The organism is Pseudomonas sp. P179, assembly GCF_000478485.2.
GTDB classification, from domain to species: domain Bacteria; phylum Pseudomonadota; class Gammaproteobacteria; order Pseudomonadales; family Pseudomonadaceae; genus Pseudomonas; species Pseudomonas aeruginosa.
Genome location: NZ_KI517354.1, coordinates 835,693 through 889,712 on the forward strand (window position 1 = coordinate 835,693; position 54,020 = coordinate 889,712).

Below are 54,020 nucleotides of genomic sequence, written 5' to 3' on the forward strand. Positions count from 1 at the left end.
GCCAGGAGCCCTTCGTCTGGATGGCCGCCGAGGGCTTCTGCCCCCACGACCAGCGGCCGATCCCGCTGGCCATGTTCAACACCACCTGCTTTTGCCGGGCCTGGGCCTGCAACGCCCTGGAGGCGGCGGAACTGGACTACCGCATCGCCTACAGCAGCCCCAGCCTGTCGGCGCTGTTCGCGGTGGTCAGCGCCGGCCTCGCCGTGACCGTGCAACTGCGCAGCCTGCTCACCGGCAACCTGCGCATCCTCGACGAGAGCGAGGGCCTGCCCGCCCTGCCCTCGGCCAGCATCATGCTGATGCGCAACCCGCACAGCCAGTCACCGGTCACCGAGAAACTCGCCGAATACATCGGCGAGGGCTTCCGTCTCTGACTCAACCGCGCACCAGCAGGAGCACCGCGCACAATGCGAGGAAGGCGCAGAAGGCCATGCGCAGGCTGCGCTCGGGCAAGGCGTGGGCCAGCCTCACGCCCCAGGAAATGCTCAGCAGGCCGCCCAGCGCCAGGGGGATCCCCATCCGCCAGTCGACATGGCCGTGCATGGCGTAGGTCCCCAGCGCCACCGCCGTGCTCGGCGCGGCCAGGGCCAGCGCGAGGCCCTGGGCGACGACCTGGGCGAGGCCGAACACCGAAGTCAGCACCGGTGTCGCCAGCACCCCGCCACCGACCCCGAAAAGCCCGCCGAGCGAGCCCGCGCCAAGGCCCAGCACGCCCATCCAGGGCAAACCGTAGCGCGGCGTCGCGCCGCCCTGCGGCGGGCGCCGGAACAGGCGCCAGAACATGTAGCCGGCCAGCGCCAGGAGGAAGATCACGAACGCTTCGCGCATCCGCGCCGCATCGATCCGCGCGGCCACGCTGGACGCCAGGAACGCGCAAAGCAGGCCGGTCAGGGCAAGGACTCCGGCCTGGCGCGGATCGATGCGGTTGCGCTGGTGGTAGCGCCACAACGCCAGCACCACGTTCGGTACCACCATCACCAGCGCGGTACCCTGCGCCAGTTGCTGGTCGAGACCGAAGATCACCCCTAGCGCCGGGATCGCCAGCAAGCCGCCGCCTATCCCGAACAGACCGCCCAGGCAACCGAGCACCATCCCCAGCAGGAAATCGAGAAATACATCCAGCATGTCAGCCCCTCTTTCGACGCCTCCATGCTAGGCAAGCGTGGCTGGATGGGAAACGCACAAGAAAGCACAATGGCTATGCCAATTACGCAAAGGCATGAGCATGTTGCCCGATACCCTCAGCGAACAGTTCGTTCTCTACCTCGATGTCCTCGATGGCGGCAGCTTCTCCGCCGCTGCGCGCAAGCACCCGCTCACCCCGTCCGCCGTGGCGCGCCGGATGGACGCCCTGGAACGCGCCGTCGGCAGCACTCTGCTGGTGCGCACCACCCATGCGGTGCGCGCTACTCCGGCCGGCCTGGCCTTCGCCGACCGCGCCCGGCGGATCGTCACCGAACTGCGCCTGGCCCGTGCCGAAGCGGTGTCCCTGAGCACCGCGCCGCAGGGCCTGATCCGTATCGATGCGCCGGTGCCCTTCGGCCGCCGCCACCTGGCCCCGGCGGTCGCCGACTTCCTCAAGGCCAACCCCGGCCTCGACGTGCAATTGCGCCTGATCGGCAGCTTCATCGACCTGCAGGGCGAACATCTCGGCGAGGTCGACCTGGTGTTGCGCGCCGGCCCGCTACCCGACAGCCGCCTGGTGGCCACCTCGCTAGCGCCGATGGTGCGGGTGGTCTGCGCCAGCCCGGAATACCTGCGCGAACACGGCGTTCCCGCATCCCCAGGCGAACTGCCGGAGCATGCCGGCATCGATTGGGACAACCTGTCGCCACCCTATGCCTGGCGCTTCCAGCACGACGGCAAGCTCCAGCACCTGCGGCCGAAACGGGCGCGGCTGGCCACCAATAACGCCGAAGCGATGGTCGACGCGGCGCTGGCCGGCCTCGGCATCGCCCACCTGCCGACCTGGTTGTGCAGCGAGTACCTGCTGCGCGGCGAACTGCAGGCGCTGTTCTGCGACGACGGCTTGCCCGCCGCCGAGCCCACCTGCATCTATGCCCTGCGCCTGGAACGCGAAGCCAGTTCGCGAACCCGTCTGCTGCTGGCTTTCCTCCGCGAGCGCTTCGGCTTTCCGCCGCCCTGGGACCAGGCCCTGCAGCAGCGTCTCGGCGAGCGCTGAGGACACCACCCGGCGGGAAACCTGGAAAGCCAATAGCCACTACGCTAAATTCATGCACAGTGCCCTACTTACTTGGAAGACAGCCATGTCCCGACTGCCCACCACCCCTTGCGAGCAGCTCAAGCTGGACAACCAGCTGTGCTTCGCCCTGTATTCCACCTCGCTGCAGATGACCAAGGTCTACAAGCCCCTGCTGCAAGCGCTCGGCCTCACCTATCCGCAGTACATCGCCATGCTGGTGCTGTGGGAACGCGACGGCCTGACCGTGGGCGAAATCAGCGCACGCATGCTTACCGACCCGGGATCGCTCACGCCTCTGCTCAAGCGCCTGGAGGGCGAAGGTCTGATTACCCGCACTCGCAGCAGCGAAGACGAGCGGGTAGTCCTGCTGCGCCTGACCGACAAGGGCCGCGCCCTGCAGCGACAGGCCGAGAGCATTCCCGCCTGCATCCTGGAGAGTACCGGCCTCGACTTGCCACAACTGGTCGCCCTAAAGGATGAGCTGCTGGCCCTGCGCGGTAACCTGCAAGCACCGGATTGAGGGGCTTATACCTACCTGTCTGGTTTTTATCGCCAAATCTTCCAACGATTTGTCTTGCGCACAAAATAACATGACGATAAATTTTACTTCACGCACTTACTTAGCGCGCAAGAACTTAACGTACAAATCAGACAGGTGACTCTCATGCAAACCATCAAGGCTCTCTACACCGCAACCGCAACCGCCACCGGAGGCCGTGACGGCCGTGCGGTATCCTCGGACGGCGTGCTCGACGTGAAACTCAGCACTCCGCGCGAACTGGGCGGCCAGGGCGGCGCGGCCACCAACCCGGAACAACTGTTCGCCGCCGGCTACTCCGCCTGCTTCATCGGAGCCCTGAAGTTCGTTGCCGGCCAGCGCAAGCAGACCCTTCCCGCCGACGCCTCGATAACCGGCAAGGTCGGCATCGGCCAGATTCCCGGCGGCTTCGGCCTGGAGGTCGAACTGCACATCAACCTGCCGGGCCTGGAGCGCGAAGCCGCCGAAGCGCTGGTAGCCGCCGCCCACCAGGTCTGCCCCTACTCCAACGCTACCCGCGGCAATATCGACGTACGCCTGAACGTGTCGGTCTGAAGCTTCCGACTCTCCGCGCCGCGGCGGCGGACAGCGGAAACGAAAAAGCCCGGCGAATGCCGGGCTTTTTCTCGTCGCGCGAAAGGGTCAGGCCTTGACGCGGGACTTGTACTCGCCGGTGCGGGTATCGATCTCGATCGAGTCGCCGATTTCGCAGAACGCGGAAACCTGCAACTCGGCGCCGTTGTTCAGGCGCGCGGTCTTCATCACCTTGCCCGAGGTGTCGCCGCGGACGGCCGGCTCGGTGTAGGCGATCTGGCGAACGATGGTGGTCGGCAGCTCTACCGAGATCACCTTGTCGTTGTAGAACACGGCTTCGCAGATGTCGGTCATGCCGTCTTCGATGAAGGTCAGCACGCCTTCCAGATCGTCTTTCTCGATCTCGTACTGGTTGAACTCGCTGTCCATGAAGACGTACAGCGGGTCGGCGAAGTAGGAGTAGGTCACTTCCTTGCGATCGAGGATGATCGGCTCCAGCTTGTCGTCGGCCTTGAACACGGTCTCGGTACCGGCGCCGGTCAGCAGGTTCTTCAGCTTCATCTTGACGACGGCAGCGTTACGGCCGGACTTGTTGAACTCGGCCTTCTGGATGACCCAGGGAGCGCCATTGATGTTGGCAACCTGGCCGGCGCGGAACTCTTGAGCGGTTTTCATACGAATATCCGATGGATGAAAGACAAAAAATCAGGCCGCGTATCATAGCCAATCTGCGTAAAATTGCACCAGCCTTGCCGCAAGATCCGGACGCATGCCCTGTTCGTCGGCCCAGCGCTGCGCTTCCCGACGCCACTCGGGCAGTTGCCTCTCCAGCCCCTCCCAGGCCCCGGCAAGTCCACCGCCGGCGTTCCACGCCAGCCAGAAGGTGCGCAGGTTTTCCGCCAGGTCGGCGGGCAGGCCGGCGCAATAGAGTTCGAGGAATGCCTCGAGCTTCGCCAGGTGCGTCTCCTCTTCCTGTCTATAGATGTGCCAGAGCAGCGGCCGTCCCGCCCACTGCGCGCGAACGAAGGAATCCTCGCCGCGCACCGCGTTCAGGTCGCAGCACCACAACAGGCGATCGTAGTCGTCCTGCGCCATGAACGGCAGCACCTGGACCCGCAACGCGTCGCGCACGTGGACGTCCCCGACGGCCAGGGTAGCCACCCGCAGCCAATCGGCGACATCCGCCAGCACCCGCCCTTCCGGCACCAGCAGCAGGCTCGGCTGGCGGGCGTCGCGCAGTTGTTCCAGCCAGCCAGGCAGCGCCGGGTTTTCGTAGGCAAACAGCGAAATCAGTCGCTCGCCAACCTTCCGCCGCACGCCGAGGGAGGCGAGAAACTCATCCTGCGCCGAGACGGAGGCCTGGAAACGGCGCCGACGTTCCAGCAGGCCGGCCTCGCGCAACAGGCCGCCACTGGGCTCGCGGAACCCGGGAAAGAAGAAGTACTTGGAAAGCCCGCACGCCTGCAGCGACGGCAATGCGTGGCAACTGCCGATCCATTCCTCGGCACTCAGGTACTCCAGGTTCAGCCACAGGGACGGCCGCTTGCGCTCGCGCATGGCCTGCCGGTGCGCCTCCGGCAGTTCGCAGGCGAAGGCCTCTATCACCACATCGGCGGCCGCCACCGGTGCCCACGGTCGGCCCCAGGCACGCACTTCGACCCCATCCAGGCACTGCACGTGCGCCACCGGGTCCGCCCGCGGACAGATCCGGGCGAAGGCCTGCGGCTCGTCCACCCACAGGCGCACGGCCTGACCGTGCTCGGCGGCCAGTTGGCGAGCCAGGCGCCAGGTGACGCCGATGTCGCCATAGTTGTCGACCACGCTACAGAAAATGTCCCAGCTCGCCATCCGCCTCTCCTCTTCGTGCCCGGCAGTCTACCAAGGCACCCCGCGGACTTTCCTCCGACGACCTAAGCCGATGAAAAAGTTAAAAAAATATTTGCCAAGCGGGAAATGTTCGAGTAAATTGCGCGCCTCGACAGACACGGCGCTGTCGAGAACCTGGTGAGGTGTCCGAGTGGTTGAAGGAGCACGCCTGGAAAGTGTGTATACGGGAAACCGTATCGAGGGTTCGAATCCCTCCCTCACCGCCAGATCGCAAGAAGGCCCGGCTAATCAAGTTAGCCGGGCCTTTTTCATTTCCGCACCAATACTTACGGCATTTCCGGCAACATGCTGGCAACTTAGTTGTTACTTGCCACTCTCCGCCAAGTCGATAAGCGCCAGCCACTCCGGCGGAACATTCTCGACAACCCGGCAGCCCTCATCCCCCGCCTCTTGCAGCAACTCTACCCAAGGTCCGGGAAATTGCTTACTTGCGCCGCACGCTGGATATTTTTTGAACAAACGACACTCCAACTACTGCTAAAGTCGGGGGGACTAAAAAAAAAGTTGCTCGGCTTGCGCTTGGTCAGTTTACTTACTACAAGTAATGGGTAGTATGTAGCCGGCTAATTTCCCCGGCTGGGGAGATTGCTGTTATGGAAATGTCCACCTTAAGGGGAACACGATGAACAACGTTCTGAAATTCTCTGCTCTGGCTCTGGCTGCTGTTCTGGCCACCGGTTGCAGCAGCCACTCCAAAGAAACCGAAGCTCGTCTGACCGCTACCGAAGACGCAGCTGCTCGTGCTCAGGCTCGCGCTGACGAAGCCTATCGCAAGGCTGACGAAGCTCTGGGCGCTGCTCAGAAAGCTCAGCAGACTGCTGACGAGGCTAACGAGCGTGCCCTGCGCATGCTGGAAAAAGCCAGCCGCAAGTAATAGGTCTCACGACCTGTTGAAAACCGGTCCCTCGGGGCCGGTTTTTTTATGCCTGCGTTTCGCCGGGCATGAAAAAACCCGCGTCCCTTGCGGGTACGCGGGCCTCTGCCTCGACGCTCTCCGTCAGGGCGTAAGCTGGGTAGGATCGCTATCCACCGTCGCGGTCATCGCCGGCGCCGATTCCTGGGCGATTTCCACCGGCACGCCATCCTCCGAGGCCACCACTTCGCGGACCACGTCCCAGTTCAACTGGATACGCTTGGCCAGGTCGTCGCGCTTGAGCAGGGTGTTGATCACCGCGGTGTGCTTGTCCACCACCGACGGGTCGCCATGGTCGTTCAGCGGCGTATGCGCCTCCAGGTAGACCTTGCCGTTGCTCACGCCGAACTTGTAGGGCTCGTTGATGATACGCACGCTGGTGCCGACGCTGATCATCGAGAACAGGTGGGTCACGTCGGCGTTGTACATGCGGAAGCAGCCATGGCTGGTGCGGGTGCCGATGCCGAACTTCTTGTTCGAACCATGGATCAGGTAGCCCGGCACGCCCAGGGTCAGCTTGTACGGCCCCAGCGGATTGTCCGGGCCCGGCGGCACCACGGTCGGCAGCGGATCGCCATCGGCGGCGTGCTCGGCGCGGATCGAGGCCGGCGGATACCAGGCCGGGTCCTTGGTCTTGGCGGTGATGCGGGTGTTCGCGATCGGCGAACCCCAGCCCTCGCGGCCGATGCCCAGCGGATAGGTGTGCACCACGTTCTGCCCTTTCGGGTAGTAGTACAGGCGGTATTCGGCCAGGTTGATCACCACGCCTTCGCGCGGGCCAGGCGGCAGCACGAAGCGGGTAGGGATGATCACCTCGGTGCCGACGCCCGGCAGCCAGGGATCGACACCGGGGTTGGCGGCGACCATTTCGCTGTAGCCCAGGTTGTACTGCTCGCCGAGGTCGGCGAAAGTGTCCTCGTACTTGGCCTTGATCACCTGGACCTGGCCGACGACGTCCTCGCCCGGAGGCGGGAGCTGCAGTTCCAGGGCCGATGCGGAGCCGGCCGAAAGCAGCGCGGCGAAAGACAGTGAGACAACGGGTACGCGCGACAACATTCCGGAGAATCCTTGGCGAGTGCGATGAAGGAGTAGGAAAGACAGTGTAACACCCCGCCAGGTTTCACCGGGAGGGCTCAGACCAACCAGGACAGGCGCTCCCCGCGCTTTTCCGCCTCCAGTTGTTTCCGGCAATCGGGACACAGCAGCCGGTCGCGCAGACGCGCCCGTTCCAGCGGCTGCCAGCGCGGCTGGGCCGGCAGCAGCTTGCCGCAAAGCGTGCGGTCCGCCGGGGTATCCAGCTCCAGCTGACGCGCCACCACATGCACCCGGACCTCGCGACAGGCGAACAGGTCCAGCTGATCGTCGGGCTCGATCAGTTGATAGGCATAGAGGGTCCAGGCGGGACGCGGCATGGGGGGCTCCTGAGGGGTGCGCAACCTTAGCCGAAAGCGGTTTCCCGGGGAAGTCTCAAAGCAGCGGTTTCAGCGTCGGCCAGACATTTTCCAGGAGCCTCGGCTGGGCGGCGAGCGCCGGATGGATGCCATCCGCCTGCATCATCCCCTGGACCCCGCCGACCCCTTCGAGGAAAAACGGCACCAGGGCGGTCTTTTCCTGCGCCGCGACCGCGCCGTAGACCCTGGAAAAGGCCTCGATGTAGCGCGGGCCGTAGTTCGGTGGCAACTGGATACCCAGCAGCAGCACCTTCGCTCCTTCCGCCCGGGCCTTTTGCGCCATGCTGGCAAGATTCTGTTGCAATTGCGCCGGTGCCATTCCGCGCAGCCCGTCGTTGCCTCCCAGCTCGATCACCACCAGCGCCGGCTTCTCCTCGGCAAGCAGCGCCGGCAGGCGCGCCAGGCCGCCCGCGGAGGTGTCGCCGCTGATCGAGGCGTTCACCACCCGGTAGTCGTAACCTTCGTCGGCGAGGCGCTTCTGCAACAGGGCGACCCAGCCCTGGCTGGTATCCAGTCCCAAAGCGGCGCTGATACTATCGCCCACGACCAACAGCGTCTGCGCCGCGGCCTGCTGGGTCAGCAGGACCAGGGCCAGGCAGCCGCTCAACAGCAATGCACGCATCGGAACCTCCATGAGCGCCAGCATTCTCAACGCGCAGAACCTTAGCAAGGTTGTCGGTAGCGCGGAAGGCAAGTTGACCATCCTCCACGACCTCTCCCTCGACCTCGCCCGCGGCGACAGCCTGGCGATCGTCGGCAGCTCCGGCTCCGGCAAGTCGACCCTGCTCGGCCTGCTCGCCGGGCTCGACCAGCCCAGCGGCGGCGAGGTCCGTCTAGCCGGGCACGCCCTCGGCGACCTCGACGAGGACCAGCGGGCGCGCGTCCGCGCGGCCCATGTAGGCTTCGTGTTCCAGTCGTTCCAGTTGCTCGACAGCCTCGATGCGCTGGAGAACGTGATGCTGCCCCTGGAACTGGAAGGCCGCGCCGACGCTCGCCAGCGCGCCAGAGAACTGCTCGAGCGAGTCGGCCTCGGCCAACGCCTGGGCCACTATCCGCGCCAGCTCTCCGGCGGCGAGCAGCAGCGGGTCGCCATTGCCCGTGCCTTCGCGGCGCAGCCGGACGTGCTGTTCGCCGACGAACCCACCGGCAACCTCGACAGCGCCACCGGCGAGCGGATCAGCGATCTGCTCTTCGAACTCAACCGCGAACGCGGTACCACCCTGGTCCTGGTTACCCACGACGAGCGTCTGGCGCATCGCTGCCGGCGCCTGATCCGTCTGGAAAGCGGACGCCTGATCGACCGGGTCGAACCCTGATGAAGCCGGTGCCCCTCTCCCGCCTGCTGAGCCTCGCCGGTCGCCAATTGTTCCGCGAGTCGCGCAGCGGCGAGCTGCGCGTGCTGTTCTTCGCCCTGCTGATCGCGGTCGCCTCGAGCACCGCCATCGGCTATTTCAGCGCCCGCCTGAACGGCGCCATGCTCGCCCGCGCCGCCGAGTTCCTCGGCGCCGACCTGGTGCTCAACGGTACCCAGCCGGCAAGCGCCGAACAGATCGAACGCGGCACCCGTCTGGGCCTGCGCCACGCCGACAGCGTCGAGTTTTCCAGCGTGATCGCCACCGACCAGGGCATCCAGCTCAGCAGCATCAAGGCGGTCGGCGACCGCTACCCCCTGCGCGGGCAGCTCAAGAGCGCTGCCGCGCCGTTCGCCGCCGAGCAGGCCGGCGGTCGTCCGCAGGCGGGCGAGGTATGGGTCGAATCGCGCCTGCTGGTCAGCCTCGACCTGAAGGTCGGCGACAGCATCGAGATCGGCCGCAAGCCGCTGCGCATCGCGCGCATCCTCACCTACGAGCCGGACCGCGCCGGCGACTTCTACAGCCTGACGCCCCGCGCCATGATGAGCCTGGCCGACCTCGATGCCACCGGGGTGGTCCAGCCGGGCAGCCGGGTGCGCTACCGCGATCTGTGGGAAGGCCCGCCGGAAGCCCTCCAGGCCTATCGCCAGCAGGTCAAGGGCAGCCTCGCCGCCAACCAGCGCCTGCAGGATGCCCGCGACGGCAACCGCCAGGTGGGCGATGCCCTCGGCCGTGCCGAGCGTTACCTGAACCTGGCCAGCCTGGCCGCGGTGCTGCTCGCCGGCGTCGCCGTGGCGCTGTCCGCCGCCCGTTTCGCTGCACGGCGCTACGACGCCAGCGCGCTGCTGCGCTGCCTCGGTCTGTCGCGCAGCGAAACCCTGCTCCTCTACGCGCTGCAACTGTTGCTGCTGGGCCTGCTCGCCAGCGCCATCGGCGCCCTGCTCGGCTGGTTGGCACAGCTCGGCCTGTTCCGCCTGCTCGCCACGCTGCTGCCGCCGGACGTACCAGCCGGCGGCCTGTTCCCCGCCTTCGCCGGGATCGCCACCGGCCTGGTAGCGCTGGCCGGCTTCGCCCTGCCGCCGCTGGCAGCCCTGGGCCGGGTACCGCCGTTGCGGGTCCTGCGCAGCGACCTGCTGCCGGTGCCGATGCGCACCTGGATGGCCTACGCCTGCGCCCTGCTCGCCCTGGGCCTGATCATGTGGCGGTTGAGTCTCGACCTGAAGCTGACCCTCGCCCTGCTCGGCGGCGGCCTGGTCGCCACGCTGGTGCTCGGCGCCCTCCTGCTGCTCGGCCTGAACGGCCTGCGCCGGGCACTGGCGCGTGCCAGCCTGCCATGGCGGCTGGGACTCGGCCAGTTGTTGCGGCACCCGCTGGCCGCCGCCGGACAGAGCCTGGCCTTCGGCCTGATCCTGCTGGCCATGGCCCTGATCGCCCTGCTTCGCGGCGAACTGCTGGATACCTGGCAGGCCCAGTTGCCGCCGGACGCCCCCAACCATTTCGCCCTGAACATCCTGCCGACGGAAAAGGAAGCCTTCGAACGTCGCGTGCAAAAGCTCTCCCCCGGCGCCGAGCCGCTGTTCCCCATGGTTCCCGGGCGCCTGGTAGCGGTGAACGGCAAGCCGGTCCAGGCGCTCGACGAAGACGTGCGCAGCGAGCGTGCCCTGCAGCGCGACCTCGGCCTGACCTGGTCGGAGCGACTGCCCTCCGGCAACCAGCTCACCGCCGGACGCTGGTGGAGCGCGCCGCAGCCGGGGGCCCTGCCGGGCGTGTCGGTGGAAGAGAAGCTGGCCGCCAACCTGCGTATCCAGGTCGGCGACCGGCTCACCTTCAGCGTCGCCGGGCAGAATCGCGAGGTCCAGGTCCAGAGCCTGCGCAAGGTGAAGTGGGACAATTTCCAGCCGAACTTCTTCATGGTCTTCCAGCCCGGCACCCTGACCGACCTGCCGGTGACCTACCTGACCAGCTTCTACCTGCCGGCCAGCCAGGAACGCGACCTGATCGAACTGGCCCGCGCCTTCCCCACCGTCACCCTGCTGCCGGTAGACGCCCTGCTGAGCCAGCTGCGGAGCATCCTCGACCAGGTCACCCTGGCCGTGGAGTACGTGCTGGTGTTCGTTCTCGCGGCGGGCTTCGTGGTGCTCTTCGCCGGTCTCCAGGCGACCCTCGACGAGCGCGTGCGCCAGGGTGCCCTGCTGCGCGCGCTGGGTGCCGAGCGCGAGTTGCTGCAACGTACCCGGCGGGTCGAGTTCGCCCTGCTCGGCGCAGTCAGCGGCCTGCTCGCGGCGCTCGGCTGCGAGGCGGTCAGCCTGCTGCTCTACCGACTGGTCTTCGACCTGCCGTGGCAAGCGCATCCCTGGTTGCTCGCGCTGCCTCTGGTGGGCGCCGTGCTGGTAGGCGGCGCCGGCCTGCTGGGCACCCGTCGCGCCCTCAACAGCAGCCCGCTGCGGGTCCTGCGCGAGGGCTGATCGGATACACTGGCAGGCTTTCATCCGTTCATTTGTGGAACCACCCGAACCATGAGTCGCTATCGTCCACCGCGCACCGCCGGCACCCCGCTGATCACTCCGGAGGGCGCCGCGCGGTTACGCGCAGAGCTGCATGAACTCTGGCACGTGCGCCGTCCCCAGGTGACCCAGGCGGTCAGCGAAGCCGCCGCCCTCGGCGATCGCTCGGAAAACGCCGAATACATCTACGGCAAGAAGATGCTGCGCGAGATCGACAGCCGCGTGCGCTTCCTGCGCAAGCGCCTGGAGAACCTGAAAGTGGTCGGCGAGCGGCCGGCGGATCCGAACCGGGTGTACTTCGGCGCCTGGGTGACCCTGGAAGACGAAGACGGCGAGCAGGCCCGCTATCGCATCGTCGGCCCCGACGAACTGGACCTGCGCAACAACCAGATCAGCATCGACTCGCCGCTCGCCCGCGCACTGGTCGGCAAGGAGCTGGACGCCGAGGTGCTGGTGCGCACCCCGGCCGGGGAAAAGCTCTGGTTCGTCGTCGAGATCGAGTATCCGCCGGCGCCCTGAGAGGCCACGCGCTCAGCGCAGGATGCGGCGGGTGATCAGGCCCTGGCGGGCGACCCGGATCAGTTGCCGGACCACCAGGTCCAGGTCTTCCGCCTCGGGGGCCTGGACCACGGCGAAGTCGAACGCGTCGCTGGGGAAGCGCGCCAGGTCCTTGCCGTCCCGGGCGAACTGGATAAGGAAGGTACGCGAACCGTTCCAGCGCTTCGGCCAGCCTTCGAGGTAACGGACGAGGGTCGGCTGGTGCGGGCCGCTGAGGAGAATCCTCGGGTTCCGCCGGACCAGGCCGGTGGTGATGGGTGCCAGGCGCAATTGCGTGCTGGGACAGGTCATGACGTCATGTCTCCGCCTCTTCGGTCCCGCTGGACAGCGGTGAGAGGCAACACCGAGCCAGCGCTTTAGCGGTATTTCGGCTGCTGCCGGGCGCCCCGCAAGTTGCTGTTTAAATCGGCGCACGCGCATCCTAGAAAAGCCGCATGGAGACTGTCAAGAAACACGCGGAGGCGCCCATGCCCGATCGCTTTCTTCGCCTGTTCTTCGCCCTGCCCTGCCCACCTCCCCTCGCCGAGCGGATCGGCCGGTGGCGCGATGACCGGCCACTGCCCGGACGCCAGGTGGCGACGGCGAACCTGCACCTGACCCTGGCCTTCCTCGGGCAGGTCCCGTCCGCTCGGCTCGAGGCCCTGCTGGACATGGCCGCGGCCATCGAGGCCGCGCCCTTCGACCTGTATCTCGACCGCCTGCTGCGCTGGAGAAACGGCATCCTGCTGCTGGCCCCCAGCCAACCGCCCGGCGCCCTCCTGCGCCTGCGCCGCGCCCTGCGCTCCGGCCTTGCCGAACTGGAGCTGCCCGTGGAAACCCGCTCATTCAGCGCCCATCTGACCCTGGCTCGCGATGCCGCGCCGCTGGAGGACGCCCCGCCACCCCCAACCTTCGTATGGCAGGTCGACCATTTCAGCCTGTTTTGCTCGCAAAACGACGCCGCGGGCGTGCGCTACCGCACACTCGGTCGCTGGGCGTTGTGCGGGGAAGATTCAAACGAGCGTTTCGCGCCGTAACAACCCGCCTCTTCCGCTCTGCCACGCAGGTTATGACCGGCCGCCAGGAAGCCGCGGATTTCCTGGCCTGGAGGAAAAAAGCCGAAGCTGGCACGGTTCCTGCGCAAGGGACAGCGAAGCGGTTCTCCCGGAAGGATTCGGGCGATGGCTGGCAGGACGCGCCCCTCGGCCCCATCAACCTGAGATGAGAACAACATGAAGAAGAAGTCTCTGCTCCCCCTCGGCCTGGCCATCGGCCTCGCCTCTCTCGCTGCCAGCCCTCTGATCCAGGCCAGCACCTACACCCAGACCAAATACCCCATCGTGCTGGCCCACGGCATGCTCGGCTTCGACAACATCCTCGGGGTCGACTACTGGTTCGGCATTCCCAGCGCCTTGCGCCGTGACGGTGCCCAGGTCTACGTCACCGAAGTCAGCCAGTTGGACACCTCGGAAGTCCGCGGCGAGCAGTTGCTGCAACAGGTGGAGGAAATCGTCGCCCTCAGCGGCCAGCCCAAGGTCAACCTGATCGGCCACAGCCACGGCGGGCCGACCATCCGCTACGTCGCCGCCGTACGTCCCGACCTGATCGCTTCCGCCACCAGCGTCGGCGCCCCGCACAAGGGTTCGGACACCGCCGACTTCCTGCGCCAGATCCCACCGGGTTCGGCCGGCGAGGCAATCCTCTCCGGGCTGGTCAACAGCCTCGGCGCGCTAATCAGCTTCCTTTCCAGCGGCAGCACCGGTACGCAGAATTCACTGGGCTCGCTGGAGTCGCTGAACAGCGAGGGGGCCGCGCGCTTCAACGCCAAGTACCCGCAGGGCGTCCCCACCTCGGCCTGCGGCGAGGGCGCCTACAAGGTCAACGGCGTGAGCTATTACTCCTGGAGCGGTTCCTCGCCGCTGACCAACTTCCTCGATCCGAGCGACGCCTTCCTCGGCGCCTCGTCGCTGACCTTCAAGAACGGCACCGCCAACGACGGCCTGGTCGGCACCTGCAGTTCGCACCTGGGCATGGTGATCCGCGACAACTACCGGATGAACCACCTGGACGAGGTGAACCAGGTCTTCGGCCTCACCAGCCTGTTCGAGACCAGCCCGGTCAGCGTCTACCGCCAGCACGCCAACCGCCTGAAGAACGCCAGCCTGTAGGACCCCGGCCGGGGCCTCGGCCCCGGCCCTTTCCCGGAAGCCCCCTCGCGTGAAGAAAATCCTCCTGCTGATTCCACTGGCGTTCGCCGCCAGCCTGGCCTGGTTCGTCTGGCTGGAACCTTCCCCCGCCCCCGAGACGGCGCCCCCGGCCAGCCCGCAGGCGGGCGCAGACCGCGCCCCGCCAGCAGCCTCCGCGGGAGAAGCGGTGCCGGCCCCCCAGGTCATGCCGGCCAAGGTCGCGCCGCTGCCAACCTCCTTCAGGGGCACCAGCGTCGATGGCAGTTTCAGTGTCGACGCCAGCGGCAACCTGCTGATCACCCGCGACATCCGCAACCTGTTCGACTACTTCCTCAGCGCCGTCGGCGAAGAGCCCCTGCAGCAAAGCCTGGACCGCCTGCGCGCCTACATCGCCGCCGAACTCCAGGAGCCGGCGCGCGGCCAGGCATTGGCGCTGATGCAGCAATACATCGACTACAAGAAGGAACTGGTGCTGCTCGAACGCGACCTGCCGCGCCTGGCCGACCTCGACGCCCTGCGCCAGCGGGAAGCCGCGGTGAAAGCCCTGCGCGCGCGGATCTTCAGCAACGAAGCACACGTGGCGTTCTTCGCCGACGAGGAAACCTACAACCAGTTCACCCTGGAGCGCCTGGCGATCCGCCAGGACGGCAAGCTCAGCGCCGAGGAAAAGGCCGCCGCCATCGACCGCCTGCGCGCCAGCCTGCCGGAAGACCAGCAGGAAAGCGTGCTGCCGCAACTGCAAAGCGAACTGCAGCAGCAGACCGCCGCCCTCCAGGCCGCTGGCGCCGGCCCGGAAGCCATCCGCCAGATGCGTCAGCAACTGGTGGGCGCCGAAGCCACCACCCGCCTGGAGCAACTCGATCGGCAACGCTCGGCCTGGAAGGGCCGGCTGGACGACTATTTCGCCGAGAAGAGCCGGATCGAAGGCAATACCGGGCTGAGCGAAGCCGACCGCCGCGCGGCGGTCGAACGCCTGGCCGAGGAGCGCTTCAGCGAACAGGAACGCTTGCGCCTGGGCGCGCTGGAACAGATGCGCCAGGCCGAGCAGCGCTGACCGACACGGAAACGCCAAGAACGCGGCGAAGGGCGCTTCGGCGGATAAAGCTACCCTCAGGGGTGCAGCCCTGGCGTGGCCGGCGAGGCGGAAACCTTGTGCTGCGCGCCGCAACGAAAAAGGGCGGCCACCCAAAGGTGTCCGCCCTTTTTCGTCGCCAGCCCGGTTCAGCGGGACAGCTTGCCGTCCAGCGAGAACTTGCCGGCGCCATCGATCAGCAGCGCCACGCTGATCATCAGCAGGGTCAGGGCATATTCATAGCCGTTGTCGGTGATGAAGAAGCCATTGCCGATGTGCACGCTGAAGATCGCCACGATCATGGTGAAGCCCACCACCACCGACGCCGGACGCACCAGCAGGCCGATCACCAGCGCCAGGCCGCCGAAGAACTCGGCGCTGCCGGCCAGGGTCGCCAGCAGGTAGCCAGGGGTCAGGCCGATGGATTCGAACCACTGCGCCATGCCGTTCAGGCCGGCGCCGCCGAACATGCCGAAGAGCTTTTGCGAACCGTGGGACATCAGGGTAAGACCGGTGACGATACGCAGGATGGCCAGGCCGGCACCGGCGTTGGTCGACAGGATGGTCTTGATCAGTGGATTCATGGTGCGTCCTCAGGTGTGGGATAAGATGGGCACACTATAGGCAAGATAATTCGATATTAAAACCGTAAAAAACGCGTTATCAATATCGAATTTATAGATTATTTTTGAGCCGTCGCCGTCTTCGCACGCACCCCGGGCTCCAGGCGAACCCGTTCGCGTTCATATGCAAGGTAGTACTTGTTGACGCTGCTGACATAACTCACCACACCCATGCCTATCTCTTCCGCAGCCACCCGCTCGACCTGGAAGAACCAGCGATTCGGATCGAGCCCCCGGCGACGCGCCTGGGTGCGCAGGTTCTGTACCCGCTCCGGGCCCATGTTGTAGGCCGCCAGGGTGAACGCCAGGCGCTCGCGTTCGTCGAGGTGCTTGCTGGAGAAGAACTGCTTGCGGATCTTGGTCAGGTAGCGACTGGCGGCCAGCACGTTGCTGTCCTTGTCGTGCACGTTGCCGACCCCGACGCTGCGCGCCGCCGCCGGGGTGATCTGCATCAGCCCGCTGGCGCCGCCGGAACCGCGCGCCTTCGGGTTCAGGTGCGACTCCTTGTAGGCCACCGCCGCCAGCGCCAGCCAGTCCATGCTGCTCTGCCGCGCGTAGCGCTGCAGCAGTGGACGGACCGCTTCCAGGCGCTTGCGGTCCGCCGCGCCGAGGGGGTTGCGGACCTTGTAGGCGCGCCGGTAGACGCGCTGGAAAGCCACGTCCTGGTCGGCCGGCGCGCGGTAGTCGGCGAGGAAGCGGTCGATGGTCGCGCGCAGGGTGCTGGCATCGCGGCGCACGTACCAGGCCATGTCGGCGCGATTGTCCAGCACCAGGTGGCGGTCGACGCGCAGCTTCGGCAGCACCTTGGCCCAGCGTTCGGCGATGGGCTGCTCGACCACGGTGAAGCCGAGGATGCCTGCCTGGACCATTTCCATCACATCCTCGACGGCCAGGGAAGCGTCCAGCTTTTCGATCCGGATCGGTGCCATGCGGCGTTGCGCCAGGCGCTGGTTGACCAGTTCGATGGCGCCCTCGGCGGCGCTGCCGGCCGGCAGCGGGATGGTCCGCCCGGACAACTGCTCCAGGCGCGTGTAGCGCCGGTTGCCCTTGCGCGCCACCAGCACCAGCGGCACATCGGCGCGCACCGGCGCGCTCGGGCTGACCTGCAGGCCGTCGTGCGCCGGCAGCAGTTCGCCGGGGGCGACCAGGTCGCCTTCGCCACGCTGCAGGGCGGCAAGCAACTGGTCCTTGGGCTTGGGTATGAGCTTGAGGGTGAGGTTCCGCGCGGACGGCGAACGGCTGTTGAGGTATTGCTCGAAGGCGCGCAGGCGACGGTACTCGACGCCGATCGGCTCGCCCTTCACCTCGCCCGAGCTGTTGCGGCTCTGGTTGACCAGCACCTTGAGCACGCCAGCGCGGCGGATGCTCGCCAGGTCGCGGGTCTCCGGCTGTTCCCTGTGCCAGTTGTCCGGCTGGCCGGTGATGCGCGCAGCCGCCGGCAAGGGTGCGAGCACCAGCAGGCAAAGCGAAAGCAGCAACAGACGCGTCATCCAGGTCTCCAGAGGCCAGGCTCGATGTCCCTCTCCGGGGGACCGGATCAATCAGAGCATGGCAGTCTTGGCAAGTTCCTCTCCGACAGCGGCTGCAAACGGAGGCATTGGGTAGATAATCCGGGCGCCGAAGAACCCGATCTGCGATTATAACGGATTGTTCTACAAGCGGTTTGCCACCCATCTCCCGGCGGGTCCGGCGCGATCGAGGGGGCGCCGCCTCGCTGCGAATTCCAGGAAGGCACCATGCAACTCATCGATATCGGCGTCAATCTGACCCACGCCAGCTTCGCCCCGGAACGTGAAGCACTGCTCGCCCGCGCGCGCGCCGCCGGGGTGGTGCAGATGGTCATCACCGGCACCAGCCTGGCCGACAGCGAACAGGCGCTGCAGCTCTGCGGCGAACTCGACGAGGGCGGCCGGCTGTTTACCACCGCCGGCGTCCACCCCCACGAGGCCAGCCACTGGAACGCCGACACCGCTCGCGGCCTGCGCGCCCTGTTCGACGACCCGCGGGTACGCGCGGTGGGCGAATGCGGCCTCGACTTCAATCGCGACTTCTCTCCCCGTCCGGCCCAGGAAAAGGCCCTCGAGGAACAACTGGCACTGGCCGTCGAGCTACAGCGTCCGGTGTTCCTCCACGAACGCGACGCCAGCGAGCGCCTGCTGGCGATCCTGCGCGACTTCCGCGAGCGCCTGCCGGCCGCCGTCGTACATTGTTTCACCGGCGAGCGCCGGGCGCTGTATGGCTACCTCGACCTCGACCTGCACATCGGCATCACCGGCTGGATCAACGACGAGCGCCGCGGCACCCACCTGCATGATCTGGTAGGCGAGATCCCGGTCGGCCGTCTCATGCTGGAAAGCGACGCGCCCTACCTGCTGCCGCGCAGCCTGCGGCCGAAGCCGAAGAACGGGCGCAACGAGCCGGCCTACCTGGTCGAGGTGCTCGACTGCGTGGCCCGCCATCGCGGCGAGAGCGCAGAGCGCCTGGCCGCTCACACCAGCGCCGCGGCGCGGGCGTTCTTCGGCCTGCCGACGATCGACTGAGATCGCCCTCAAGCTCCCGGCGGATCGGCCGCTAAGCTGACGAACGGTCTCGTTGACCCGCATCAACGATTGCCCCTTACTCAGCTTTCAAGATAATGGCGCCTTGCCATTAGCTTGCCGATAAGAAGAAATCCCCCTATGGGCACCTGGATCAGCGACATTCCACTGAAATACAAGTTCTGGGCCGTCAACGCGGTGGCCTTCTTCACCACCCTGCTGCTGGTGTTGTTCGCCATGCAGCAGGAAGCCGCCGGGCGCAACGCTTCCGCCCAGCGCGCCGCCGCCGCCGAGGGCGAGCTGGTTCAGAGCTGGCCAGCCGGCAGCGCCCTGCCCGCCCGCAGCAACCTGCTGCCGCTGGAACAGGCCGCGAGCCTGGGCGGCACCGCTGCCCAGGCGCTGGGCAAGGGGCAGGGTTGGATCGAGTTGTCCGGCGCGCGCCAGGGCGATACCCCGCTGCTCGGCGCCTGGGTCGGCCAGACCGGCTCCGGCCAGCGCTTCGCCGTGCTCGCCCCGGCCAGCGACCTGTGGCAGGTCTTCGCCGACCGGGCCGGCGCCTACGCCGTCGCCGTGCTGGTGCTGATGCTGGCGCTGCTGGCGGCCTCGCAACTGCTGATCCGCTTCATCCTCACCCACCTGCATACCCTCAAGGACGTGATGCTGCACGTCGAGAAGAGCGGCGACCTGTCCGCTCGCGTACCGCTGCAGGGACGCGACGAAGTCGGCCAGATGGCCAGTGCCTTCAACGCCATGCAGGCCGGCTACCAGCGCATCGTCGGCACCGTCGCCGCGGCCGCTACCAAGCTCGACGAAGGCGCCCAGGCGCTGGCCCGCAGCATGGGCCAGGTACGCCAGGGCATGCTCGGCCAGCAGAGCGAGACCGACCAGACCGCCACCGCGATCAACGAGATGTCCACCACGGTCTTCCATATCGCCCAGCACGCCGCCGACACCCGTGACCAGTCGCAGGAAGCCGACCGCCTGGCCGGCGCCGGCCAGCAGGCGGTGAGCCGGGTCAGCGCGTCGATCGCCGGGTTGTCCCAGGGCGTCCAGGACACCGCCGAGATGATCCAGAAGCTGGCCGAGGACAGCCAGAAGATCAGCGGCGTGGTCAACGTGATCCACGGCATCGCCGAACAGACCAACCTGCTTGCCCTCAACGCCGCCATCGAGGCCGCGCGGGCCGGGGAAATGGGCCGCGGCTTCGCCGTGGTGGCCGATGAGGTGCGCAACCTCGCCCGTCGCGTGCAGGACTCCACCGACGAGATCACCCAGATGATCCTCGCCCTGCAGTCGGGTACCCGCGACGCCGTGGAGTTCATGCAGGAAAGCTCGCTCAAGGCCGACGGTTGCGTCAGCCAGGCCGGCGACGCCGGCGAGGCGCTGGCGGCGATCGCCAACGCGGTGGCGCAGATGCGTGAAAGCAACACGCAGATCGCCGTCGCCGCGGAACAGCAGAGCCAGGTCGCGGAAGAGATGACCCGTTCGGTGGTGGGCATCCGCGACGTCACCGAACTCACCGTGCAGCAGACCGTCGAGTCGGCGGCCACCAGTCAGCAACTGGTCGACCTGGCGGGCGATCTGACCCGCGCCATCGGCCAGCTACGCCTCTGATCCGCAGGCGCACCTGCCTATCGCCCGGATAGGCAGGAATCATTCGCCGCGCTGCCGCACCCCGCCTAGACTCGACGACATGCAAGGATCCGCCCCGCGGGTCGCCGTCACGGAGTACCGAGAACATGGGCAAACGTCATCCCAACCTGCTCGCCTGGCAATGGCGCGGCTATGCCGCCAACCACCGCAACCCGACCAACCTGGTCCTGCACCTGATCGCCGTGCCGCTGTTCATCGTCGCTGCGATCCTGCTGCTCGGCGGCCTGTTCGGCCTGGACCTGCTGCAGGTGGTGCTCGGTGTCATCGGCATCGGCGCCGGCCTGGCGATCCAGGCCAAGGGACACGCGCTGGAGGAACAGGCACCCGAGCCATTCAGCGATCGGCGCGACGCTGTCAGTCGCCTGCTCGTCGAGCAGTTCGTCACCTTCCCCCGCTTCGTCCTCAGCGGCGCCTGGTGGCGGGCTTGGCGCGAACGGCATAAGTGACAGTTCGTCCGGGATTTTGCACAGCCCTTCAGTTTTAGCGCGACGCTGCCGATATAATCGACGGAATCCTGTCGTGGACCGACAACATGCCGTCAACGCGTCAATTAATCGTCTTTCTCTGTTGCCTGGGGCTGCCTCTTGCCCAGGCCGCGGAGCCCGTGCCGCTGGGCGGACGTCCGATCGTCACCCTGCAGCGGTCCGGCGACGCTCCCGTACGGCTGACCCTGTCCGACCTCGAAGCCCTGCCCAGCGAGACCCTGGAAGCCCAGCTCCCCGGCGAGGCCAACGCCCGCTGGCAAGGCGTGCGCCTCAGCCTGTTGCTGCGCCACCTGGACCTGGCGCCGCCCACGCGCCTGCGCGTGCTGGCGCTGAACGACTACTCGGCGATCATCCCGTACAGCGACCTCGACAGCTACCAGCCCATCCTCGCCTATCGCCGCAACGGCGCCTACATGGCGATCCGCGAACGCGGACCGCTTTTCATCATCTACCCGATGGCCCGCTATCCTGAGTTGAGAAACCAGGTCTACTACAACCGTACCGTCTGGCAGGTCAGCTCCATCACTCTTGAGTAAGTAACGGACATGACTGTGCCGCTGCTCGATCCGACAAAGCTGCGCCGGCAACGCCAGATCATGGGGCTGTTGCTCGGCCTGGTGCTGCTCATGGCGCTGATCGCCGGGGCTGCGCTGTGGCTGGCGGTGCGCCAGGCCCAGCAACTGGCCCAGCCGAACCTGCACAACGAGCTGTGGCAGACCTACTCGCTGCGCGCCGAACTGGATCGCACGCTGGACGCCGCGCGGCACACCGAGAGCGGCGAAGGCCAAGCCGACGACCTGGCGATCCGTCTCGAAGTCCTCGCCAGCCTGATCGCGCCGCTGCGCCGCCAGTCGTTGTTCAGGCATCTCGCCGAACCGCGTCCGGAGGTACAGGCCACCCTGCAACGCCTGATCGAGCTCAGCGATCGCTGGTCGAACCAGGCCCCCTGGGGCGATCCCGTCGCCGCGCGCCGCCTGGCCGCGGAGATCGTCCAGCAGGTTCCGCCCTTGCTCGAACCGACCCACCAGATCGTCGTTGCCAGCAACATCGCCCTGACCAACCAGTTGGACGTCGACCGCAAGCGCCTGCACCGGGCGTTCTACGCGTTGTTCTGGGCGCTGCTCGGGATCGGTGCCGGCGGTGCCCTGCTGGTGCTGCGCCTGGTCACCGACTTCAAACGCGCACAGCAACTGGCCGGGCATCTGATCGAGCTTAACGCCACCCTGGAGAAACGCGTCGGCGAGCGCACCCGCCAGCTCAGCGAAGGCAAGGCGCTGCTGCATTTCATCCTCGAGGCCAGCCCGAGCGACGTGGTCCTGCTCAGCGCCTGCGGCGCCAGCATCCATTACGTCAGCCCACGCCTGCTCAAGCGCCTGGGTTGCCAGGCCCAGGACGACTTCAACCTGCCCCGGCTGTTCGCCAGCACCAGCGAATACAGCCGCCTGCAGAACGCCCTGGAGGCGCGCGGCCAGGTGGATGGCTGGGAAGCCCAGCTATGCGGGGAAACGCCTTGCTGGGCGGTGATCTGCGCGCGCCACCTGGAAATCGACGGCGAGCCGGCGACCCTGATCTGGTGCTACGACATCAGCCGGCGCAAGGCCATGGAGCAGGAACTGCGCCTGCTGGCCAGCACCGATACCCTCACCGGCCTGCACAACCGCCACTCGTTCCTGCACCAGGCGGAACTCATGCTCAAGGCCGCCGAACGCTTCCGCCACCCCTGCGTGGCGCTGATGCTGGACATCGACCACTTCAAGAACATCAACGACAGCCACGGCCACCTGACCGGCGACCGCGCCCTGCAACGTGTCGCCGAGACCCTGCGCCAGGGCCTGCGCGAGGTGGACCTGCTCGGTCGCCTGGGCGGCGAGGAATTCGCCGCGCTGCTTCCAGAGGTCAGCCTGGACCAGGCGCTGGACGTCGCCGAACGGCTGCGCGCCGGCGTCGAGGCGCTACGGGTGAGCAATCCCGACGGCGAACCGCTGCGGATGACCGTGAGCATCGGCGTCGCCCTGCGCAGGGACGCCGGGGACGACCTGGAAAGCCTGCTGGTGCGCGCCGACAGCGCGCTCTACCAGGCCAAGAGCGGCGGGCGCAACCGCACCGAGTACGCGCCCGCCTGACATGCGCCTCAGCCGAACACCGTGACCATCTGCCGGCTGATCGCCAGCAACTGGCCGTCGGCGCTCCACATCCGCGCCGCCACGTGGCCGTAGCCGTCGCGCGCCTCCTCGATCTCCGCCAGGTAACGGCACCAGTCGCCGCTGCCCTGCTGCGGCAGCGGCTGGAGGAACTCGGCGGTCCAGGTCAGCGAGCTGGCCATCGCCGGGGTGGCCAGGTGCGGCAACAGCGCCGGCGGCCAGGAGTCGAGCAGCGCCAGCAGGTGGGAAACCTCCATGGGCTCTCCCTCGGGTTCGTCGCGGAAACGCATCCAGCCGCCCATCTGGCGCGACTTGTTCGAAGAGAACGGCAGGCCGCCCACTGCCCAGCGCATGGCGATGTAGCGAGTGAACTCCGGGGTCACGTTACGGATATAGGGCAGCTCCTGGCTCTCTTCGGGGCCCTTCATCCCGGCCGCCGGCAACGCTTCCACCGCCACCGCCGACGCGCGGGCGACGCCGAAACTGGCCTGGACCAGCGTCACCACCTGCTCGCCCTGACGGACCTCGACCTGTACCTGGCTCACCGCCTTGCCCTCGCGCAACAACCGGGCGCTGAAGCTCGCCGGCTGCTCGGGGGCCAGCGGTCCGACGAAGCTGACGCCGATGGAGCGCAACGGACGCCCCGCCTCGACCACCGCAAGCATGGCCTCGTAGGCCAACGCCACCACCAGGCCACCGAAGGTGGCGCGGCCCTGGCCCCAACTGGCCGGTACTACCACCGAGGAAGGGTCGCGGCGGACCGCCTGGATCAATTCGGAAAAATTCATGTGTGCCTCGCGAGGGGATTCGAGGGCCCATCTTAGGCGAGGCGATCCTTGGGAAAAAGCCGATCGGAATACCGGCGGCCTCAGTGCTCGGCAAGCGCCTGCTGCAATGTCGACAGGGCCCGTCCGGCACGCTCCCGGGCCAGTTCGAAGCGTGCCGTCCAGACCTCGCGCACGGGCGCCAGGTCCGGCTCGCGCTGGCATCGCAACAGCCACTGTTCGAGGTCGTGCCAATCGCCCAGCGCCGACTGGGCCGCCTTGAGCGGCGCCAGCAGCGAGCCGGGAATGCTGCAATCGTGCGGATAGGCCTCCAGCCCGTAGCGCACGCGCTTGATCCGTAGCCGTAGCGGGTGCCAGTGCTCATAGGTGGTGTCCGCCAGCTCGGCGCGCAGGGTCTTCCATTGCCGGCGCAGGCGCTTGCGCACCCGGCCGTGCAGGCCATCCAGCACGGCATGCCGCTGGGCCGTACGCAACAGGGCCGGCCAGACGTCCAGGCAAAGCTGCAGGCGGTGCAGCGGCTGGCTGGCGAGAACCGCCACGTAGCCGGACTCCAGCACCGGCCGGCGCACCGCCAGCGCATCCCGCAGCCCTTCGGCGGCGAGCGCCGGCAGCAGCACCTCCAGGTCGCGGATCGGCCCGCTGAGCCGCCCGACCTCGGCGGCGGCATGCTCCAGCTCCTCGACGCCGGGGACTCCGCGGATCGGCCGCAGCAGGCTGCGCAGACGGCGCAGGGCGATGCGCAGGTCGTGCAGTGCCTCGCCATCCGTGCGCGCCTCCAGGCGGGCGACCGCCGACATCAACGCCACCTGCTGGCCGATCACCTCGGCCAGCAGTTCATCGATGAACCCCGTCATGCCTGCTCCTCTCCCCGGCCATCCCGCGTGGGCGCGCGCACCAGGCGCCAGGGCAGCGCCCGGCGCAATGCGCGCAGACGCAACCCTGGATCATCGGCACCGCCATGTCCATAGCGTTGCGCTTCGAACGCGCCGACGAAGGCCGCGATGGCTGGCGCCTGCGCCGGCAGGACGCGGGCGGCGCGCTCGCCGTAGGAGCGTAGCCCTTCGCCGGGGGAACGGCGCAGGCCATGCATCTCCAGCAGGCGTTCGAAGCGGCGCAGTTGGCGGCTGCGCAGATCGCCACGGCCTTGCCAGGGCTTGAGCAGGAACAGCGCGAGCAGACCGACCGACAATATCGCCGCGGCACCGAGCAACAGGCCCAGTCGGGTCGGATCGAGCCCGCCGAACCAGCGCTGCAGGAAGGCGCCCTGCTGCTCACCCTGGTAGGCCAGGACCCAGCGTTGCCAGCCATAGTTCAGGCTGTCCCAGGCCAGACGCATGTCGTTGAGCCAGGGCAGGCCACGGTAGCGCAACGGCGACAGCGGTGCGTCGGCGAGGTACTCGCTGTCCCCGGCCAGGGCCTGCTCCAGCCCCTGTTCGATCCGTTCGGGCGCCACCTGGTAGGTCGGGTCGACGCTCAGCCAGCCCTGCTCCGGCTGCCAGTATTCGACCCAGGCGTGGGCGTCGAACTGATGCACCAGCAGGTAGTTGCCCGCCGGATTCAGCTCGCCGCCCTGGTAGCCGGCCACCACTCGCGCAGGAATGCCCGCGGCGCGCAGGACGAAAGCCATCGCCCCGGCGTAATGCGCGCAGAAGCCGCTGCGCGTGTCGAACAGGAAATCGTCCACCCCGTCGGCACCGGTCGCTGGCGGTTTCAGGGTGTAGGCGAAAGGCTCGCGGTTGAAGCGCTGCAACAGGGCCGCGACCAGTGCCTGCGGTTGCGCATGGGCCTGGCGCAGTTGCTCGGCCAGGGCGCGCGCGCGCGGATTGCCGTGCATCGGCAACTGCAGGTTGCGCCAGCGCATGCGCGGATCGATGCTGGACTCGCGCAGCGCCTGTGGCCAGGAACTGGCTCGGTAGAACAGACGTTGCTCGACCGGCTGCCGTCGCTGCAGGTGGAAATCGCTCATCAGGCGCGTGTCGGTCTGGTCGGTCTGCGCCACGTCGAGGGCGAACAGCCAGGACTGCGAACTGGGCTGCATGATCACGTCGTAGCGCAGCTCGGGGCCACGCTTCTGCCAGTGCATAGCATCCTCGCCCGACCATTGCGGCGCCTGAGCCCAACGTCGTCCGTCGAAACGCTCCATGGTCAAGGCGCGCCAGTAGAGCTGCTCGCGCGGCGGCGGTGCGCCCTCGAAGCGGACCCGGAACGCCAGTTCGGCGGAGCGCCCAAGCTCGGCGATATCCCCTGGCGCCATGCTCTCCGAGAGTCCGGTGACCCCCTTGTTGCCGGGCATCGGCAACGACCACAGCGGCCCCAGGCGGGGGAAGAACAGGAACAGCAGGAGCATCAGCGGCAGCGCCTGCAGCAACAGCCCGCCGGCCAGCCGCAGGGTCGGCCAGGGCCGGCTGGCGAAAGCGCTCTGCTGCAAGCCGATCAGCGCCGCCAGCAACGCGGTCACCGGCAGCAGGCTGTACAGCGCGGCGAGGAAACCGTCGTCGAACAGGTAGCCCACCACCACTGCGAAGAAACCGAGGAACACCAGTACCAGCGCATCGCGGCGGGTCTTCATTTCCACCAGCTTGAGGATGAACGCGGCGATCAGCAGCACCGCCCCCGCGTCCAGGCCCACCAGGCTGCCGCGCGACAACCAGACCCCGGCCCCGGCGAGCAGCGCCAGGGCCAGCTTGACCCAGGCGCGCGGATAGCCGGCACGCATGCGGAAGACCTGCACCCGCCAGGCCGCGCAACCGAGCCACATGGCCGCGATCCACAGCGGCATGTAGGCCAGGTGCGGCAGGATCACCAGTACCTGCGCCACCAGCAGCCAGACCAGCGCGACCCGCGGAATCGCGTTCATCGCGCCGCTCCGAACAACGCCAGCGCACGCAGGCAGGCCTCGCGCTGGGCCTCGCCGCTGGCCGGTTGCAGGCGTGTGCCGGGCAGCGCCAGGCCATAGGGCTGCTGCCGCGCGGAGAGTTCCAGGACTGCATGGCACAAGCGGCCCAGGCGACTTTCGAGATCCCCGCCGAGGCGCTCGAATTCCAGCCACAAGTCTTCCCCACCGAGCGCGGCGAAGTCCTTCACCAGCAGCCCCTGGCCACGGGAAAACGCCTTCCAATGCAGGCGCCGCCGCGAGTCGCCCGGCTGGTAGGCGCGCAGTCCCTGGTAGTCGTCGACGCCCGCGCTCGCCAGCGCGCGCCCCTGGTCCTCGGCATCCTCCGCGCCCGGCCCGAGGAACGGCTCGCCGGCCAGCGGCCGAGGGTAGACCAGCGCCTGCTGGCGCAGGTCGACCCAGCTCCAGGCCACCAGCAGGCCGAGGGGAAAGCGACTCTCCACCCGCAGGCGCCCCGGCCGCAGCCAGCCGCGTCGCTCGGTCGGGTGGAACAGCAGCACCTCGGCAGCCGCGTCGCCTGCCAGGTCGGCGTATTCCAGCGGCCGCTCCGGCCAGCCGACGGCGATGGCCTGGCGCGCCCGCCGCGGGCTTTCCAGGCGCACCCGGAAACCGGCGCGCTCGCCGGCGAACACCGGGTCCGCTCCCAACGCGGTGAGGCGCAGGCCGGCAAGGTTGCGATAGGTATGGAGGATGGTCACCACGCCCAGGGACAGCAGCAGGAAGGTCAACCCGTAGGCCAGGCTGTTCTGGTAGTTGATCGCCGCCAGCAGCATCACCAGCAGCGCCAGGCCGAAAGCGCCGCCCTGGCGGGTCGGCAGGATGAATACGCGGCGCTGGTTCAGCTCGACGCTGCTCGCCGGCGGTATCCGCCGGTTCAGCCAGCGCTGCCAGCGCGGCCAGTTGCGCAGGCGCATCAGAGCGCCGGGACTTCGCGCAACAGCCATTGCACCAGCGCGCCGCCACCGTGCCCGGTGGGGTCCGCCTGGTCGCGCAGGCGATGCCCGGCGACCGCCGGCAACACCGCCTGGACGTCTTCCGGAATCACATAGTCGCGTCCCGCCAGCAGCGCCCAGGCACGCGCCGCGGCGAGCAACGCCAGGCTACCGCGCGGCGACAGGCCGAGGGCGAAGGCCGGCTGCGTGCGGGTCGCTTCGACCAGGCGCAGCACGTAGTCCACCAGCGCATCGCTGGCGCGGACCTTCGGCACTTCGGCCTGGAAAGCGGCCAGCGCCGCGTGGTCGAGCAAGGGTTCCAGGCGCGGCAGCAGATCGCGCCGGGCTTCGCCGAGCAACAGCGAGCGTTCCGCCGCGCGTCCGGGGTAGCCCAGCGACAGGCGCATCAGGAAGCGATCCAGCTGCGATTCCGGCAGGGAGAAGGTGCCGCCCTGGCTGGCCGGGTTCTGCGTGGCGATGACGAAGAACGGTTCCGGCAAGGGCCGGGTGGCGCCCTCGATGGTCACCTGGCCTTCTTCCATCGCCTCGAGCAAGGCGCTCTGGCTTTTCGGCGTGGCGCGGTTGATCTCGTCGGCAAGCACCAGTTCGGCGAAGATCGGCCCGGGATGGAAGACGAATTGCCCGCTGTCCTTGTCGAACACCGAGGTACCGAGGATATCGCCCGGCAGCAGGTCCGAGGTGAACTGGATGCGCTGGAAACTGAGCCCGAGCACCCGCGCCAGGGCATGGCTGAGGGTGGTCTTGCCCATCCCCGGCAGGTCTTCGATCAACAGGTGCCCACGGGCCAGCAGGCAGGCCAGGGCCAGGCGCACCTGGCGGTCCTTGCCCAGGAGAATCTCATCGACCGCCTTCAGGCAGGCTTCCAGGGTGTTCAGCATCCCGACCTCGCGTTTCCGGGGAAAACAGCGATCCTACTGGCCTGGGGCCAGCCGGCAAGGCACTTGCAATTTTTCCTCACGAAACTGTGAAACCGTTGCCACCGGTACTTGCCGGAGTGCCCGCTACAAGCCTAGACGCTGGGGAGGGACAGGCGCGGATGATGCCTGCGCCAGTCCGGCTCGACACGGCGCGCGACGGTCGCCGACGGCAGGCGTGGGGGAAGCCGCCTCAGCCCAGTTCGGCGACGATCGCCGCCAGCGCCTTGGCCGGGTCGGCGGCCTGGCTGATCGGCCGGCCGATCACCAGGTAATCGGAGCCGGCGTCCAGGGCCTGGCGCGGGGTGAGGATGCGCCGCTGGTCGTCCTGGGCGCTGCCGGCCGGGCGGATGCCCGGCGTGACCAGTTGCAGGCCCGGATGGGCGGCCTTCAGCGCCGGCGCTTCCTGGGCCGAGCAGACCAGGCCGTCCATGCCGGCCTTCTGCGCCAGGGCGGCGAGGCGCAACACCTGCTCCTGGGGCTCGATGTCGAGGCCGATGCCCGCCAGGTCCTCGCGCTCCATGCTGGTCAGCACGGTCACGCCGATGAGCAACGGCCTGGGCCCGCTGAAGGCCTCCAGCGTCTCGCGGCAGGCGGCCATCATGCGCAGGCCGCCGGAGCAGTGCACGTTGACCATCCACACGCCCATCTCGGCGGCGGCCTTCACCGCCATCGCCGTGGTGTTCGGGATGTCGTGGAATTTCAGGTCGAGGAACACCTCGAAGCCCTTGCCACGCAAGGTCTCGACTATACCCGCGGCACAACTGGTGAAGAGTTCCTTGCCGACCTTCACCCGGCACAGTTTCGGGTCCAGCTGATCGGCCAGCGCCAGGGCGGCCTCACGGGTGGGGAAATCCAGGGCGACGATGATGGGGGACTGGCAGGCGGACATGGGCTCTCTCGCGGCGAATCGAAAACGGCGCGCATTGTCGCAGAATCCGGCCGTTTGCCGTAGCCCGGAACGCGCCGGGGAGATGAACGTCGTGGACTAGAGGCGGGCGCGGAGCAGTTGCTCCAGCCAGTCGACGAATGCCCTGACCCGCCGCGACAGATGCCGCCGGTGCGGATACAGGGCGTACGCCGGCATCGCTTCGGCCCGCCACTGCGGCAGCACCTCGCGCAGCTCGCCGCGTTGGAGGTACTCGCGCACGTCGTAGGCAGGGATCTGGATCAGGCCCAGTCCGGACAGGCAGCAGGCGATGTAGCTTTCCGCGTTGTTCACCGTGACCCGGCTGCGCAACGCGCGGGTCAGGGTGCGCCCATCCTCGCGGTACTCCCAGGGCAACACCCGGCCGCTGCTGGGCGAGGCATAGTTGACCGCCCAGTGCCGGTCGAGGTCGGCTGGCGTCCGTGGCTCGCCATGCTCTTCCAGGTAGGCGGGACTGGCGCAATTGATCAGTTGCATCTCGCCGAGGCGTCGCGCCACCAGGCTGCTGTTGCCCAACTGGCCGACCCGCAGGACGCAGTCGACGCCCTCCTGCACCAGGTCCACCGAACGGTCGCTGGAGCCCAGTTCCAGTTCGATGTCCGGATGCTGGCGGAAGAATTCCGGCAGCGCCGGGGCGATCAGCAGTCGCGCCACCCGGCTCGGCACGTCGACCTTGAGCCGGCCGCTGGCGCGGCTGCCGTCGTGGAACAGGCTCTCCAGCTCCTCCATGTCTTCCAGCAGGTGGCGGCAACGCTCCAGCACCACGCTGCCGTCGTGGGTCAGCTGGACCTGCCGGGTGGTGCGATGCAGCAGCCGGCTGCCGAGTTGCGCTTCGAGCTGCTGGACCGCCGCCGAGACCGTCGCCCGCGGCATGTCCAGCAGGTCCGCGGCCTTGGTGAAGCTGCCGGTTTCGGCAACGCGCAGGAACACGCGCATGCTGTCCAGACGATCCATGGGCAGGCCCCTTCTCTCTATTCGGGATGGCTGGACAGTCTATCCATGCCACCTACGTTTATCCAAAGAACCCGGACCAATAGCCTGGAGTCCCTACTCTACTTCCTGGATCCGCAGATGCCCCATGCAGCGCTTTTGCTTCCTCCCAGCGCGTCCCCGCTGCCGGAAGTGGTCGGTTTCTGGCGCGATGCCGGCCCTACCCTCTGGTTCGCCAGGAACGCCGATTTCGACCGGCGCTTCCGCGAGCGCTTCGCCCACCTCTACGAGCTTGCCTGCGCCGACGCGCTGCGCCCGGCTGCCGATGAAGCCGAGGACCATCTCGGCCTGCTGTTGCTGCTCGACCAGTACCCGCGCAACGCCTTCCGTGGAACCCCGCGCATGTACGCCAGCGACGCCCAAGCGCGGCGCTGGGCGGAGCGGGCTCTGGGACAAGGCCTCGACCGCCAGGTCGGGGACGCGCTGCGGCTGTTCTTCTACCTGCCGTTCGCCCATGCCGAGAACCTTGCCGACCAGGATCGCTCGGTAGCGCTGAACCACGGACTCGGCCAGCCCTTCCTCGCCCACGCTCGTGAGCATCGCGAGATCATCCGCCGCTTCGGGCGCTTTCCCCATCGCAATCCGATCCTCGGTCGCCCGTCCAGCGCCGAGGAACTCGCCTTCCTCGCCGCCGGCGGCTTCGCCGGCTGAACCGGGGCTCAGCCGGCCCTCCCTAGATAGGCAGGTCGCGATCCAGCAAGCGGTCCAGCAACCAGTTGGCCGCCGGTCCCAACGGCCGCTGCCGCGACCAGACCACGTCCACCGCCTGGCTGCGCGGCCAGCCGGACACCGGCAACTCCTTCAGCCGTCCGTTGGCGTAGCCGCTGACCAGCCAGCGCGGCAGCTCGGCCCAACCGAAGCCGTGGGTGGCCATTTCCAGCAGCAACAGGTAGTTGGGCGCCGACCAGCAGCGCCCGCCGCTGGACGGCAGGCCGTCGTTGATCGCCGCGCCGGTCTCGCTATAGGTGTTCAGGCGCAGCAGACGCCATTCGGAAAGGTCGCGCTCGCTGACCCGCTCCAGGCCCGCCAGCGGATGGTCGACGGCGGCGAACAGGCCGAACTCGGCACGCTCGGCGACCGCCGCCACGCCCAGCTCCGGCGGGTAGTGCGGCTGCGCGGCGAGCAGGCCGAGGGTGGCGCGGCCGCGGCTGACCTGGGCGATCACGTCCTGGTCCTCGGCGATCAGGCATTCGAACTCCAGCTCAGGGTAACGCTCGTCCAGTTCGGCCAGGCGCGCCTCGTAGCGCGCCGAATGGTAGGTGTCGGATAGCGCCAGGGTCACCCGTGGCTCCGAGCCGCCGGCGAGCAGCGCGGCGACCCGGCGCAGGCGGTCGGATGCGCCGAGGACCTCCTCGACCCGTCCCAGCAGGGTGCGCCCGGCCTCGGTCAGTTGCGGCTGGCGGCCACTGCGATCGAAGAGTTCCAGGCCGAGGTCGATCTCCAGCCGGGCAATGGCCTCGCTGACGGTCGACTGGCTCTTGCCCAGCTTGCGCGCGGCGGCGCTGAAGGAGCCGAGGGAAACGGCCTGGACGAAGGCCTCGAGGGATTCGGGCGACAAATGCATATCGGTTTTTCCGATGGTATCCAACTTAACCCTATCCCAAAGACCGATGACAATACAGCCCGACTTCAACGACGAACCGGGAGCGTTCGCCATGACCCACACCCACACCGCCCTCGACAAGACTCTCAAGGAGCGGATCTTCCACGCCCTGGCCTTCGAGGGCCTGGCCGTCCTCCTCACCGCGCCGGTGCTGTCGCTGGTGATGAACAAGCCCCTGGCGCACATGGGTGCGCTGACGCTGATGTTCTCCACCGTGGCGATGCTCTGGAACATGCTCTTCAACAGCCTCTTCGACCGCGCCCAGCGGCGCATGGGCTTCCAGCGCACCCTGCAGGTCCGGGTGCTGCATGCGATGCTCTTCGAGCTGGGCCTGATCGTGGTGCTGGTACCGCTGGCCGCCTGGTGGCTGTCGATCGGACTGGTCGAGGCGTTCCTCCTCGACATGGGCCTGATCCTGTTCTTCCTGCCCTACACCATGGCCTTCAACTGGAGCTACGACGTCCTCCGCGCACGCCTGGTGGAAAGCCGCCAGGCCAAGGCCGCCGGTTGCGACGCCGGCTAGGCCGGCGTTCAGGCCGTCAGCCGCTCGCGCAGGCGGCCGAGCATGCCGAGCAGGCTGCCGACCCGTTCCTTCTCGCGCTCGTCGCGCGGCACCTCGGCCAGCCGGTCGACCTCCGGCAGGCTTCGCCCGCGCCACAGCAAGGCCTGCTCGGCGGCCGCCTTCAGGCCTTTCTCGAACAATCCCCTGCGGATCGGCTTGGGCAGGTAGCGGAATATCTGCGCCTGGTTGATCAGTTCGAGCAGGGCCTGGGTGTCGCGGAACGGCGTAACCACCAGGCTGAGCAGGCGCGGATGGGCCTGGGCCAGGGATTTCAGCAGCGGCGCGGTATGCTCCCCGGCCAGCTTCAGGTCGCTGACCAGCACCTCCACCGGTTCGGTGTTCAGCCACACCAGCGCCTCGGCCAGGTTGCGCGCGCGCAGCAGGCGATGCCCGCCGGCATGGCAGAAGGCCCCGACGCAGTCCAGGGTTTCCGGGTCGTCGTCGAGCAGCAGCACGCTCAGCGGCGCCGCCAGCGTGGCCGCGGGCGGCGCCGGCAGGCCCTGGCGGCTGGCGATCTCCGCCGCCTGGCGCAGGGTGAAGGCCATTTCCTGGGGATTCCAGGGCTTGGTCAGGTAGCGGAAGATGCCGCCATCGTTGAGCGCGTCGACGGCGGCATCGAGGTCGGAATAGCCGGTGAGGAGAATCCGCAGGGTCTCCGGATAGCGCTCGCGAGCCTGCGCCAGCAGCTCGGCGCCGCTCATCTGCGGCATGCGCTGGTCGCTGACCAGCACCTGTATCCGTTCCGTCTTCAGGCGCTCCAGGGCGCGCCGCGGGTCGCTCTCGGTGAACACCTCGTAATGGCGGCGGAACTGCATGGCCAGGCTGCGCAGGATGCGCTCCTCGTCATCGACGAAGAGAATGCGGACGGGAGATGGGCTCATGTCAGGCGCTCCGTTTCAGTTCGCGGGCCTGCTCTCGCGGCAGGCTGATGAGGAAGCGGGTTCCGCGGCCCGGTTCGGAGGCCACGCGGATGGTCCCGCCATGTTGCTGGATGATCTTGTAGCTGATCGACAGGCCGAGCCCGGTGCCCTGCCCCACCGGCTTGGTGGTGAAGAACGGGTCGAAGATCCGCCCGAGGACCTCGGCGGGCATGCCCTTGCCGTTGTCCTGCACGGAGAGGAACACCTGGCGCTCGTCGGCCCAGCTCTTCAGCAGGATGCGGCCGAAACGCTCCATGGCCTGCGCGGCGTTGGTCAGCAGGTTCAGCAGCACCTGGTTGATCTGCGACGGCGCGCAGGCGATAAGCGGCAGCTCGCCGAGCTGGCTGCTGATCTCGGCCTTGTCCTTGATGGCGGTGCGGGCGATCAGCACGGCGTTGCGCACGCAGTCGTTGAGGTCGACCTCCTCGCTGAAGGCGCGGTCCAGGCGGGCGAAGTCCTTGAGCCCGGAAACCAGCTCGCCGATCTGGCCGAGGCCGTAGCGGGTATCGACGAACAATTGCCGCAGGTCCTCGCGCAACTGTTCGACGGCGGCTTCGCGGCGCACCGCGTCGGCCGCCTGCAGCGCCTGCGCCAGGCGCGCTTCGTCGCACTGCGGGTCGCCCAGGCAGTCGACCAGCGCCGCCTGGGCATCGGCCAGGCGCAACAAGGGATCGCTCAGCTCCTCCAGCAGCGCCAGGTTGTTGCCGACGTAGCCGAGCGGCGTGTTCAGCTCGTGTGCGACCCCGGCCACCATCTGCCCGAGCGAAGCCATCTTTTCCGACTGCACCAGTTGCGCCTGGGACTCCTTGAGGTCCACCAGCGCTTTGCGCAGCACCCGGTTGCGCTGGGCGATGCGCGCCTCCATGGCCTTCAGCAGGTCGAGCACGGTGCCCAGGCCATGGTAGCGACCCTCTTCGTCGACCAGGGCGAAGTCCTCGGTGATCGGATACTGCAGGCGACCGGTGACCTGCTGCGCCGCCTCTTCCAGGCTGGCGCCGAGGGAGACGCTGAGGGGCGCCCGGTTCATGACGTCGCGCACCGGATGGCGGCCCCAGAGGTCGCGGCCGAAACGCTGCATGAAGATGTCCTGGAGGGTGTAGCGGCTGACCAGGCCGAGGACCCGGCGCTCGTCGTCGACCACCGGCAGCGAGAGGAAGGCACGGTGCTCCGGCATCAGCAGGCGGTCGGCGACGTCGCTGATGCTCATCGCCGGAGTCAGGGGTTCCACCGGGCGCAACAGACGGGACAACGCGCTCGGAGACATCGGCAACCTCTCGCTGGCAGGCCCGGACGGGGCAATGAAGGGATACCCGCCAGTTAAGCAATGTCAGATTGCCAACATGTGACAGGCATCACGCCGGCCAGGCTCAGCGTTTTCTCCGCCCGCAACTTCCGAGCGCCGCCGGGAGTCTCAACCACAGGGCCTCGCGCCGGAGCGTTGTCTGACAGAAAGGCAAACCCGGCGTATGGTGAACATTCATATCGATGAGGGAGAACAACATGCCCTGGTACGCCTGGTTGATCATCGTCCTCGCCCTGGGCTCCATCGTCGGCGGACTCCTGCTGCTACGCGACTCGGCGAAGAAGCTGCCGTTGAGCGAGGAACAGCTCAAACGCATCCATGAACGCAACGCCGAGCTGGACGCGCAGGAGGCGAAGGACCGCTGAACCTATTGGCCTGCCGGCGGGTCACTAGGTCTCGTAGGAAAACCCCGGCGGGCGAAAAACCGGCGAGGCGAAGGCTCGCGGGGCGGAGTCATGCGGGCCGCGCGTGGTTTTTCCTGCGCAACCTGGGGTTCGTTCCCCGTGTGTTTCCCTCTGGCAGAAGGTTCGTTCCTTGCGCTTTTCCCATCCGCGGGTCGAAATGCCTTTAGAATCCCTCCTTTAAACGGGAGGCTGCATGCTCGGGCGTCTGATACCGCTTCTACCCATTCTGTTCCTGCTCGGGGGCTTCTTCACCGGGCACATCGCGCTGCTGACGGCGGTCATCGTCCTGCTCTACATCATCTGGGTGACCTACGCCGAGCGCTGGCTGCCGACCCTGCTCTGGTGGCCGGTGAGCCTCGCCGCCAGCGCCCTGATCGCCATCCACTACCTGCCCGGCTTCATTCCCCTGCGCCTGTTCCCCTGGGACCTTGCCAGCGCCAGCCCGCCGATCCAGATGATCTGGCTGCCCTGGGACAAGGCCCTGGTCGCCCTTACCCTGCTCGCCTGGTGGCTACGCCGGCCGAAGCAGCCGCTGGTGTCGCTGGATATCACCGCGCTGGCCTTCTGCCTGACCTTCTTCGTGGTGCCGCTGCTGTCGATCATGACCAATGCCGCGAGCTGGCAGCCGAAGTGGCCGGATGCCTTCTGGTGGTGGCTGGTACTGAACGTCGGGGTGGTCTCGCTGGCCGAGGAGGCGTTCTTCCGCGGCCTGCTGCAAAGCCAGTTGATCCGCTGGTTCGGCGCCTGGCCGGGAATCATCGTCGCGACCCTCGCCTACGCCGCGCTGCACCTGCTGGTGAACCCGGTGTATGCGCTGCTGGCCGGGATCGCCGGGCTGGGCTACGGCATGGTCCTGCACTTCAGCGGGCGGCTGTCGCTGGCGGTGCTGCTGCACGCCTCGATCAACACCCTGCACTTCCTCCTGCTGAGCTACCCGTTCCGCCTGATCTCCGAGTGATCAGGCGTCCTTGATCACCAGCGCCAGGGCCTCCTCGGCGAGCTGGTCGAGACTCATCGGTCCTTCCGGACGGAACCAGGTGGTGGTCCAGGACAGCGCGCCGGTGAGGAAGCGCCGCAGGATGAACGGATCGCCCTGGCAGTAGCCGGCCAGCCGCGCCTCCCCCAGCACGTCCAGCCACATCTGCTCGTAGATGTCGCGCAGGCCGAGGATGTACGCCTGGCCTTCGGCGGACAGCGAGCGCCACTCGTAGACCAGCACCGCCATCGCCTCGCCGGTACCGCCCATGATCGATTGCAGCTCGCAGCGGATCAGTCCCAGCACCCGCTCGCGCAGGTCCTCGGCGTCGGCCAGGGCGGCGCGCATCAGCGCGGTGTTGTAGAGGATGGTCTCTTCCATCACCGAGCGCAGGATCTCGTCCTTGCTCTTGAAGTGATGGAAGATGCTGCCCGACTGGATGCCCACCGCGCTGGCCAGGTCGCGCACCGTGGTGCGTTCGTAGCCTTTGCTGCGGAACAGGTGGGCGGCGGTCTGCAGCAGCTTGCCGCGGGCGCTTTCCGGATCGGTGAGCTGTCCGGTAGCCACCAGCTCCAGCATCACTTCCCGGGCTTTCTGATCGTCCAACGCTGAGTACCCCTTTTCCGGATCGTCGGCGGCTCGGTGCCGCTCATCCGCGCGCCCGGCCGCTCCGTATTTGCCGACCGGCCTCGGGATTGCCCCGCAAGTGCTTGTCGGCATTCATGAAATGTATGCCTGCGAAGACGACCGAGCAAGCGCTTGGGTAACAGCCGCGAAGGGATTTGTTTCTGCCCCCTTCTCAACCAAGCGCTTGCTTGGTAATGTCGCCCCACACTTCCGCCGTCACGGGTCAAGAACAATGCAAAAGACCGTACGCATCGGCTGCGCCTCGGCCTTCTGGGGCGACACCTGCACCGCGGCCGCGCAGCTGGTGCGCGGCGCGCCGCTGGACTACCTGGTGTTCGACTACCTGGCCGAGATCACCATGTCGATCATGGCCGGCGCCCGCCTGAAACAGCCGGACGCCGGCTACGCCACCGACTTCGTCGAGGTCCTCGCACCACTGCTGGGCGAGATCGCCGAGAAGAAGATCCGCGTCATCAGCAACGCTGGCGGGATCAATCCGCAGGCCTGTGCCGCCGCCCTCGCCGCGGCCTGCGAGAAGGCCGGGGTGCAGCTGAAGATCGCCGTGCTCCATGGCGACAACCTGCAAGCGCGCCAGGCCGAACTGGCCAAGGCCGGCATCCGCGAGATGTTCAGCGACGCGCCTTTCCCGCCGATGTGCGTCTCGCTCAACGCCTACCTCGGCGCGCCGGGCATCGTCGAGGCCCTGCGCCTGGGCGCGGATATCGTGATCACCGGCCGGGTGGTCGACAGCGCGGTGGTCAGCGCCGCCCTGGTGCACGAGTTCGGCTGGGCCTGGGACGACTACGACCGACTGGCCCAGGCCGCCCTCGCCGGGCACATCGTCGAATGCGGCGCGCAATGCACAGGCGGCAATTTCACCGACTGGGAGCAGGTGCCGGACTATGAGCACATCGGTTTCCCCATCGTCGAGGTCGAGGCCGACGGGCGCTTCGTGGTGACCAAGGCGCCCGGCACCGGTGGCCTGGTCAGCGAACTGAGCGTCGGCGAACAGATGCTCTACGAGATCGGCGACCCACGCGCCTACCTGCTGCCCGACGTGGTCTGCGACTTCACCGAGGTGCGCCTGCGCCAGGTCGGACCCGACCGGGTCGCGGTGGAAGGCGCGCGCGGCCTGCCGCCCACCGACCGGTACAAGGTCAGCGCCACCTATCCGGACGGTTTCCGCTGCACCGCCAGTTGCCTGATCGCCGGCATCGATGCGCTGAAGAAGGCCGAGCGGGTCAGCCAGGCGATCATCGCCAGGACCGAGGAAATCTTCTCCGAGCGCGGCTGGGAGCCCTACCGCGAGGTCAACGTCGAACTGCTCGGCAGCGAAGCCACCTATGGTCCCCATGGGCGACGGCAGGACAGCCGCGAAGTGGTGGTCAAGCTGGCCGTCCGGCATCCGCGCAAGGAAGCCCTGGTGCTGTTCTCCCGCGAGATCGCCCAGGCCGCCACCGGGATGGCGCCCGGCCTGACCGGCATCGTCGGCGGCCGGCCGACGGTGTATCCGGTGATCCGCCTGTTCTCTTTCCTGATCGACAAGGCGCAATGCGCGTTGAGCGTGGAGATCGACGGCCAGCGCCATCCGCTGGAACTGCCCGTCCTCGAAGCCTTCGATCCGGCACGATTGGCCGAGGCGCACCAGCCGCCACGCCCGGAGCAGCCCGCCAGCGCCAGCGTGCCGCTGGTGAAGCTGGCGGTGGCGCGCTCCGGCGACAAAGGCAACCACAGCAACATCGGGGTCATGGCGCGGCGCCCGGAGTACCTGCCGTGGATCGCCGAGGCGCTGGAGGAAGGCGCCGTGGTGGACTGGATGCAGCATGTGCTCGACCCGCAGACCGGCCGGGTCGGCCGCTGGTACCTGCCGGGCAGCCACAGCCTGAACTTCCTGCTGGAGAACGCCCTCGGCGGCGGCGGCGTCGCCAGCCTGCGCATCGACCCGCAGGGCAAGGCCTTTGCCCAGCAGTTGCTGGAGTTTCCGGTGGCGGTGCCGCAGGCGCTCGCCGACGCGCTGGAAACGCAAGGCAGATAACCACAACCAGGAACGGCGAATGCGGCGTTCCGCTGCCCCTCTACGGGATTCATCGGAGTCACCAGAACAATGAGCTACGACTCGATCTTCCGACCTGGCCTGTTCGACGGCCAGACCATCATCGTCACCGGCGGCGGCAGCGGCATCGGCCGCTGCACCGCCCACGAGCTGGCGGCCCTCGGCGCCCACGTGGTGCTGGTCGGACGCAAGGCGGAAAAGCTGGAGAAGACCGCCGGCGAGATCGTCGAGGACGGCGGCAGCGTCAGCTGGCACGCCTGCGACATCCGCGAGGAGGAAGCGGTGAAGACGCTGGTGGCGAATATCCTGGCCGAACGCGGGACCATCCATCACCTCGTCAACAACGCCGGCGGCCAGTATCCCTCGCCCCTCGCCTCGATCAGCCAGAAGGGCTTCGAGACCGTGCTCCGCACCAACCTGGTCGGCGGCTTCCTGGTCGCCCGCGAAGTGTTCAACCAGTCGATGAGCAAGACCGGCGGCAGCATCGTCAACATGCTCGCCGACATGTGGGGCGGCATGCCCGGCATGGGTCACTCCGGCGCCGCACGCTCGGGCATGGAGAATTTCACCAGGACCGCCGCCGTCGAGTGGGGCCATGCCGGCGTGCGGGTCAACGCGGTGGCGCCGGGCTGGATCGCGTCCAGCGGCATGGATACCTACGAAGGCGCGTTCAAGGCGGTGATCCCGACCCTGCGCGAGCACGTGCCGCTCAAGCGCATCGGCAGCGAGTCGGAAGTCGCCGCCGCCATCGTCTTCCTGCTCTCCCCCGGCGCCGCCTTCGTCAGCGGCAACACGATCCGCATCGACGGCGCCGCCAGCCAGGGCAGCCGCGCCTTCCCGCTATTCAAGGGCAAGCCGGGACAGAGCCGCGCGTACAACGGCTTCCACCGCGCCTACCTGCCCGACGTACTGAAGGACCAGGAGGACTGACATGCCCGCGATCCAGTCGGAACTCGACGTCAACGGCGAGGACTTCGCCCGCAACCGCGAGGCCATGCTCGCCGCCGTGGCCGGCTTCCGCGAGTTGGAGCAGAAGGTCCTGGACAAGGCCGCCGAGGCCAGGCCGAAGTTCGAGAAACGCGGCCAGTTGCTGCCGCGCGAACGCCTGGCGCTGCTGCTCGACCCGGGCGCGCCGTTCCTCGAACTGTCCTCGCTGGCCGGCTACAAGCTGCACGACGACAAGGACGGCACCCAGGCCGGCGGCGGGATCATCGCCGGGATCGGCTACATCGCCGGGGTGCGCTGCCTGGTCAGTGCCAGCAACAGCGCGATCAAGGGCGGCACCATCTCCCCGACCGGGCTGAAGAAGACCCTGCGCCTGCAGCAGATCGCCATGGAGAACAAGCTGCCGGTGGTGACCCTCACCGAAAGCGGTGGCGCCAACCTCAACTACGCGGCGGAGATCTTCGTCGAAGGTGCGCGCGGCTTCGCCAACCAGGCGCGGATCTCCGCCATGGGCATTCCCCAGGTCACCGTGGTGCATGGTTCCAGCACCGCCGGCGGTGCCTACCAGCCGGGGCTGTCGGACTACGTGGTGGTGGTGCGCGGCAAGGCCAAGATGTTCCTCGCCGGGCCGCCGTTGCTCAAGGCCGCCACCGGCGAGATCGCCAGCGACGAGGAGCTCGGCGGAGCCGAACTGCACGCGCAGGTCGCCGGCACCGCGGAATACCTGGCGGAAAACGACGCCGACGGCGTGCGCCTGGCCCGCGAGATCGTCGGCATGTTGCCGTGGAACGCACAACTGCCGGCGCGCCCGGCGCGTTCCTGGCGTGAACCGCTGTACCCGGTGGAGGAGCTGCTCGGGGTGGTTCCGGCCGACCCGAAGAAGCCCTACGACGTCCGCGAGATCGTCGCGCGCATCGCCGACGGCTCCGAGTTCCTCGACTTCAAGAACGAGTTCGACGGCCAAACCGTCTGCGGCCACCTGCGCATCGAGGGCCACGCCTGCGGCCTGATCGGCAACAACGGACCGATCACCCCGCAGGGCGCGGCCAAGGCGGCGCAGTTCATCCAGCTCTGCGAACAGAGCAACACGCCGCTGCTGTTCCTGCACAACACCACCGGCTTCATGGTCGGCACCGAGTCGGAGCGCCAGGGCGTGATCAAGCACGGCTCGAAGATGATCCAGGCGGTGGCCAACGCCCGCGTGCCCAAGCTGACCCTGGTGGTCGGCGGCTCCTACGGCGCCGGCAACTACGCGATGTGCGGACGCGGCCTCGACCCGCGCTTCATCTTCGCCTGGCCGAACAGTCGCACCGCGGTGATGGGCGGTGCCCAGGCCGGCAAGGTACTGCGCATCGTCACCGAGGAGAAACACGCCAAGGAAGGCAAGGAAGCCGATCCGAAGATGCTCGAGATGCTGGAAACCGTCACCGCGCAGAAGCTCGACAGCCAGTCCACCGCGCTCTACGGCACCGCCAGCCTATGGGACGACGGCCTGGTCGACCCGCGCGACAGCCGCAGGCTGCTCGGCTACCTGCTGGATATCTGCGCGGAAGCCGAGGCGCGGCCGCTGAAGGGCAACAGCTTCGGGGTCGCGAGGTTCTGACTGAAACAGGCGAGCCGGCGACAGCCCCTCTCCCCGCTCTCCCTGAAGGAAGAGGGTTGGGAGAGAGCAAGCGGATCCTGCCGGAAAACAATGATGCCCAGGAGGAAAGACAACCCATGATCTTCACCCAGGAACACGAGGAACTCCGCCGCACCGTTCGCAGTTTCGTCGAGCGGGAAATCAACCCCAACGTCGACCAGTGGGAAAAGGACGGCCGCTTCCCGATCCACGAGATCTTCCGCAAGGCCGGCGAACTCGGCCTGCTGGGCATCTCCAAGCCGGAAAAGTTCGGCGGCATGGGCCTGGACTACAGCTACTCGATCGTCGCCGCCGAGGAATTCGGCAGCATCACCTGCGGCGGCATCCCGATGGCCATCGGCGTGCAGACCGACATGTGCACCCCGGCCCTGGCCCGCTTCGGTTCCGACGAGTTGCGCGAGGAGTTCCTCCGCCCGGCCATCGCCGGCGAGATGGTCGGCTGCATCGGCGTCTCCGAGGTCGGCGCCGGCTCCGACGTCGCCGGCCTGAAGACCACCGCGCGCAAGGACGGCGACGACTATGTGATCAACGGCAGCAAGATGTGGATCACCAACTCGCCGTCGGCCGACTTCATGTGCCTGCTCGCCAATACCTCCGACGACAAGCCGCACGTCAACAAGTCGCTGATCGTGGTCCCGATGAAGACCCCGGGCATTACCCTCAGTCCGCACCTGGACAAGCTCGGCATGCGCAGTTCGGAGACCGCCCAGGTGTTCTTCGATAACGTCCGCGTACCGCAGCGCAACCGCATCGGCGCGGAGGGCGCCGGCTTCATGATGCAGATGCTGCAGTTCCAGGAAGAACGGCTGTTCGGCGCGGCCAACATGATCAAGGGCCTGGAGCACTGCATCGACGTCACCATCGAGTATTGCAAGGAGCGCAGGACCTTCGGCCAGCCGCTGATCGACAACCAGGTCATCCACTTCCGCATGGCCGAGATGATGACCGAGGTCGAGGCGCTGCGCGCCCTGGTCTACCAGGCCACCGAGCTGTACGTGAAAGGCAGGGACGTGACGCGCCTGGCTTCCATGGCCAAGCTCAAGGCCGGCCGCCTCGGCCGCGAGGTCAGCGACGCCTGCCTGCAGTACTGGGGCGGCATGGGCTTCATGTGGGACAACCCGGTCTCCCGCGCCTACCGCGACACCCGCCTGGTATCCATCGGCGGCGGTGCCGACGAGATCATGCTCGGCATCATCTGCAAGCTGATGGGCATCCTGCCGGGCAAGAAGAAAGGCTGACGTTCCAGGAGGAAACCGGCATGAGCCTGCCGCATTGCGAGACCCTGCTGCTGGAACCCATCGAGGGCGTCCTGCGGATCACCCTGAACCGCCCGCAAAGCCGCAACGCCATGAGCCTGGCGATGGTCGGCGAACTGCGCGCGGTGCTCGCCGCCGTGCGCGACGACCGTAGCGTGCGGGCGCTGGTGCTGCGCGGCGCCGGCGGGCACTTCTGCGCCGGCGGCGACATCAAGGACATGGCCGGTGCCCGCGCCGCCGGGGCGGAAGCCTACCGCACGCTGAACCGCGCCTTCGGCAGCCTGCTGGAGGAAGCCCAGGCCGCCCCGCAACTGCTGGTGGCGCTGGTGGAAGGCGCGGTGCTCGGCGGCGGTTTCGGCCTGGCCTGCGTGTCGGACGTAGCGATCGCCGCCGCCGATGCGCAGTTCGGCCTGCCGGAAACCAGCCTCGGCATTCTCCCGGCGCAGATCGCGCCTTTCGTGGTCCGCCGCATCGGCCTGACCCAGGCCCGCCGCCTGGCCCTCACCGCCGCCCGCTTCGACGGCCGCGAGGCGCTGCGCCTGGGCCTGGTGCATTTCTGCGAGGCCGACGCCGATGCCCTCGAACAGCGCCTGGAGGAAACCCTCGAGCAACTGCGCCGCTGCGCGCCGAACGCCAACGCCGCCACCAAGGCCCTGCTGCTGGCCAGCGAAAGCGGCGAACTCGGCGCCCTGCTGGACGATGCGGCGCGCCAGTTCGCCGAAGCGGTGGGCGGCGCCGAAGGCAGCGAAGGCACCCTGGCCTTCGTACAGAAACGCAAGCCGGTCTGGGCCCAGTGAGCCACGACCGCGAAACAGGGCAACAGCCTCCAGGAGCCGAACGACATGCCCAGCTTCAACAAGATCCTCGTCGCCAACCGCGGTGAAATCGCCTGCCGGGTGCTGCGCACCGCCCATGAACTGGGCTACCGCAGCGTCGCCGTGTACAGCGAGGCGGACGCCGACGCCCGCCATGTGCAACTGGCCGACGAGGCCGTGTGCATCGGCCCGGCAGCGGTGGCGCAGTCCTACCTGAACCTCGAGGCGATCCTCGACGCCGCCCGTCGCAGCGGCGCCGAGGCGATCCACCCCGGCTACGGCTTCCTCTCCGAGAACGCCGAGTTCGCCCGTGCCTGCGAAGCCGCCGGGATCGTCTTCATCGGCCCGGATGCGGAAGCCATCCACCTGATGGGCAGCAAGCGCCTGTCGAAGATCGCCATGCTCGCCGCCGGGGTGCCGTGCATCCCCGGCTACGAAGGCGCCGAACAGGACGACGCGACCCTGCGGCGCGAGGCCGAACGCATCGGCTACCCACTGATGATCAAGGCCAGCGCCGGCGGCGGCGGCCGCGGCATGCGCCTGGTGGAGGAACCCGACCAACTGCTGGAGCAGTTGCGCACCGCACGCTCGGAAGCGCTGGGCGCCTTCGGCAGCGCCGAACTGATCCTGGAGAAGGCCGTGCTGCGCCCGCGCCATGTGGAGATCCAGGTGTTCGGCGACCGCCACGGCAACCTGCTCTACCTCGGCGAACGCGACTGCTCGGTGCAGCGCCGCCACCAGAAGGTCATCGAGGAAGCTCCCTGCCCGGTGCTCGATGCCGACCTGCGTCGCGCCATGGGCGAGGCGGCGGTGAAGGCCGCGGCTTCGGTCAACTACGTGGGCGCCGGCACCGTCGAGTTTCTTCTCGGCGAGGATGGCCGCTTCTACTTCCTGGAGATGAATACCCGCCTGCAGGTCGAACACCCGGTCACCGAACTGGTCACCGGCCAGGACCTGGTGGCCTGGCAGATCCGCGTCGCCGAGGGCCATCCGCTGCCGCTGCGGCAGGAACAGGTGGAACTGCGCGGGCATGCCATCGAGGTCCGCCTCTACGCCGAGGACGCCGGTCGCGGCTTCCTGCCGCAGACCGGCACGGTGCTGCGCTGGGACCCGGAACTGCTGCCCGGCGTACGCATCGACCATGGCCTGGTCGAGGGGCAGGCGGTGACGCCCTTCTACGACCCGATGCTGGCCAAGCTGATCGCCTACGGGGCGACCCGCGACGAAGCCCGGCGCAAGCTGATCCGCGCGCTGGAGCGCTGCGTGCTGCTGGGGGTCGACGGCAACCAGCGGTTCCTCGCCAACCTCCTGGCGCATCCGGACTTCGCCGCCGGCGAGGCGACCACCGCCTTCATCGGCGAACGCTTCGCCGAAGACCCCAGCCTGCAACCGCGCCAGCCGGGCGCCGAGGAACTGGCCCTGGCCGCCGCCCTGCTCTACCAGGCCGGCGCCGAGGCCAGTGCGCACCAGCCCGGCCTGGCCGGCTGGCGCAGCGCCGCCGGGGCACCGTGGAAGATCGTCCTGAAGCACGCCGAACAGCGCCTGGAGATCGGCCTGGACGTCCTCGAAAGCGGTCGCCGGCCGCGACTGCTGGCGCGCCTGGAGCGACGCGAGATCGCCGTGCGCCTGCTCGACTGCGACGGACGCTGGGCCAGCGCCGAACTCGACGGCATTCGCCGCCGCCACGCCTACCACCTGGACGGCGGGCGCCTCTGGCTATACGGCCACGGCGGCAACCTCGAACTGCTCGACGTCACCCACGCCGGCGCCAGCGCCCAGGCCGGCGCCAGTTCCGGCACGCTCAAGGCGCCGATGGACGGTGCCATCGTCGAGGTGCTGGTCGGCGAGGGCGAACGGGTCGGCAAGGGCCAACTGCTGCTGGTGCTGGAGGCAATGAAGATGGAACACCCGCTGAAGGCCGGAGTCGACGGCGTGGTCCGCCGCGTCCAGGTCGGCCGTGGCGAGCAGGTGCGCAACCGGCAGGTGCTGGTCGAGGTGGAAGCCGACGCCTGAGACACCCCGCCGCTCATCCGCAACGACAACGACAAGAAAACGGAGACGCCCATGTCACTGCACGGCAAGACCCTGTTCATCACCGGCGCCAGCCGCGGCATCGGCCGGGAGATAGCCCTGCGCGCCGCGCGCGATGGCGCCAACCTGGTGATCGCGGCGAAGAGCGCCGAGCCGCATCCGAAGCTGGAAGGCACCATCTTCAGCGTCGCCGCCGAGGTCGAGGCCGCCGGCGGCCAGGCCCTGCCGCTGCAACTCGACGTGCGCGACGAGCAGGCCGTGGCGGCGGCCATGGCCCGCGCCGCCGAACGCTTCGGCGGGATCGACGCGCTGGTCAACAACGCCGGGGCGATCCGCCTGGTCGGGGTGGAGAAGCTGGAGCCCAAGCGCTTCGACCTGATGTACCAGATCAACACCCGCGCGGTGCTGGTCTGCAGCCAGGCCGCCCTGCCCTACCTGCGCAGGAGCGCCAACGGCCACATCCTCAGCCTGTCGCCGCCGATCAACCTGGCCGGCAGGTGGTTCGCCCAGCACGGCCCCTACACGGTCACCAAGTACGGCATGAGCATGCTTACCCTGGGGATGCACGAGGAGTTCGGGAAATACGCCATCAGCGTCAACGCGCTGTGGCCGAAGACCATGATCGCCACCGCCGCCATCGAGTTCGAGCTGGGCAGCCGTGACGCCTTCCGCCGCGCGCGCACCCCGGCGATCATGGCCGACGCCGCGCACGCCATTCTCACCAGCGAGGGGCGCAGCCTCAGCGGGCGCCTGCTGGTCGACGAGGAATTGCTGCGCGAGCGCGGCCAGAGCGATTTCGAGCAGTACCGCTACGACCCGGAGGGTGGCGCGCTGGTGCCCGACCTGTTCCTCGACTGAGGTCTCCGACGAAAGGCGCGCGGCGCTCTGCGGCGGGCTTCCGGGCTATTTGCCGAAGTGCCCCGGGGCGACCGCGCAACGGTCATAGCCGAGGCGGCGGCTGCGGTCTAGAGTCGCGGGAGCGTCCTACGCCCCGCACAACAACGACAAGCGCGAGAGCCATGACCCACGCCGACCTGATCACTTTCAACCGTTTCGTTGCCCGCCTGCCTGCCACCTTCGGCCGCGTGCCGCGCATGCTGCGCGGCCTGTACTACACCGCGATCCGTAACCGCGAGAAGAGCCTGTCCCTGGGCTGGGCGCTGGAGCGCGCGGCACGCCTGTACCCGGACAACCCGGCGGTGCTCGACGGCCAGCGGCGGATCAGCTACGCCCTGTTCAACGGCTGGGCCAATCGCCTGGCGCGCGCCTTCAAGGCCGAGGGCGTAGGCCACGGCAGCGTGGTCGCGGTGATGCTGGAAAACCGCGTCGAGCTGCTGGCGATCCTCGCCGCCCTGGCCAAGCTCGGCGCCATCGGCGCACTGGTCAACACCACCCAGCGCGGCAAGGTCCTGGTGCACAGCCTGAACCTGGTGAAGCCCGGCCACTTCGTGGTCGGCGAAGAGTTGCGCGAGGTGTTCGAGGAAGTCCGCCAGGAGGTGCTCGGCAACGCCGGCCATTGCTACTGGGTCGACGACGGCGACACCCTCGGCGATCCCGGCTCGCCGCCGATGGGCTGGCGCAACCTGATGCGCCTGGCCCAGGGACAGACCTCGGAGAACCTCGAGGACACCGGCAGGGTGCGGCTCAAGGACTCCTGCTTCTACATCTACACCTCCGGCACCACCGGCCTGCCGAAAGCCTCGATCATGAGCCACGGCAAGTGGATCAAGGCCTACGGCGGCTTCGGCCATTCCGGCCTGGGCCTGGGCCGCGACGACGTGCTCTACCTGACCCTGCCCTGCTACCACAACAACGCCGTGACCGTCTGCTGGAGCGCGGCGCTCGCCGGCGGCGCGGCCATGGCCCTGCGCCGCAAGTTCTCCGCCAGCGGTTTCTGGAAGGACGTGCAACACTACCGGGCGACCTGCTTCGGCTACATCGGCGAGCTCTGCCGCTACCTGCTGAACCAGCCACCGTGCGCCGAGGAACGCGGCAATAGCCTGACCTGCATGATCGGCAACGGCCTGCGCCCGTCGATCTGGGCCGAGTTCAAGCAACGCTTCGAGATCCAGCGGATCACCGAGTTCTACGCTTCCAGCGAAGGCAACATCGGCTTCACCAACGTATTCAATTTCGACAATACGGTGGGCTTCTCCCCAGCCACCTACGCCATCGTCCGCTACGACCTGGAGAACGACCACCCGGTGCGCGACGCCAAGGGCTTCATGGAGAAGGTCGGCAAGGGCGAGGTCGGCCTGCTGATCAGCGAGATCAGCGCGAAGTGGCCGTTCGACGGCTACACCGATCCGGCCAAGAGCGAAGCGGTGATCCTCCGCGACGTGTTCAAGAAGGGCGACGCCTGGTTCAACACCGGCGACCTGATGCGCGACATCGGTTTCAAGCACACCCAGTTCGTCGACCGTCTCGGCGACACCTTCCGCTGGAAGGGCGAGAACGTTTCCACCACCGAGGTGGAAAACGCCCTCGGCGCCTTCGACGGGGTCGAAGATGCGGTGGTCTACGGCGTGGAGATTCCCGGCACCAACGGCCGCTGCGGGATGGCCGCGCTACGCCTGGCCGATGGCGTCGAACTGGACCGCGACGCCCTCGCCGCGCACCTCGACCGCGAGTTGCCGGCCTATGCCACGCCGGTGTTCCTGCGCCTGCTGCGCGAAGTCGAGACCACCGGCACCTTCAAGTACAAGAAGACCGACCTCAAGCGCGACGCCTACGATCCCGCGCGGGTGAGCGACAAACTCTTCGTCAGGTTGCCCGGCAGCGCCGGCTACCAGCCGTTGGACGCGGAGCTGTACCAGGCGTTGCAGGAGCAGCGCTACCGCTTCTGAGCGCCGGGGCGGCCTACTGGCGGAACTCGAACTGCAACTCGGCCCCTTCCAGGGGCCGCGACACGCCCAGTTCGCGGTCGCGATAGAGCAACTGGCCGTTGAGGCGGAAGTCGCTGTCGTCCTTTTCCTCGAACATCGGCGGCAACAGCGGCTTGGGCTTATGGGTCTCTTCCGTGCCGGGCGGCGCCATCTTCTGCACCAGTTCCTTCGGCAGGCGCAGGTCCAGCTTGGCGCTCGGCAGCGGCTTGCGCACCTCGGGGTCGAGACGAGCGGTGGAAGCGCGCTTCGCCGGCGCCGGCTTGTCCTTGGCGACCGGCCTGCTGGCCGGCTTCGGCGGCGCAGCCGCAGGCTTCGGCTTGGCCGGCGGCTTGGGTTCGGCAACCTGCTCCGCGGCTGGCGCGACCTTCTTCGAAGCTGTTTTCGGCGCGGCAGGCACGGCAGGCGCTGGCTCCGCTCGTGCAGGCTTCACTGGCTTGGCAGGGGCGCGCTGCTCCTGCGGCGGTGCTTCCGGGGCTTTCTTTTCCGGTGCCTTGGAGCCGTCATCACAGGCCGCCAGGAAGCAACCGAAAAGAACAACGACGCAAATTCGGCAAAGACGTTTCATAGTCACGCAGGTATGGCCAATTGCGGCAATGCTGACGGCAGACTGCAACCAAGGCAAGGGGTCACTATCGTCATCCTGGCACTCTCTCGGTTGTTCGCCCCATGTCTAACCTGTCATGCACGGATAACCGCTTGATGTCAGCCCGCGACGCCATCACGGCGTCACGGGCCATGGTCGTCACGGCCGTTTCCTGGCGCTCGCGGCTATCGTCGCGAGGCGTTCCAGTCGTTCCACCAGGTTCTCTCCGGGGAAACGTTTCTGCAGCTCGGCCAACTGGGTCGCGGCCTGCTCCGTCTTGCCCTGCTCACGCAGTGCAAGGACCGCCCCGAGCGCCTCGTCGAGCACCTCCGGCTTCACCGCAACCGCCTTGCCCCTGGCCTGGGCGACGAAGTCGCCAGCCAGCTCCGCCTGGACCTTCGCCTGCTGCGCGGCCTGGGCCGGCGGTCGGTCGGCCAGGGCAGCCGGAGCCGGCGGCGCGGCCTCGGCCATCAGTTGCGGCGCCTCCCCGGACGATGCGTAGCTGGCCAGCAAGGCCGGGGACTCCGACATCTCGCTGGACAGCGGAGCCGGCGCCGCCGGCGCGCGCATGGCCCGCTTCGCCGCAGCGGCCCCGGCGACTCCGTCGCGCAGGGGCACATCGCTGAACGCCACTTCGGGCCGGGCCTGGCGCTCGGCGTCGTCCAGCACGTTGTGGCTGACCAGCCCCAGCACCAGCGCCACGCCCAGCAGGCTGGCGAAGGCCGCCTGCCAACGCGGCCTGCGGGAGGCTTCCAGCCAGCGCCGCCACCAGGACCGGGCGGGTTCGACATGCGCCGCCTGGCGTCGCGCGGCGGCGAGGATCGCCTGGTCCAGCGCCGGCGCCGGCTGCTGCGGCGCGTGGGCGCGGAAATGCGCCAGCATCTGCTCTTCGGCGACGCTCGCGGAATGCTTCTGTGGGTTCATACCGCCACCTCCTCGGCCAGCAGCCGGCGCAGCTTCTGCACCGCGTAGCGGAAACGGCTCTTCACCGTCTCCAGCGGCGACTGGGTGAGCGTGGCGATCTCGGCCAGTTCCAGTTCACCGTGGGCGCGCATCAGGAATACCTCGCGCTGTTCCTCGGGCAGGGTCTCCAGCGCGCTCTGCAAGCGCTCGCCGTCGCGGCTCAGGCTGAGCTGCTGCTCGGGGCCGGCGCCCTGGTCGGGTTGCGCGTGCAACTGTTCGTCGTAGCTGTCCTGCAACGGCTGGCGCTGGCCATGCTTGCGCCAATGATCGATGAGGCGGTTGCGGGCGATCTGGTAGAGCCAGGTGCGGAAGCTCGCCCGGCCCTGCGGCTGGCTCTCGCTGCGGATCAGGCTGAGCCAGGTTTCCTGGTAGATCTCGTCGGCCAGTTCGGTCTGTCCGGCCAGGCCGCAGAGAAAACGGTAGAGACCTTGCCGATGGCGCTGGTAGAGCACCTCGAAGGCCGCGCTGTCGCCCTTGCGGTAACGCGCCAGCAGCGTTTCGTCGCTGCCGGCGGCCGTCGTGGCGCTGGTGGAGGCATGCATGCCGCTGGTCGACTCCTGTCCTGTGTCAAAGGCGACCGAGAGCAGGCTCATCGGCCACATCCTTCGCGGCGCGCATCGGCGTCGCCACGAAACGCCCGGGCCGTCGCCAGAAGCGCGGCCGGAGCGGCTATCGGTAGACATTTTCCAGCGTCGGACAGTTCGGCGAAAGTGCCGGTCCGGATGGAAGCCGGGAAAAACATCGAGACGACCTCGTCGTGCAGCGGAGAGATACCCGCTGAGACGAAGCTGTCGGTGGATTCGGGTTAATCCCCGGGAAAATTCTTCGCGGACTGTCGCGGGGCGCCCCTCAGCCAGGGGAGCGCCTCGCGCTCAGGCGGCGATAAGGCCTTCCTGGCAAAGCTGCCCGGCAAGCATGCCGAGGGTCATGATCGCCCGCTCCGCCTCGCGGTTCCAGGGAATCCCGCAGGTCAGCCGCAGGCAGTTGTTGAACTGCTCGGTGTTGCTGAAGATCAGCCCCGGGGCGATGCTGATGCCCTGCTCCAGGGCCCGCACGTGGAGTTCCTTGGTGTTGACCTTGGCCGGCAGGCTGACCCAGAGGATGAAGCCGCCCTTGGGCCGGGTCATCTGCGTCCCCTCCGGGAAGTACTGCTGCACCGCCAACTGGTAGGCGGTCATGTTCTTCCGGTACTCCTGGCGGATGTAGCGCAGGTGGCGGTCGTAGCCGCCGTTCTCCAGGTAGGCGGCGACGCCCATCTGGGTCACGGTGCAGGCCGAATGGGTGGTGAAGGTCTGCAGGCGACGGATCTCCTCCTGGTAGCGCTCGGCGATGATCCAGCCGATGCGTACGCCGGGCGAGATGGTCTTGGAGAAACTCGAGCAGTAGATCACCCGGCCGTCGCGGTCGTGGGACTTGAGCGAGCGCGCCTGGCCCTGGTCGAACATCAGTTCGCCGTAGATGTCGTCCTCGACCACCCCGATGTTGTGTTCGGCGGTCAGTTTCAGCAGTTGCTTCTGGCGATCCTCGGGAATCGTCCCGCCGAAGGGATTGCTCAGCCGCGCGGTCAGCACCAAGGCCTTGATCGACCACTGGTTGGCCGCCAGTTGCAGCGCTTCCAGGCTGATCCCGGTGCGCGGGTCGCTGGGGATCTCGATCACCTTCAGGCCCAGCACGTCAGCCAGTTGCAGCAGGCCGTAGTAGCTTGGCGACTCGGTGGCGATCAGGTCGCCGGGACGGGTCAGCACCCGCAGGGCCATGTGGATCGCATCCACGCAGCCGTGGGTGATGGTCACCTGCGACGGGTCGACCACCACGCCGGCGTCGCGCATGCGGATCGCCACCTGCCGCCGCAGCGGCTCGAAACCGGGGCTGAACATGTAGCTGAACGCCCGTGGGCTCTGGAAGCGGGTGACCTTGGCCAGTTGCTGGTGCAAGGCGCGCACCGGCAGGTAGTCCACATGCGGCACCGCCGCGCCGAGCGGGAATACCCCTTCGCGGCGGGACTCGGCGAGCACCTGGTTGATGATGCTGCTGCGGGTGACCAGGCCGGGACGCTCGACGCGCGCGATATCCGGGGTCGGCGCGGTCAGTGCCGGGGTGCGGTGGACGTAGAAGCCGGATTGCGGACGGGCACGGATCAGTCCCTGGTCCTCGAGGGTGGCGTAGGCCTGCAGCACGGTGGCGTGGCTGACGTTCAACTGGGTGCTGAGCTTGCGCACCGACGGTACCCGCTCGCCCGGCTGGTAGACGCCACGGCGAATGTCCTCGGCCAACTGCTGGGCGATGCGTTGGTAAAGCAGCAGATTGGTCATGGCGGGTTTTCCTCGGCGATTGAACCGAAACAGTAGCTCAATTCGTGAAACTGCTCCAGAACAGTTCGGCCGACAACCAGGCATACAGTCGCAAAACTGTACGGGTCGGTCGCAGAGACGGCGCGTTCGCGAGAAAAAGAAAACCCGGTCGGTCGCCACCGGCCGGGTGCGGGCGGGAAACAGTCCGCCAAGAGCCGCCTGGGGAGCGGCCATAGGGAAAGTCAGAAACGCAACGCGTCCGCCGCCGCGCTCTCGCCGGTCAACGCTTGCCAGGCGAAGGGGCTTGGCGCCAGGCCGAGATCGCCGAACAGGCGGTAGTCCGGGACGGCGGCGGGCTGGCGGGCGGCCGGGGAAAAATCATCGCGGCCGAGGCGGGTGACCAGAACCCGGGCCTGCACCTGCAACGCCACCAGGCTGAGGCTTTCCCGCGCCGTGCAGCCCGCCTCGCCGCACGCCACCGGCGAGTCCTCCAGCAGGAGTTCCTGGCGGCGTGCTTCGGCAACCGCGCGGAGTTCGGCGGCGAAGGACGGCTGGCACAGGCTCAGCAACAACGGCAGGACGAAACGGGCAAAGCGGGGCTGGCGGATCATGCGGATTCCTCGGCTGCGGCGGGATGGCTCCCGGGGGCTGGCGAGGATTGTTCCGCAACTGGCGGTCGAGATGTTTCGAACCCGGTCAGGCGAGTTCGTGGAGCCAGTTCATCACGCCCAGGGCGATCAGTTCGGCGTCGCTGTTGAGGCCTATCTTGACCATCGCGTTCTTCTTGTGGGTGCTGATGGTCGACACGCTGCGCATGGTCCGCTGGGCGATCTCGCTGACCGTGTCGCCACGCGCCAGGCGCCGGAGGATGTCCACCTCGGTGGGGCTCAGCGGCTTGCCGGTATGCCGCTGCGGGTGCAGGCCGGGGTCGAGGAAGGTCTGTCCGAGCGCCATGCACTCCAGCGCCGCCTTCAGCGTCTCCAGCGGGCTGCGCTTGCTGATGTAGGCCGAGGCGCCGCTGCGCAGGACCGCCTTGGCCAGCAACGGAGCGCTGAACACCGAGTAGACCATCACCTTCATTTGCGGGCAGTGCCGGGTCAGCCATTCCACCAGGTGGATACCGTCGCGGCTGCGCTGGCCAGGCAAGCCCAGCTCGGTGATCAGGATGCTTTCCGGCGGCAGGTCGGCCAGGCGCTCCACCAGGCTGTCGCTATCGCCGACCACCGCCAGCACCTGGCGTCCGCACTCCTCGCTGAGGTAGCGCTGCAGCGCCCACTGCATGACCGGGAAGGAATCGGCGATCACCAGCCCCGGCAGGGTTTCGTTCGAACTCATTGCGCCTCTCTACTCGTTATAACGAAATACAAGGTGCTTATGCTGCACGGATTGCTGCTCGAACTAGTTCGATCCCGATGATAGCCCGCTCTTGCGCAAGTTCTGACAGAGAAATCCGGCGCCACCCGGTTCGCCAGGCGAAAAAAGCCCCGGACCCTTTGGGGTACCGGGGCTCCCTGCGGCGGCGCGGGACTCAGCGCGGCGCGCTGAGCTGGCCCTTGTCGTTGGAGAAGACGATCTCCACCCGGCGGTTCTGCGCCCGCCCCCGGTTGGAGGCGTTGTCGGTGACCGGGAAGGCTTCGCCGTAGCCGACCACCTGCATGCGCGCGGGATCCACGCCGAGATCGGCGAGCACGTCGGCCACCGCCTGGGCGCGCTCGCGCGACAGGTCGAGGTTGGCCTGCCTGTCGCCGACGCTGTCGGTATAGCCTTCGATGCGGATCACCCGCCGCGGATTGAGCTGGAGGAACTGCACCAGCTTCAGCGCGGTGCGGTTGGCCGCCGGCTTGAGTTCGGCGCGGTTGAAGTCGAACAGCACGTCGCCAAGGGTGAGCACCAGGCCACGCTCGGTTTCCTCGGTGCTGAGACTGGCGATCTCCTCGCTCAGGCGCTGGCCCTGCTCCTGCACGCTGAGCAGCTTGGCTTCGCGCAGGGCCAGTTGCAGGCGCTCGCGCTCCAGTTGCAGGCGGGTCAGGCGCTCCTGGTTGAGGTTGAGCAAGGCGTGCTGGCGAGCGATCTCGCTGTAGC

Annotated in this window: 55 protein-coding genes and 1 tRNA gene (2 of these 56 only partly in view); 29 read left to right on the forward strand and 27 right to left on the reverse strand. The window is 67.8% G+C overall.

Going from position 1 to position 54,020, the window contains the following annotated elements:
- Nucleotides 1-374: the end of a LysR substrate-binding domain-containing protein gene (locus tag HMPREF1224_RS16520; RefSeq protein ID WP_003114756.1), read on the forward strand. 481 nt of this gene lie to the left of the window's left edge; the window shows 374 of its 855 coding nt (coding positions 482-855); the start codon falls outside the window, past its left edge; it ends in the stop codon at nucleotides 372-374.
- A gap of 1 nt (nucleotide 375) precedes the next feature.
- Here the strand turns inward: HMPREF1224_RS16520 and HMPREF1224_RS16525 are convergent, their stop codons facing one another.
- The gene (locus HMPREF1224_RS16525; protein WP_003114755.1) at nucleotides 376-1,125 is read right to left on the reverse strand and encodes a sulfite exporter TauE/SafE family protein; all 750 of its coding nucleotides are present in this window, start codon (nucleotides 1,123-1,125) and stop codon (nucleotides 376-378) included.
- 100 nt (nucleotides 1,126-1,225) lie between these two features.
- On the opposite strand from HMPREF1224_RS16525, the gene HMPREF1224_RS16530 reads away from it, so the two are divergent.
- From HMPREF1224_RS16530 to ohrR (HMPREF1224_RS16540), 3 genes are all read left to right on the forward strand, one after another.
- Nucleotides 1,226-2,182 (forward strand): LysR family transcriptional regulator, encoded by a 957-nt coding sequence (locus HMPREF1224_RS16530; RefSeq protein ID WP_003104167.1) that lies wholly within the window; start codon nucleotides 1,226-1,228, stop codon nucleotides 2,180-2,182.
- 85 nt (nucleotides 2,183-2,267) lie between these two features.
- On the forward strand, nucleotides 2,268-2,723 hold the full coding sequence (gene ohrR / locus HMPREF1224_RS16535; RefSeq protein ID WP_003090940.1) for a hydroperoxide stress response transcriptional regulator OhrR: 456 nt from the start codon (nucleotides 2,268-2,270) through the stop codon (nucleotides 2,721-2,723).
- A 144-nt stretch (nucleotides 2,724-2,867) separates the two neighbouring features.
- Nucleotides 2,868-3,296, forward strand: a complete 429-nt coding sequence (gene ohrR / locus HMPREF1224_RS16540; RefSeq protein ID WP_003104171.1) for an organic hydroperoxide resistance protein OhrR — start codon at nucleotides 2,868-2,870, stop codon at nucleotides 3,294-3,296.
- An 87-nt stretch (nucleotides 3,297-3,383) separates the two neighbouring features.
- Here the strand turns inward: ohrR (HMPREF1224_RS16540) and efp are convergent, their stop codons facing one another.
- Both efp and earP read right to left on the reverse strand, forming a co-directional pair.
- Nucleotides 3,384-3,950 (reverse strand): elongation factor P, encoded by a 567-nt coding sequence (gene efp / locus HMPREF1224_RS16545; RefSeq protein WP_003090942.1) that lies wholly within the window; start codon nucleotides 3,948-3,950, stop codon nucleotides 3,384-3,386.
- A 42-nt stretch (nucleotides 3,951-3,992) separates the two neighbouring features.
- Nucleotides 3,993-5,123, reverse strand: coding sequence for an elongation factor P maturation arginine rhamnosyltransferase EarP (gene earP / locus HMPREF1224_RS16550; protein ID WP_003114754.1), 1,131 nt, complete (start codon nucleotides 5,121-5,123; stop codon nucleotides 3,993-3,995).
- Nucleotides 5,124-5,278: 155 nt separating this feature from the next.
- On the opposite strand from earP, the gene HMPREF1224_RS16555 reads away from it, so the two are divergent.
- Together HMPREF1224_RS16555 and oprI are read left to right on the forward strand one after the other, a co-directional pair.
- Nucleotides 5,279-5,368, forward strand: a tRNA-Ser gene (locus HMPREF1224_RS16555).
- Between the two features lie 416 nt (nucleotides 5,369-5,784).
- Entirely contained in the window at nucleotides 5,785-6,036 is a 252-nt protein-coding gene (oprI, locus tag HMPREF1224_RS0111985; RefSeq protein WP_003090944.1) for an outer membrane lipoprotei OprI, read from the forward strand.
- Between the two features lie 123 nt (nucleotides 6,037-6,159).
- Here oprI and HMPREF1224_RS16560 read toward each other — a convergent pair whose 3' ends face one another.
- The 3 genes from HMPREF1224_RS16560 to tesA all read right to left on the reverse strand — a co-directional run bounded on the left by HMPREF1224_RS16560 (nucleotide 6,160) and on the right by tesA (nucleotide 8,148).
- Entirely contained in the window at nucleotides 6,160-7,131 is a 972-nt protein-coding gene (locus HMPREF1224_RS16560) for a L,D-transpeptidase family protein (RefSeq protein WP_003090946.1), read from the reverse strand.
- 77 nt (nucleotides 7,132-7,208) lie between these two features.
- A complete protein-coding gene (locus tag HMPREF1224_RS16565) occupies nucleotides 7,209-7,487 on the reverse strand; it encodes a hypothetical protein (protein ID WP_003090947.1) in 279 nt (92 codons plus the stop codon).
- Between the two features lie 55 nt (nucleotides 7,488-7,542).
- On the reverse strand, nucleotides 7,543-8,148 hold the full coding sequence (gene tesA, locus HMPREF1224_RS16570) for an esterase TesA (protein WP_003114753.1): 606 nt from the start codon (nucleotides 8,146-8,148) through the stop codon (nucleotides 7,543-7,545).
- Nucleotides 8,149-8,158: 10 nt separating this feature from the next.
- On the opposite strand from tesA, the gene HMPREF1224_RS16575 reads away from it, so the two are divergent.
- From HMPREF1224_RS16575 to greB, 3 genes are read left to right on the forward strand one after another with little or no spacing between them, the layout of a single operon-like run.
- Complete coding sequence (locus tag HMPREF1224_RS16575) at nucleotides 8,159-8,842, forward strand: ABC transporter ATP-binding protein (protein WP_003119866.1); 684 nt, start codon at nucleotides 8,159-8,161, stop codon at nucleotides 8,840-8,842.
- Between the two features lie 8 nt (nucleotides 8,843-8,850).
- Entirely contained in the window at nucleotides 8,851-11,343 is a 2,493-nt protein-coding gene (locus tag HMPREF1224_RS16580) for an ABC transporter permease (protein ID WP_077144866.1), read from the forward strand.
- 51 nt (nucleotides 11,344-11,394) lie between these two features.
- Nucleotides 11,395-11,901, forward strand: coding sequence for a transcription elongation factor GreB (greB, locus tag HMPREF1224_RS16585; RefSeq protein WP_003090951.1), 507 nt, complete (start codon nucleotides 11,395-11,397; stop codon nucleotides 11,899-11,901).
- A gap of 12 nt (nucleotides 11,902-11,913) precedes the next feature.
- On the opposite strand, the gene HMPREF1224_RS16590 is transcribed toward greB, so the two are convergent.
- Nucleotides 11,914-12,231: a hypothetical protein gene (locus HMPREF1224_RS16590; RefSeq protein WP_010793172.1), complete on the reverse strand. Its 318-nt coding sequence runs from the start codon at nucleotides 12,229-12,231 to the stop codon at nucleotides 11,914-11,916.
- Between the two features lie 176 nt (nucleotides 12,232-12,407).
- Here HMPREF1224_RS16590 and thpR point away from each other — a divergent pair, with 176 nt between their 5' ends.
- From thpR to HMPREF1224_RS16605, 3 genes are all read left to right on the forward strand, one after another.
- Nucleotides 12,408-12,956, forward strand: coding sequence for an RNA 2',3'-cyclic phosphodiesterase (thpR, locus tag HMPREF1224_RS16595; protein ID WP_003119863.1), 549 nt, complete (start codon nucleotides 12,408-12,410; stop codon nucleotides 12,954-12,956).
- Between the two features lie 195 nt (nucleotides 12,957-13,151).
- Complete coding sequence (gene lipA, locus HMPREF1224_RS16600) at nucleotides 13,152-14,087, forward strand: triacylglycerol lipase (RefSeq protein WP_003143713.1); 936 nt, start codon at nucleotides 13,152-13,154, stop codon at nucleotides 14,085-14,087.
- 49 nt (nucleotides 14,088-14,136) lie between these two features.
- Nucleotides 14,137-15,159, forward strand: a complete 1,023-nt coding sequence (locus HMPREF1224_RS16605; RefSeq protein ID WP_003117631.1) for a lipase secretion chaperone — start codon at nucleotides 14,137-14,139, stop codon at nucleotides 15,157-15,159.
- Between the two features lie 167 nt (nucleotides 15,160-15,326).
- On the opposite strand, the gene HMPREF1224_RS16610 is transcribed toward HMPREF1224_RS16605, so the two are convergent.
- Both HMPREF1224_RS16610 and HMPREF1224_RS16615 read right to left on the reverse strand, forming a co-directional pair.
- Entirely contained in the window at nucleotides 15,327-15,761 is a 435-nt protein-coding gene (locus HMPREF1224_RS16610) for a DoxX family protein (protein WP_003090958.1), read from the reverse strand.
- Between the two features lie 98 nt (nucleotides 15,762-15,859).
- Entirely contained in the window at nucleotides 15,860-17,290 is a 1,431-nt protein-coding gene (locus tag HMPREF1224_RS16615) for an MltF family protein (protein WP_003114749.1), read from the reverse strand.
- 246 nt (nucleotides 17,291-17,536) lie between these two features.
- Here HMPREF1224_RS16615 and HMPREF1224_RS16620 point away from each other — a divergent pair, with 246 nt between their 5' ends.
- The 5 genes from HMPREF1224_RS16620 to HMPREF1224_RS16640 all read left to right on the forward strand — a co-directional run bounded on the left by HMPREF1224_RS16620 (nucleotide 17,537) and on the right by HMPREF1224_RS16640 (nucleotide 22,598).
- Entirely contained in the window at nucleotides 17,537-18,340 is an 804-nt protein-coding gene (locus HMPREF1224_RS16620) for a TatD family hydrolase (protein ID WP_003114747.1), read from the forward strand.
- A gap of 138 nt (nucleotides 18,341-18,478) precedes the next feature.
- Nucleotides 18,479-19,951 (forward strand): methyl-accepting chemotaxis protein, encoded by a 1,473-nt coding sequence (locus HMPREF1224_RS16625; protein ID WP_003110283.1) that lies wholly within the window; start codon nucleotides 18,479-18,481, stop codon nucleotides 19,949-19,951.
- A 125-nt stretch (nucleotides 19,952-20,076) separates the two neighbouring features.
- Nucleotides 20,077-20,436: an Mpo1-like protein gene (locus tag HMPREF1224_RS16630; protein ID WP_003101677.1), complete on the forward strand. Its 360-nt coding sequence runs from the start codon at nucleotides 20,077-20,079 to the stop codon at nucleotides 20,434-20,436.
- Nucleotides 20,437-20,522: 86 nt separating this feature from the next.
- Nucleotides 20,523-21,011, forward strand: coding sequence for a putative pterin-binding protein (locus tag HMPREF1224_RS16635; RefSeq protein WP_003119860.1), 489 nt, complete (start codon nucleotides 20,523-20,525; stop codon nucleotides 21,009-21,011).
- 9 nt (nucleotides 21,012-21,020) lie between these two features.
- Nucleotides 21,021-22,598: a GGDEF domain-containing protein gene (locus HMPREF1224_RS16640; protein WP_003101679.1), complete on the forward strand. Its 1,578-nt coding sequence runs from the start codon at nucleotides 21,021-21,023 to the stop codon at nucleotides 22,596-22,598.
- Nucleotides 22,599-22,606: 8 nt separating this feature from the next.
- Here the strand turns inward: HMPREF1224_RS16640 and HMPREF1224_RS16645 are convergent, their stop codons facing one another.
- From HMPREF1224_RS16645 to HMPREF1224_RS16675, 7 genes are all read right to left on the reverse strand, one after another.
- Complete coding sequence (locus HMPREF1224_RS16645) at nucleotides 22,607-23,404, reverse strand: acyl-CoA thioesterase (RefSeq protein ID WP_010793173.1); 798 nt, start codon at nucleotides 23,402-23,404, stop codon at nucleotides 22,607-22,609.
- An 80-nt stretch (nucleotides 23,405-23,484) separates the two neighbouring features.
- Nucleotides 23,485-24,255 carry a CHAD domain-containing protein gene (locus HMPREF1224_RS16650; protein WP_003117634.1) on the reverse strand — a complete coding sequence of 257 codons (771 nt, stop codon included), beginning with the start codon at nucleotides 24,253-24,255 and terminating at the stop codon, nucleotides 23,485-23,487.
- Nucleotides 24,252-26,258, reverse strand: coding sequence for a protein-glutamine gamma-glutamyltransferase TgpA (tgpA, locus tag HMPREF1224_RS16655; protein ID WP_010793174.1), 2,007 nt, complete (start codon nucleotides 26,256-26,258; stop codon nucleotides 24,252-24,254). Before tgpA ends, HMPREF1224_RS16650 begins: the two co-directional genes overlap by 4 nt.
- The gene (locus tag HMPREF1224_RS16660; protein ID WP_003101693.1) at nucleotides 26,255-27,208 is read right to left on the reverse strand and encodes a DUF58 domain-containing protein; all 954 of its coding nucleotides are present in this window, start codon (nucleotides 27,206-27,208) and stop codon (nucleotides 26,255-26,257) included. The genes tgpA and HMPREF1224_RS16660 overlap by 4 nt, the downstream gene beginning before the upstream one ends.
- A complete protein-coding gene (locus tag HMPREF1224_RS16665; RefSeq protein ID WP_003090974.1) occupies nucleotides 27,208-28,125 on the reverse strand; it encodes an AAA family ATPase in 918 nt (305 codons plus the stop codon). The genes HMPREF1224_RS16660 and HMPREF1224_RS16665 overlap by 1 nt, the downstream gene beginning before the upstream one ends.
- 229 nt (nucleotides 28,126-28,354) lie before the next feature.
- On the reverse strand, nucleotides 28,355-29,053 hold the full coding sequence (gene pyrF, locus HMPREF1224_RS16670; RefSeq protein ID WP_003090975.1) for an orotidine-5'-phosphate decarboxylase: 699 nt from the start codon (nucleotides 29,051-29,053) through the stop codon (nucleotides 28,355-28,357).
- Nucleotides 29,054-29,149: 96 nt separating this feature from the next.
- Nucleotides 29,150-30,043, reverse strand: coding sequence for a LysR family transcriptional regulator (locus HMPREF1224_RS16675; protein WP_010793175.1), 894 nt, complete (start codon nucleotides 30,041-30,043; stop codon nucleotides 29,150-29,152).
- Between the two features lie 45 nt (nucleotides 30,044-30,088).
- Here HMPREF1224_RS16675 and HMPREF1224_RS16680 point away from each other — a divergent pair, with 45 nt between their 5' ends.
- The gene (locus HMPREF1224_RS16680; protein WP_003122518.1) at nucleotides 30,089-30,730 is read left to right on the forward strand and encodes a DUF924 family protein; all 642 of its coding nucleotides are present in this window, start codon (nucleotides 30,089-30,091) and stop codon (nucleotides 30,728-30,730) included.
- 22 nt (nucleotides 30,731-30,752) lie between these two features.
- Here HMPREF1224_RS16680 and HMPREF1224_RS16685 read toward each other — a convergent pair whose 3' ends face one another.
- Entirely contained in the window at nucleotides 30,753-31,643 is an 891-nt protein-coding gene (locus tag HMPREF1224_RS16685; RefSeq protein ID WP_003090978.1) for a LysR family transcriptional regulator, read from the reverse strand.
- 91 nt (nucleotides 31,644-31,734) lie between these two features.
- Between HMPREF1224_RS16685 and HMPREF1224_RS16690 the strand changes: the two genes are divergently transcribed.
- A complete protein-coding gene (locus HMPREF1224_RS16690) occupies nucleotides 31,735-32,205 on the forward strand; it encodes a multidrug/biocide efflux PACE transporter (protein WP_003101714.1) in 471 nt (156 codons plus the stop codon).
- Nucleotides 32,206-32,213: 8 nt separating this feature from the next.
- Here the strand turns inward: HMPREF1224_RS16690 and HMPREF1224_RS16695 are convergent, their stop codons facing one another.
- Nucleotides 32,214-33,125 (reverse strand): response regulator, encoded by a 912-nt coding sequence (locus HMPREF1224_RS16695; protein ID WP_003122517.1) that lies wholly within the window; start codon nucleotides 33,123-33,125, stop codon nucleotides 32,214-32,216.
- A 1-nt stretch (nucleotide 33,126) separates the two neighbouring features.
- Nucleotides 33,127-34,428: a sensor histidine kinase gene (locus tag HMPREF1224_RS16700; RefSeq protein ID WP_010793176.1), complete on the reverse strand. Its 1,302-nt coding sequence runs from the start codon at nucleotides 34,426-34,428 to the stop codon at nucleotides 33,127-33,129.
- Between the two features lie 236 nt (nucleotides 34,429-34,664).
- On the opposite strand from HMPREF1224_RS16700, the gene HMPREF1224_RS16705 reads away from it, so the two are divergent.
- Both HMPREF1224_RS16705 and HMPREF1224_RS16710 read left to right on the forward strand, forming a co-directional pair.
- Entirely contained in the window at nucleotides 34,665-34,832 is a 168-nt protein-coding gene (locus HMPREF1224_RS16705; RefSeq protein ID WP_003090984.1) for a DUF2897 family protein, read from the forward strand.
- A 232-nt stretch (nucleotides 34,833-35,064) separates the two neighbouring features.
- Nucleotides 35,065-35,829: a CPBP family intramembrane glutamic endopeptidase gene (locus tag HMPREF1224_RS16710; protein ID WP_003090986.1), complete on the forward strand. Its 765-nt coding sequence runs from the start codon at nucleotides 35,065-35,067 to the stop codon at nucleotides 35,827-35,829.
- Here HMPREF1224_RS16710 and atuR read toward each other — a convergent pair whose 3' ends face one another.
- Nucleotides 35,830-36,453: an atu genes transcriptional repressor AtuR gene (gene atuR, locus HMPREF1224_RS16715; protein WP_003117641.1), complete on the reverse strand. Its 624-nt coding sequence runs from the start codon at nucleotides 36,451-36,453 to the stop codon at nucleotides 35,830-35,832.
- A 253-nt stretch (nucleotides 36,454-36,706) separates the two neighbouring features.
- On the opposite strand from atuR, the gene HMPREF1224_RS16720 reads away from it, so the two are divergent.
- The 8 genes from HMPREF1224_RS16720 to HMPREF1224_RS16755 all read left to right on the forward strand — a co-directional run bounded on the left by HMPREF1224_RS16720 (nucleotide 36,707) and on the right by HMPREF1224_RS16755 (nucleotide 48,062).
- Entirely contained in the window at nucleotides 36,707-38,509 is a 1,803-nt protein-coding gene (locus HMPREF1224_RS16720) for an acyclic terpene utilization AtuA family protein (protein WP_010793177.1), read from the forward strand.
- 69 nt (nucleotides 38,510-38,578) lie between these two features.
- Complete coding sequence (locus HMPREF1224_RS16725; RefSeq protein ID WP_003090991.1) at nucleotides 38,579-39,457, forward strand: SDR family oxidoreductase; 879 nt, start codon at nucleotides 38,579-38,581, stop codon at nucleotides 39,455-39,457.
- A 1-nt stretch (nucleotide 39,458) separates the two neighbouring features.
- Nucleotides 39,459-41,075 (forward strand): geranyl-CoA carboxylase subunit beta, encoded by a 1,617-nt coding sequence (atuC, locus tag HMPREF1224_RS16730; protein ID WP_003114738.1) that lies wholly within the window; start codon nucleotides 39,459-39,461, stop codon nucleotides 41,073-41,075.
- Nucleotides 41,076-41,191: 116 nt separating this feature from the next.
- Nucleotides 41,192-42,352 carry a citronellyl-CoA dehydrogenase gene (atuD, locus tag HMPREF1224_RS16735; RefSeq protein ID WP_003101733.1) on the forward strand — a complete coding sequence of 387 codons (1,161 nt, stop codon included), beginning with the start codon at nucleotides 41,192-41,194 and terminating at the stop codon, nucleotides 42,350-42,352.
- Between the two features lie 20 nt (nucleotides 42,353-42,372).
- Nucleotides 42,373-43,167, forward strand: coding sequence for an isohexenylglutaconyl-CoA hydratase (atuE, locus tag HMPREF1224_RS16740; protein WP_003143706.1), 795 nt, complete (start codon nucleotides 42,373-42,375; stop codon nucleotides 43,165-43,167).
- 45 nt (nucleotides 43,168-43,212) lie between these two features.
- Nucleotides 43,213-45,198 (forward strand): geranyl-CoA carboxylase subunit apha, encoded by a 1,986-nt coding sequence (gene atuF, locus HMPREF1224_RS16745; protein WP_010793178.1) that lies wholly within the window; start codon nucleotides 43,213-43,215, stop codon nucleotides 45,196-45,198.
- Between the two features lie 51 nt (nucleotides 45,199-45,249).
- A complete protein-coding gene (locus HMPREF1224_RS16750) occupies nucleotides 45,250-46,074 on the forward strand; it encodes an SDR family oxidoreductase (RefSeq protein ID WP_003101741.1) in 825 nt (274 codons plus the stop codon).
- 161 nt (nucleotides 46,075-46,235) lie between these two features.
- Nucleotides 46,236-48,062: a long-chain-acyl-CoA synthetase gene (locus HMPREF1224_RS16755; protein WP_003117644.1), complete on the forward strand. Its 1,827-nt coding sequence runs from the start codon at nucleotides 46,236-46,238 to the stop codon at nucleotides 48,060-48,062.
- Nucleotides 48,063-48,075: 13 nt separating this feature from the next.
- Here HMPREF1224_RS16755 and HMPREF1224_RS16760 read toward each other — a convergent pair whose 3' ends face one another.
- The 7 genes from HMPREF1224_RS16760 to HMPREF1224_RS16790 all read right to left on the reverse strand — a co-directional run.
- Nucleotides 48,076-48,498, reverse strand: a complete 423-nt coding sequence (locus HMPREF1224_RS16760) for a hypothetical protein (RefSeq protein ID WP_003091000.1) — start codon at nucleotides 48,496-48,498, stop codon at nucleotides 48,076-48,078.
- A 345-nt stretch (nucleotides 48,499-48,843) separates the two neighbouring features.
- Complete coding sequence (gene sbrR, locus HMPREF1224_RS16765; protein ID WP_010793179.1) at nucleotides 48,844-49,608, reverse strand: anti-sigma factor SbrR; 765 nt, start codon at nucleotides 49,606-49,608, stop codon at nucleotides 48,844-48,846.
- Nucleotides 49,605-50,189: an ECF family RNA polymerase sigma factor SbrI gene (sbrI, locus tag HMPREF1224_RS16770; protein WP_003119848.1), complete on the reverse strand. Its 585-nt coding sequence runs from the start codon at nucleotides 50,187-50,189 to the stop codon at nucleotides 49,605-49,607. Before sbrI ends, sbrR begins: the two co-directional genes overlap by 4 nt.
- Nucleotides 50,190-50,519: 330 nt before the next feature.
- The gene (locus tag HMPREF1224_RS16775) at nucleotides 50,520-51,959 is read right to left on the reverse strand and encodes an aminotransferase-like domain-containing protein (protein WP_003091003.1); all 1,440 of its coding nucleotides are present in this window, start codon (nucleotides 51,957-51,959) and stop codon (nucleotides 50,520-50,522) included.
- A gap of 221 nt (nucleotides 51,960-52,180) precedes the next feature.
- Nucleotides 52,181-52,549 carry a hypothetical protein gene (locus HMPREF1224_RS16780; RefSeq protein WP_003107036.1) on the reverse strand — a complete coding sequence of 123 codons (369 nt, stop codon included), beginning with the start codon at nucleotides 52,547-52,549 and terminating at the stop codon, nucleotides 52,181-52,183.
- Nucleotides 52,550-52,634: 85 nt separating this feature from the next.
- Nucleotides 52,635-53,273 (reverse strand): LuxR C-terminal-related transcriptional regulator, encoded by a 639-nt coding sequence (locus HMPREF1224_RS16785; RefSeq protein WP_003091005.1) that lies wholly within the window; start codon nucleotides 53,271-53,273, stop codon nucleotides 52,635-52,637.
- Between the two features lie 193 nt (nucleotides 53,274-53,466).
- Nucleotides 53,467-54,020 carry the 3' portion of an OmpA family protein gene (locus HMPREF1224_RS16790; RefSeq protein WP_003091007.1) on the reverse strand. 256 nt of this gene lie beyond the right edge of the window, so the window shows 554 of its 810 coding nt (coding positions 257-810); its start codon lies off the right edge, out of view; it ends in the stop codon at nucleotides 53,467-53,469.

Bases quoted from the DNA above. Each gene is read 5' to 3' on its own strand.
- HMPREF1224_RS16525 (WP_003114755.1), bottom strand. From the start codon at position 1,125: ATGCTGGATGTATTTCTCGATTTCCTGCTGGGGATGGTGCTCGGTTGC.
- HMPREF1224_RS16530 (WP_003104167.1), top strand. From the start codon at position 1,226: ATGTTGCCCGATACCCTCAGCGAACAGTTCGTTCTCTACCTCGATGTC.
- ohrR (WP_003090940.1), top strand. From the start codon at position 2,268: ATGTCCCGACTGCCCACCACCCCTTGCGAGCAGCTCAAGCTGGACAAC.
- ohrR (WP_003104171.1), top strand. From the start codon at position 2,868: ATGCAAACCATCAAGGCTCTCTACACCGCAACCGCAACCGCCACCGGA.
- efp (WP_003090942.1), bottom strand. From the start codon at position 3,950: ATGAAAACCGCTCAAGAGTTCCGCGCCGGCCAGGTTGCCAACATCAAT.
- earP (WP_003114754.1), bottom strand. From the start codon at position 5,123: ATGGCGAGCTGGGACATTTTCTGTAGCGTGGTCGACAACTATGGCGAC.
- oprI (WP_003090944.1), top strand. From the start codon at position 5,785: ATGAACAACGTTCTGAAATTCTCTGCTCTGGCTCTGGCTGCTGTTCTG.
- HMPREF1224_RS16560 (WP_003090946.1), bottom strand. From the start codon at position 7,131: ATGTTGTCGCGCGTACCCGTTGTCTCACTGTCTTTCGCCGCGCTGCTT.
- HMPREF1224_RS16565 (WP_003090947.1), bottom strand. From the start codon at position 7,487: ATGCCGCGTCCCGCCTGGACCCTCTATGCCTATCAACTGATCGAGCCC.
- tesA (WP_003114753.1), bottom strand. From the start codon at position 8,148: ATGCGTGCATTGCTGTTGAGCGGCTGCCTGGCCCTGGTCCTGCTGACC.
- HMPREF1224_RS16575 (WP_003119866.1), top strand. From the start codon at position 8,159: ATGAGCGCCAGCATTCTCAACGCGCAGAACCTTAGCAAGGTTGTCGGT.
- greB (WP_003090951.1), top strand. From the start codon at position 11,395: ATGAGTCGCTATCGTCCACCGCGCACCGCCGGCACCCCGCTGATCACT.
- HMPREF1224_RS16590 (WP_010793172.1), bottom strand. From the start codon at position 12,231: ATGACCTGTCCCAGCACGCAATTGCGCCTGGCACCCATCACCACCGGC.
- thpR (WP_003119863.1), top strand. From the start codon at position 12,408: ATGCCCGATCGCTTTCTTCGCCTGTTCTTCGCCCTGCCCTGCCCACCT.
- lipA (WP_003143713.1), top strand. From the start codon at position 13,152: ATGAAGAAGAAGTCTCTGCTCCCCCTCGGCCTGGCCATCGGCCTCGCC.
- HMPREF1224_RS16610 (WP_003090958.1), bottom strand. From the start codon at position 15,761: ATGAATCCACTGATCAAGACCATCCTGTCGACCAACGCCGGTGCCGGC.
- HMPREF1224_RS16615 (WP_003114749.1), bottom strand. From the start codon at position 17,290: ATGACGCGTCTGTTGCTGCTTTCGCTTTGCCTGCTGGTGCTCGCACCC.
- HMPREF1224_RS16620 (WP_003114747.1), top strand. From the start codon at position 17,537: ATGCAACTCATCGATATCGGCGTCAATCTGACCCACGCCAGCTTCGCC.
- HMPREF1224_RS16625 (WP_003110283.1), top strand. From the start codon at position 18,479: ATGGGCACCTGGATCAGCGACATTCCACTGAAATACAAGTTCTGGGCC.
- HMPREF1224_RS16630 (WP_003101677.1), top strand. From the start codon at position 20,077: ATGGGCAAACGTCATCCCAACCTGCTCGCCTGGCAATGGCGCGGCTAT.
- HMPREF1224_RS16635 (WP_003119860.1), top strand. From the start codon at position 20,523: ATGCCGTCAACGCGTCAATTAATCGTCTTTCTCTGTTGCCTGGGGCTG.
- HMPREF1224_RS16640 (WP_003101679.1), top strand. From the start codon at position 21,021: ATGACTGTGCCGCTGCTCGATCCGACAAAGCTGCGCCGGCAACGCCAG.
- HMPREF1224_RS16645 (WP_010793173.1), bottom strand. From the start codon at position 23,404: ATGAATTTTTCCGAATTGATCCAGGCGGTCCGCCGCGACCCTTCCTCG.
- HMPREF1224_RS16650 (WP_003117634.1), bottom strand. From the start codon at position 24,255: ATGACGGGGTTCATCGATGAACTGCTGGCCGAGGTGATCGGCCAGCAG.
- tgpA (WP_010793174.1), bottom strand. From the start codon at position 26,258: ATGAACGCGATTCCGCGGGTCGCGCTGGTCTGGCTGCTGGTGGCGCAG.
- HMPREF1224_RS16660 (WP_003101693.1), bottom strand. From the start codon at position 27,208: ATGCGCCTGCGCAACTGGCCGCGCTGGCAGCGCTGGCTGAACCGGCGG.
- HMPREF1224_RS16665 (WP_003090974.1), bottom strand. From the start codon at position 28,125: ATGCTGAACACCCTGGAAGCCTGCCTGAAGGCGGTCGATGAGATTCTC.
- pyrF (WP_003090975.1), bottom strand. From the start codon at position 29,053: ATGTCCGCCTGCCAGTCCCCCATCATCGTCGCCCTGGATTTCCCCACC.
- HMPREF1224_RS16675 (WP_010793175.1), bottom strand. From the start codon at position 30,043: ATGGATCGTCTGGACAGCATGCGCGTGTTCCTGCGCGTTGCCGAAACC.
- HMPREF1224_RS16680 (WP_003122518.1), top strand. From the start codon at position 30,089: ATGCCACCTACGTTTATCCAAAGAACCCGGACCAATAGCCTGGAGTCC.
- HMPREF1224_RS16685 (WP_003090978.1), bottom strand. From the start codon at position 31,643: ATGCATTTGTCGCCCGAATCCCTCGAGGCCTTCGTCCAGGCCGTTTCC.
- HMPREF1224_RS16690 (WP_003101714.1), top strand. From the start codon at position 31,735: ATGACCCACACCCACACCGCCCTCGACAAGACTCTCAAGGAGCGGATC.
- HMPREF1224_RS16695 (WP_003122517.1), bottom strand. From the start codon at position 33,125: ATGAGCCCATCTCCCGTCCGCATTCTCTTCGTCGATGACGAGGAGCGC.
- HMPREF1224_RS16700 (WP_010793176.1), bottom strand. From the start codon at position 34,428: ATGTCTCCGAGCGCGTTGTCCCGTCTGTTGCGCCCGGTGGAACCCCTG.
- HMPREF1224_RS16705 (WP_003090984.1), top strand. From the start codon at position 34,665: ATGCCCTGGTACGCCTGGTTGATCATCGTCCTCGCCCTGGGCTCCATC.
- HMPREF1224_RS16710 (WP_003090986.1), top strand. From the start codon at position 35,065: ATGCTCGGGCGTCTGATACCGCTTCTACCCATTCTGTTCCTGCTCGGG.
- HMPREF1224_RS16720 (WP_010793177.1), top strand. From the start codon at position 36,707: ATGCAAAAGACCGTACGCATCGGCTGCGCCTCGGCCTTCTGGGGCGAC.
- HMPREF1224_RS16725 (WP_003090991.1), top strand. From the start codon at position 38,579: ATGAGCTACGACTCGATCTTCCGACCTGGCCTGTTCGACGGCCAGACC.
- atuC (WP_003114738.1), top strand. From the start codon at position 39,459: ATGCCCGCGATCCAGTCGGAACTCGACGTCAACGGCGAGGACTTCGCC.
- atuD (WP_003101733.1), top strand. From the start codon at position 41,192: ATGATCTTCACCCAGGAACACGAGGAACTCCGCCGCACCGTTCGCAGT.
- atuE (WP_003143706.1), top strand. From the start codon at position 42,373: ATGAGCCTGCCGCATTGCGAGACCCTGCTGCTGGAACCCATCGAGGGC.
- atuF (WP_010793178.1), top strand. From the start codon at position 43,213: ATGCCCAGCTTCAACAAGATCCTCGTCGCCAACCGCGGTGAAATCGCC.
- HMPREF1224_RS16750 (WP_003101741.1), top strand. From the start codon at position 45,250: ATGTCACTGCACGGCAAGACCCTGTTCATCACCGGCGCCAGCCGCGGC.
- HMPREF1224_RS16755 (WP_003117644.1), top strand. From the start codon at position 46,236: ATGACCCACGCCGACCTGATCACTTTCAACCGTTTCGTTGCCCGCCTG.
- sbrR (WP_010793179.1), bottom strand. From the start codon at position 49,608: ATGAACCCACAGAAGCATTCCGCGAGCGTCGCCGAAGAGCAGATGCTG.
- sbrI (WP_003119848.1), bottom strand. From the start codon at position 50,189: ATGCATGCCTCCACCAGCGCCACGACGGCCGCCGGCAGCGACGAAACG.
- HMPREF1224_RS16775 (WP_003091003.1), bottom strand. From the start codon at position 51,959: ATGACCAATCTGCTGCTTTACCAACGCATCGCCCAGCAGTTGGCCGAG.
- HMPREF1224_RS16780 (WP_003107036.1), bottom strand. From the start codon at position 52,549: ATGATCCGCCAGCCCCGCTTTGCCCGTTTCGTCCTGCCGTTGTTGCTG.
- HMPREF1224_RS16785 (WP_003091005.1), bottom strand. From the start codon at position 53,273: ATGAGTTCGAACGAAACCCTGCCGGGGCTGGTGATCGCCGATTCCTTC.